General features: G+C 46.4%; 55 protein-coding genes, 2 tRNA genes and 2 rRNA genes (1 of these 59 running past the window's edge). 39 read left to right on the plus strand and 20 right to left on the minus strand.

The genetic code is table 11. The features are described 5' to 3' along the window. Window positions 1–1,404 (minus strand): chromosomal replication initiator protein DnaA, encoded by a 1,404-nt coding sequence (gene dnaA / locus A6E01_RS00005; RefSeq protein WP_026026254.1) that lies wholly within the window; start codon window positions 1,402–1,404, stop codon window positions 1–3. A 339-nt stretch (window positions 1,405–1,743) separates the two neighbouring features. On the opposite strand from dnaA, the gene A6E01_RS00010 reads away from it, so the two are divergent. From A6E01_RS00010 to glmU, 23 genes are all read left to right on the plus strand, one after another. Beyond that, complete coding sequence (locus A6E01_RS00010) at window positions 1,744–2,502, plus strand: amino acid ABC transporter substrate-binding protein (RefSeq protein WP_017029806.1); 759 nt, start codon at window positions 1,744–1,746, stop codon at window positions 2,500–2,502. A 96-nt stretch (window positions 2,503–2,598) separates the two neighbouring features. After that, a complete protein-coding gene (locus A6E01_RS00015) occupies window positions 2,599–3,270 on the plus strand; it encodes an amino acid ABC transporter permease (protein ID WP_017029805.1) in 672 nt (223 codons plus the stop codon). Further along, window positions 3,267–4,001: an amino acid ABC transporter ATP-binding protein gene (locus A6E01_RS00020; protein WP_017029804.1), complete on the plus strand. Its 735-nt coding sequence runs from the start codon at window positions 3,267–3,269 to the stop codon at window positions 3,999–4,001. The genes A6E01_RS00015 and A6E01_RS00020 overlap by 4 nt, the downstream gene beginning before the upstream one ends. Window positions 4,002–4,271: 270 nt before the next feature. Further along, on the plus strand, window positions 4,272–4,409 hold the full coding sequence (gene rpmH / locus A6E01_RS00025) for a 50S ribosomal protein L34 (protein ID WP_004400210.1): 138 nt from the start codon (window positions 4,272–4,274) through the stop codon (window positions 4,407–4,409). Window positions 4,410–4,454: 45 nt separating this feature from the next. Then, window positions 4,455–4,778 (plus strand): ribonuclease P protein component, encoded by a 324-nt coding sequence (gene rnpA / locus A6E01_RS00030; RefSeq protein WP_026012828.1) that lies wholly within the window; start codon window positions 4,455–4,457, stop codon window positions 4,776–4,778. Further along, window positions 4,745–5,002, plus strand: a complete 258-nt coding sequence (yidD, locus tag A6E01_RS20845; RefSeq protein WP_082961323.1) for a membrane protein insertion efficiency factor YidD — start codon at window positions 4,745–4,747, stop codon at window positions 5,000–5,002. Before rnpA ends, yidD begins: the two co-directional genes overlap by 34 nt. Window positions 5,003–5,004: 2 nt before the next feature. Continuing rightward, window positions 5,005–6,627: a membrane protein insertase YidC gene (gene yidC / locus A6E01_RS00035; protein WP_017029802.1), complete on the plus strand. Its 1,623-nt coding sequence runs from the start codon at window positions 5,005–5,007 to the stop codon at window positions 6,625–6,627. 125 nt (window positions 6,628–6,752) lie between these two features. Beyond that, the gene (gene mnmE, locus A6E01_RS00040; protein WP_065209328.1) at window positions 6,753–8,114 is read left to right on the plus strand and encodes a tRNA uridine-5-carboxymethylaminomethyl(34) synthesis GTPase MnmE; all 1,362 of its coding nucleotides are present in this window, start codon (window positions 6,753–6,755) and stop codon (window positions 8,112–8,114) included. An 8-nt stretch (window positions 8,115–8,122) separates the two neighbouring features. Further along, on the plus strand, window positions 8,123–8,557 hold the full coding sequence (mioC, locus tag A6E01_RS00045) for an FMN-binding protein MioC (protein WP_026012829.1): 435 nt from the start codon (window positions 8,123–8,125) through the stop codon (window positions 8,555–8,557). 475 nt (window positions 8,558–9,032) lie between these two features. Then, window positions 9,033–10,931: a tRNA uridine-5-carboxymethylaminomethyl(34) synthesis enzyme MnmG gene (gene mnmG / locus A6E01_RS00050; RefSeq protein ID WP_017029799.1), complete on the plus strand. Its 1,899-nt coding sequence runs from the start codon at window positions 9,033–9,035 to the stop codon at window positions 10,929–10,931. Further along, complete coding sequence (gene rsmG, locus A6E01_RS00055; RefSeq protein ID WP_017029798.1) at window positions 10,932–11,561, plus strand: 16S rRNA (guanine(527)-N(7))-methyltransferase RsmG; 630 nt, start codon at window positions 10,932–10,934, stop codon at window positions 11,559–11,561. A 14-nt stretch (window positions 11,562–11,575) separates the two neighbouring features. Next, window positions 11,576–12,349: a ParA family protein gene (locus A6E01_RS00060; protein WP_017033069.1), complete on the plus strand. Its 774-nt coding sequence runs from the start codon at window positions 11,576–11,578 to the stop codon at window positions 12,347–12,349. Window positions 12,350–12,374: 25 nt separating this feature from the next. Then, window positions 12,375–13,271, plus strand: coding sequence for a ParB/RepB/Spo0J family partition protein (locus A6E01_RS00065; RefSeq protein ID WP_065209329.1), 897 nt, complete (start codon window positions 12,375–12,377; stop codon window positions 13,269–13,271). Window positions 13,272–13,420: 149 nt separating this feature from the next. Then, window positions 13,421–13,810 carry a F0F1 ATP synthase subunit I gene (locus tag A6E01_RS00070; protein WP_017029795.1) on the plus strand — a complete coding sequence of 130 codons (390 nt, stop codon included), beginning with the start codon at window positions 13,421–13,423 and terminating at the stop codon, window positions 13,808–13,810. A gap of 8 nt (window positions 13,811–13,818) precedes the next feature. Beyond that, a complete protein-coding gene (gene atpB / locus A6E01_RS00075; protein WP_065209330.1) occupies window positions 13,819–14,625 on the plus strand; it encodes a F0F1 ATP synthase subunit A in 807 nt (268 codons plus the stop codon). Between the two features lie 43 nt (window positions 14,626–14,668). After that, on the plus strand, window positions 14,669–14,926 hold the full coding sequence (gene atpE / locus A6E01_RS00080; protein ID WP_017029793.1) for a F0F1 ATP synthase subunit C: 258 nt from the start codon (window positions 14,669–14,671) through the stop codon (window positions 14,924–14,926). A gap of 59 nt (window positions 14,927–14,985) precedes the next feature. Beyond that, window positions 14,986–15,456, plus strand: a complete 471-nt coding sequence (gene atpF / locus A6E01_RS00085) for a F0F1 ATP synthase subunit B (protein ID WP_065209331.1) — start codon at window positions 14,986–14,988, stop codon at window positions 15,454–15,456. Between the two features lie 14 nt (window positions 15,457–15,470). After that, window positions 15,471–16,004, plus strand: coding sequence for a F0F1 ATP synthase subunit delta (atpH, locus tag A6E01_RS00090; protein WP_017033066.1), 534 nt, complete (start codon window positions 15,471–15,473; stop codon window positions 16,002–16,004). Between the two features lie 13 nt (window positions 16,005–16,017). Continuing rightward, window positions 16,018–17,559, plus strand: a complete 1,542-nt coding sequence (atpA, locus tag A6E01_RS00095; protein WP_065209332.1) for a F0F1 ATP synthase subunit alpha — start codon at window positions 16,018–16,020, stop codon at window positions 17,557–17,559. A gap of 44 nt (window positions 17,560–17,603) precedes the next feature. Continuing rightward, window positions 17,604–18,470 (plus strand): F0F1 ATP synthase subunit gamma, encoded by an 867-nt coding sequence (atpG, locus tag A6E01_RS00100; protein WP_017029789.1) that lies wholly within the window; start codon window positions 17,604–17,606, stop codon window positions 18,468–18,470. A 34-nt stretch (window positions 18,471–18,504) separates the two neighbouring features. Further along, window positions 18,505–19,908, plus strand: a complete 1,404-nt coding sequence (gene atpD / locus A6E01_RS00105; protein ID WP_017029788.1) for a F0F1 ATP synthase subunit beta — start codon at window positions 18,505–18,507, stop codon at window positions 19,906–19,908. An 18-nt stretch (window positions 19,909–19,926) separates the two neighbouring features. After that, window positions 19,927–20,349 (plus strand): F0F1 ATP synthase subunit epsilon, encoded by a 423-nt coding sequence (locus A6E01_RS00110; protein WP_017029787.1) that lies wholly within the window; start codon window positions 19,927–19,929, stop codon window positions 20,347–20,349. 192 nt (window positions 20,350–20,541) lie between these two features. Next, window positions 20,542–21,906: a bifunctional UDP-N-acetylglucosamine diphosphorylase/glucosamine-1-phosphate N-acetyltransferase GlmU gene (glmU, locus tag A6E01_RS00115; protein WP_065209333.1), complete on the plus strand. Its 1,365-nt coding sequence runs from the start codon at window positions 20,542–20,544 to the stop codon at window positions 21,904–21,906. A 78-nt stretch (window positions 21,907–21,984) separates the two neighbouring features. Here glmU and A6E01_RS00120 read toward each other — a convergent pair whose 3' ends face one another. After that, complete coding sequence (locus A6E01_RS00120; protein ID WP_065210331.1) at window positions 21,985–22,689, minus strand: amino acid ABC transporter permease; 705 nt, start codon at window positions 22,687–22,689, stop codon at window positions 21,985–21,987. A 130-nt stretch (window positions 22,690–22,819) separates the two neighbouring features. On the opposite strand from A6E01_RS00120, the gene A6E01_RS00125 reads away from it, so the two are divergent. Then, window positions 22,820–23,596: a transporter substrate-binding domain-containing protein gene (locus A6E01_RS00125; RefSeq protein WP_065209334.1), complete on the plus strand. Its 777-nt coding sequence runs from the start codon at window positions 22,820–22,822 to the stop codon at window positions 23,594–23,596. 53 nt (window positions 23,597–23,649) lie between these two features. Here A6E01_RS00125 and punC read toward each other — a convergent pair whose 3' ends face one another. Continuing rightward, window positions 23,650–24,828, minus strand: a complete 1,179-nt coding sequence (gene punC / locus A6E01_RS00130; protein WP_065209335.1) for a purine nucleoside transporter PunC — start codon at window positions 24,826–24,828, stop codon at window positions 23,650–23,652. Window positions 24,829–24,934: 106 nt separating this feature from the next. Between punC and punR the strand changes: the two genes are divergently transcribed. After that, the gene (gene punR / locus A6E01_RS00135) at window positions 24,935–25,840 is read left to right on the plus strand and encodes a DNA-binding transcriptional activator PunR (RefSeq protein WP_017029782.1); all 906 of its coding nucleotides are present in this window, start codon (window positions 24,935–24,937) and stop codon (window positions 25,838–25,840) included. 67 nt (window positions 25,841–25,907) lie between these two features. Here punR and ilvA read toward each other — a convergent pair whose 3' ends face one another. Genes ilvA through ilvG form a run of 5 tightly spaced genes read right to left on the minus strand, consistent with a single transcriptional unit; the run spans window position 25,908 to window position 32,194 of the window. Then, window positions 25,908–27,440, minus strand: a complete 1,533-nt coding sequence (ilvA, locus tag A6E01_RS00140; protein ID WP_017029781.1) for a threonine ammonia-lyase, biosynthetic — start codon at window positions 27,438–27,440, stop codon at window positions 25,908–25,910. A gap of 4 nt (window positions 27,441–27,444) precedes the next feature. Beyond that, the gene (gene ilvD, locus A6E01_RS00145) at window positions 27,445–29,286 is read right to left on the minus strand and encodes a dihydroxy-acid dehydratase (protein WP_017033059.1); all 1,842 of its coding nucleotides are present in this window, start codon (window positions 29,284–29,286) and stop codon (window positions 27,445–27,447) included. A 9-nt stretch (window positions 29,287–29,295) separates the two neighbouring features. Continuing rightward, window positions 29,296–30,240: a branched-chain-amino-acid transaminase gene (ilvE, locus tag A6E01_RS00150; RefSeq protein ID WP_017029779.1), complete on the minus strand. Its 945-nt coding sequence runs from the start codon at window positions 30,238–30,240 to the stop codon at window positions 29,296–29,298. 11 nt (window positions 30,241–30,251) lie between these two features. Continuing rightward, window positions 30,252–30,536 (minus strand): acetolactate synthase 2 small subunit, encoded by a 285-nt coding sequence (gene ilvM, locus A6E01_RS00155; protein ID WP_017029778.1) that lies wholly within the window; start codon window positions 30,534–30,536, stop codon window positions 30,252–30,254. Window positions 30,537–30,547: 11 nt separating this feature from the next. Beyond that, window positions 30,548–32,194: an acetolactate synthase 2 catalytic subunit gene (gene ilvG / locus A6E01_RS00160; protein ID WP_017029777.1), complete on the minus strand. Its 1,647-nt coding sequence runs from the start codon at window positions 32,192–32,194 to the stop codon at window positions 30,548–30,550. 397 nt (window positions 32,195–32,591) lie between these two features. On the opposite strand from ilvG, the gene A6E01_RS00165 reads away from it, so the two are divergent. Further along, window positions 32,592–34,118, plus strand: coding sequence for a YifB family Mg chelatase-like AAA ATPase (locus tag A6E01_RS00165; RefSeq protein WP_065209336.1), 1,527 nt, complete (start codon window positions 32,592–32,594; stop codon window positions 34,116–34,118). 162 nt (window positions 34,119–34,280) lie between these two features. Next, window positions 34,281–35,156 carry an acyltransferase gene (locus A6E01_RS00170; RefSeq protein ID WP_065209337.1) on the plus strand — a complete coding sequence of 292 codons (876 nt, stop codon included), beginning with the start codon at window positions 34,281–34,283 and terminating at the stop codon, window positions 35,154–35,156. Window positions 35,157–35,187: 31 nt separating this feature from the next. On the opposite strand, the gene A6E01_RS00175 is transcribed toward A6E01_RS00170, so the two are convergent. The 4 genes from A6E01_RS00175 to A6E01_RS00190 form a co-directional block, all read right to left on the minus strand. Continuing rightward, on the minus strand, window positions 35,188–35,790 hold the full coding sequence (locus tag A6E01_RS00175; RefSeq protein WP_017029774.1) for a thiol:disulfide interchange protein DsbA/DsbL: 603 nt from the start codon (window positions 35,788–35,790) through the stop codon (window positions 35,188–35,190). 34 nt (window positions 35,791–35,824) lie between these two features. Further along, the gene (locus tag A6E01_RS00180) at window positions 35,825–36,811 is read right to left on the minus strand and encodes a serine/threonine protein kinase (RefSeq protein ID WP_017029773.1); all 987 of its coding nucleotides are present in this window, start codon (window positions 36,809–36,811) and stop codon (window positions 35,825–35,827) included. Window positions 36,812–36,883: 72 nt separating this feature from the next. After that, window positions 36,884–38,302, minus strand: a complete 1,419-nt coding sequence (gene ccoG / locus A6E01_RS00185) for a cytochrome c oxidase accessory protein CcoG (protein ID WP_017029772.1) — start codon at window positions 38,300–38,302, stop codon at window positions 36,884–36,886. 179 nt (window positions 38,303–38,481) lie between these two features. Further along, on the minus strand, window positions 38,482–38,748 hold the full coding sequence (locus A6E01_RS00190) for a YihD family protein (RefSeq protein WP_017029771.1): 267 nt from the start codon (window positions 38,746–38,748) through the stop codon (window positions 38,482–38,484). Between the two features lie 497 nt (window positions 38,749–39,245). Here A6E01_RS00190 and A6E01_RS00195 point away from each other — a divergent pair, with 497 nt between their 5' ends. After that, complete coding sequence (locus A6E01_RS00195) at window positions 39,246–40,052, plus strand: sporulation protein (protein WP_017029770.1); 807 nt, start codon at window positions 39,246–39,248, stop codon at window positions 40,050–40,052. On the opposite strand, the gene A6E01_RS00200 is transcribed toward A6E01_RS00195, so the two are convergent. The 5 genes from A6E01_RS00200 to def are packed head-to-tail and all read right to left on the minus strand — an operon-like array spanning window position 40,049 to window position 45,729. Continuing rightward, entirely contained in the window at window positions 40,049–41,494 is a 1,446-nt protein-coding gene (locus A6E01_RS00200) for a TrkH family potassium uptake protein (RefSeq protein WP_017029769.1), read from the minus strand. The genes A6E01_RS00195 and A6E01_RS00200 overlap by 4 nt on opposite strands. A 12-nt stretch (window positions 41,495–41,506) precedes the next feature. Then, window positions 41,507–42,883 carry a Trk system potassium transporter TrkA gene (gene trkA / locus A6E01_RS00205; protein ID WP_017029768.1) on the minus strand — a complete coding sequence of 459 codons (1,377 nt, stop codon included), beginning with the start codon at window positions 42,881–42,883 and terminating at the stop codon, window positions 41,507–41,509. Window positions 42,884–42,910: 27 nt separating this feature from the next. Next, complete coding sequence (rsmB, locus tag A6E01_RS00210) at window positions 42,911–44,200, minus strand: 16S rRNA (cytosine(967)-C(5))-methyltransferase RsmB (RefSeq protein ID WP_017029767.1); 1,290 nt, start codon at window positions 44,198–44,200, stop codon at window positions 42,911–42,913. A 55-nt stretch (window positions 44,201–44,255) separates the two neighbouring features. Then, complete coding sequence (gene fmt, locus A6E01_RS00215) at window positions 44,256–45,203, minus strand: methionyl-tRNA formyltransferase (protein ID WP_017029766.1); 948 nt, start codon at window positions 45,201–45,203, stop codon at window positions 44,256–44,258. A gap of 13 nt (window positions 45,204–45,216) precedes the next feature. Then, a complete protein-coding gene (def, locus tag A6E01_RS00220) occupies window positions 45,217–45,729 on the minus strand; it encodes a peptide deformylase (protein ID WP_017029765.1) in 513 nt (170 codons plus the stop codon). A 109-nt stretch (window positions 45,730–45,838) separates the two neighbouring features. On the opposite strand from def, the gene dprA reads away from it, so the two are divergent. From dprA to A6E01_RS00235, 3 genes are read left to right on the plus strand one after another with little or no spacing between them, the layout of a single operon-like run. Beyond that, the gene (gene dprA / locus A6E01_RS00225; protein WP_017029764.1) at window positions 45,839–46,969 is read left to right on the plus strand and encodes a DNA-processing protein DprA; all 1,131 of its coding nucleotides are present in this window, start codon (window positions 45,839–45,841) and stop codon (window positions 46,967–46,969) included. 2 nt (window positions 46,970–46,971) lie between these two features. Further along, window positions 46,972–47,445, plus strand: coding sequence for a DUF494 family protein (locus A6E01_RS00230; protein ID WP_017029763.1), 474 nt, complete (start codon window positions 46,972–46,974; stop codon window positions 47,443–47,445). Window positions 47,446–47,452: 7 nt separating this feature from the next. Continuing rightward, window positions 47,453–48,007 carry a DNA topoisomerase family protein gene (locus tag A6E01_RS00235; protein ID WP_017029762.1) on the plus strand — a complete coding sequence of 185 codons (555 nt, stop codon included), beginning with the start codon at window positions 47,453–47,455 and terminating at the stop codon, window positions 48,005–48,007. Between the two features lie 74 nt (window positions 48,008–48,081). Here A6E01_RS00235 and A6E01_RS00240 read toward each other — a convergent pair whose 3' ends face one another. Together A6E01_RS00240 and purE are read right to left on the minus strand one after the other, a co-directional pair. Next, a complete protein-coding gene (locus tag A6E01_RS00240) occupies window positions 48,082–49,197 on the minus strand; it encodes a 5-(carboxyamino)imidazole ribonucleotide synthase (RefSeq protein ID WP_017029761.1) in 1,116 nt (371 codons plus the stop codon). A 4-nt stretch (window positions 49,198–49,201) separates the two neighbouring features. After that, a complete protein-coding gene (gene purE / locus A6E01_RS00245; RefSeq protein ID WP_017029760.1) occupies window positions 49,202–49,687 on the minus strand; it encodes a 5-(carboxyamino)imidazole ribonucleotide mutase in 486 nt (161 codons plus the stop codon). Window positions 49,688–49,871: 184 nt separating this feature from the next. Between purE and tsaC the strand changes: the two genes are divergently transcribed. The 4 genes from tsaC (at window position 49,872) to A6E01_RS00265 (ending at window position 52,513) form a co-directional block, all read left to right on the plus strand. Beyond that, entirely contained in the window at window positions 49,872–50,429 is a 558-nt protein-coding gene (gene tsaC / locus A6E01_RS00250) for an L-threonylcarbamoyladenylate synthase type 1 TsaC (protein WP_017033051.1), read from the plus strand. Window positions 50,430–50,432: 3 nt separating this feature from the next. Next, complete coding sequence (gene hemF, locus A6E01_RS00255) at window positions 50,433–51,338, plus strand: oxygen-dependent coproporphyrinogen oxidase (protein ID WP_065209338.1); 906 nt, start codon at window positions 50,433–50,435, stop codon at window positions 51,336–51,338. A gap of 77 nt (window positions 51,339–51,415) precedes the next feature. After that, on the plus strand, window positions 51,416–52,249 hold the full coding sequence (gene aroE, locus A6E01_RS00260; protein WP_065209339.1) for a shikimate dehydrogenase: 834 nt from the start codon (window positions 51,416–51,418) through the stop codon (window positions 52,247–52,249). Continuing rightward, complete coding sequence (locus A6E01_RS00265) at window positions 52,250–52,513, plus strand: DUF1488 family protein (RefSeq protein ID WP_026026251.1); 264 nt, start codon at window positions 52,250–52,252, stop codon at window positions 52,511–52,513. It begins immediately after the preceding gene. Here A6E01_RS00265 and A6E01_RS00270 read toward each other — a convergent pair. Beyond that, window positions 52,506–53,054: a gamma carbonic anhydrase family protein gene (locus A6E01_RS00270; protein WP_065209340.1), complete on the minus strand. Its 549-nt coding sequence runs from the start codon at window positions 53,052–53,054 to the stop codon at window positions 52,506–52,508. The genes A6E01_RS00265 and A6E01_RS00270 overlap by 8 nt on opposite strands. A 587-nt stretch (window positions 53,055–53,641) precedes the next feature. Here A6E01_RS00270 and A6E01_RS00280 point away from each other — a divergent pair. From A6E01_RS00280 to A6E01_RS00295, 4 genes are all read left to right on the plus strand, one after another. Then, window positions 53,642–55,196, plus strand: a 16S ribosomal RNA gene (locus A6E01_RS00280). Window positions 55,197–55,265: 69 nt separating this feature from the next. Beyond that, window positions 55,266–55,342: transfer RNA gene (locus A6E01_RS00285), tRNA-Ile, on the plus strand. Between the two features lie 40 nt (window positions 55,343–55,382). After that, a tRNA-Ala gene (locus tag A6E01_RS00290) sits at window positions 55,383–55,458 on the plus strand. A 355-nt stretch (window positions 55,459–55,813) separates the two neighbouring features. Further along, window positions 55,814–57,671: ribosomal RNA gene (locus A6E01_RS00295) — 23S ribosomal RNA — on the plus strand (it continues 1,031 nt past the right edge of the window). The 16S and 23S rRNA genes sit together here with 2 tRNA genes alongside, the layout of an rRNA operon.

Consider the following 57,671-nt stretch of genomic DNA (forward strand, 5'->3'; position numbering starts at 1 on the left):
TTACGATGAAAGTGTACGAATTAAGTTAGAGTAGTCTTCTTTGATGTCATGACTCTCTTCACGAAGCTGTTCAATCTTACGGCATGCATGCAGTACCGTAGTATGGTCACGACCACCAAACGCATCACCAATTTCAGGCAAGCTGTGGTTGGTCAACTCTTTTGCTAGTGCCATCGCCAATTGGCGCGGACGAGCAACAGAACGAGAGCGGCGCTTAGACAAGAGGTCTGCAACCTTAATCTTGTAGTATTCCGCGACGGTCTTTTGAATATTATCTATGGTGACGAGTTTCTCTTGAAGTGCCAGCAAGTCACGCAGCGCTTCACGAACAAAATCGATAGTGATAGGACGGCCAGTGAAATTCGCATTCGCGATCACACGGTTCAATGCCCCTTCAAGCTCACGAACATTTGAACGCAGGCGTTTAGCAATAAAGAATGCCACTTCATCCGCTAAATGAATCTGATGGTCTTCAGCCTTCTTCATCAAGATAGCGACGCGAGTCTCAAGCTCTGGTGGTTCAATCGCAACCGTCAAGCCCCAGCCAAAGCGAGACTTAAGACGGTCTTCTACCCCGTTAATCTCTTTAGGATAACGATCCGAGGTAAGGATAATTTGTTGATTGCCTTCTAACAGCGCATTAAAGGTGTGGAAGAACTCTTCTTGTGAACGCTCTTTGTTTGCAAAGAATTGAATGTCATCGATAAGCAAGGCATCGACGCTTCGGTAATAACGCTTAAATTCTTCTATCGCATTGTTTTGCAGAGCTTTTACCATATCTTGCACAAAACGCTCAGAGTGCATATACACCACTTTTGCGTTCGGCTTGTTATCAACAATGGCATTACCTACAGCATGCAAAAGGTGAGTCTTGCCCAAACCCGTTCCACCGTATAGGAACAATGGGTTGTAGGCAGCACCTGGGTTATCAGACACTTGGCGTGCAGCCGCTAGACCCAATTGGTTCGATTTACCCTCAACGAAGTTATTGAAGCGGTGCTTCACATTTACGTTTGAACGGTAGGTGATGTCAGAAACATCACTATCGTTATCCCAAGTTTTATGCACAGGCTTACGACGCGCCAATTGTGCAGGTGCAGAGAACTCAGCAGCTACGTCAGCGGCCGACTTTCTGGCAGTCGGTGGTGGCGCTGATACCGGTTTACTGCCCACCTCAAATCTGAGGTTAGGGATATCGTTATCACAGAATTCTTGCAGGTGGCGATTAATGCTGTTGATGTACTTATCGCGAACCCAATCCAAAACGAATCGATTTGGGGCAAATAAGGTCAGTGTGTTACCACTTAGCTCAGCTTGAAGTGGTCGTACCCACATGCTGAATTCGGCAGCAGGAAGCTCTTCCTGAAGTTGCTGCAAACATTGAGTCCAAAGCGAAGATGACACATCGACCCCACAATACGGATTGAAAAGAAATAGAAGGACAGTAATTTTACCCCCAGATTATCAAGATCGCTAGCAAATGATCGAAGATCCAGTGCATAAGATCGAAGTTATTCACAATTAATCTGAAAATATTGCAAAGATCTACATGATTACCCACAGAGCTATACCAAAAGCGCACGATCCTCAACCTAAGATCTAAGTTATCCCCACACTTTTTCACATTTTTATACCCGTAAAAAAGCCCTAATAACCATTCTGTTATTATTAATAACTTTTCGTTATTAGCCTAAGCTGAGCTTAGCTGTAATATTTCGCAGCATAAACACAAGGAGTAGTAGTATGAAAAACTGGTTAAAAGGCTTGGTATGCGCAACCGCACTAATTGCGAGTTTAGGACAAGCAGCTTATGCTGCAACAGAAGTAAAAGTGGGCATGTCAGGACGCTACTTCCCGTTTACTTTTGTTGAGAAAGACAAACTTCAAGGCTTTGAGGTTGATATTTGGGACGAAATCGCTCGTCGCAATGACTACGATGTGAAATACGTTACCTCAAACTTCTCAGGCCTATTTGGCATGCTAGAAACGGGTCGCATTGACACGATTTCAAACCAAATTACCGCAACTGAAGCGCGTAAAGCGAAATACCTATTTTCAGATGCGTATGTAGTAGACGGCGCGCAAATTACCGTGCGTAAAGGCAACGATGAAATCCAAGGCGTTGAAGACCTAGAAGGTAAAACCGTTGCTGTTAACCTAGGTTCGAACTTTGAGCAGTTGCTGCGTAACTACGACAAAGACAACAAGATCAACATCAAGACCTATGACACGGGTATTGAACATGATGTAGCGCTAGGCCGTGCTGATGCATTTGTAATGGATCGCCTATCGGCTCTAGAGCTGATCAAAAAAACGGGTTTACCACTACAATTAGCGGGTGAACCATTTGAAACCATTGAAAATGCTATGCCATTCGTGAACAACGAAAATGGTCAGAAGCTACAGAAAGAAGTGAACGGTGCTCTAGACGCGATGCGTGAAGACGGCACTCTAGCTGAGATTTCAAATAAATGGTTTGGCGCTGATATCACTCAAAAATAGTGTAACCATAGATTTAGCTCAGCCTAATAAGGCTTGGAGCCCACTATTTCTGCGGAGATAGTGGGCTTTGCTTTTTAAACGAAGAGATGTAACAAGATGGGATTTGATTTTAACTACATGCTGGAACTGCTACCGATACTGTTTAAGTATCTAGGCACGACTATGGAGATGGCAATATGGGGCGGTATCTTTGCCCTGATTTTAGCCCTCATCCTAGCCAATATTCGAGTGTTTAAGGTCCCAGTGCTGGATCAGCTCAGCCAGCTGTACATCAGCTTCTTTCGTGGTACACCACTGTTAGTACAGCTGTTCCTACTTTATTACGGACTGCCACAGGTATTCCCGATAATGGTGGGCATAGATGCCTTTAGTGCTGCGGTCATTGGCCTTACATTGCACTTTGCAGCTTACATGGCAGAGAGTATTCGAGCGGCCATCATTGGTATTGATCGCAGCCAAATGGAGGCAAGCCTCTCTATTGGCATGACCACACGTCAGGCAATGCAAAGAGTCATTCTTCCACAGGCTACACGCGTCGCCCTGCCCTCTTTGATGAACTATTTCATTGATATGATCAAATCTACGTCTCTAGCATTTACCTTAGGCGTGGCTGAAATCATGGCCAAAGCGCAAATGGAGGCATCATCTAGCTTCCGGTTCTTTGAAGCTTTCCTGGCAGTGGCATTGATCTATTGGGGTGTGGTTATCATCCTAACGCGCGTACAAATCTGGGCAGAGAATCGGTTGAATAAGGCGTACCAAAGATGATTAAACTTAAAAACATTCATAAGCGCTTTGGTGATAGTGAGATCCTCAAGGGTATCGACATCGATATCAATAAAGGGGAAATCATCGTGATTATTGGCTCTAGTGGCACGGGTAAATCTACCCTACTGCGCTGCGTTAACTTCCTTGAGCAAGCAGAGCAAGGCGAGATCAGTATCGATGATACCTATGTTAACTGTGAAAAATACAGTAAAGCCGAAGAACTGGCTTTAAGACGTAAAACAGGCTTTGTCTTCCAAAACTACGCACTGTTTGCGCATATGACGGCTCGCCAGAACATTGCAGAGGGCCTAATTACGGTTCATGGCTGGAAAAAAGACAAGGCATTGGAGCGCGCGCAGCAGATATTGGATGACATCGGCTTACAAGATAAAGGCGATAGCTACCCAGCGGCTCTATCCGGTGGTCAGCAGCAGCGAGTAGGTATCGGCCGAGCAATGGCGCTGCAGCCAGAACTGCTGTTGTTTGATGAGCCAACCTCAGCTCTTGATCCTGAATGGGTCGGTGAGGTATTGAATTTAATGAAAAAATTGGCAAATCAGCATCAAACCATGCTGGTGGTCACCCACGAAATGCAATTTGCTCGTGAAGTCGCTGACCGAGTGATCTTCATGGCTGAAGGCAACATTGTAGAGCAGGGAAAACCTGAGGATATCTTTGGTAATCCACAGGATCCTCGCTTGAAAAAGTTCCTAAATCAAGTTGGGATCTAATAAGATCCTTGTGATTTGGATTTTTACACGTATAATCCGTCGACCGGAATTTCAGGCACGAGAATCTTAATCTGACTTCAATAGAAGCTGAGATATTATAGATAACTTGTTTTTGAGCTAAACCAATCATTGACTATTTTAAAGACAGTGATTACAATTCCGCCTCTTTGTTGAGAGACGTCGGTATCCCTCTTATATATAAGAGAGAATTACAGCCCACGTCGGGTTTAACAAGAACCTAAAAACTACTGATCAGTAAAGGTAATAACCATGTCTAAACGCACTTTTCAACCTTCAGTTCTAAAGCGTAAACGTACTCACGGCTTCCGTGCTCGTATGGCTACTAAGAACGGTCGTAAAGTAATTAATGCACGTCGTGCTAAAGGCCGTGCGCGCCTTTCAAAATAATTCGCGATTATTTTGACTAAGTACGCGTTCAATCGGGAGTTACGTCTGTTAACTCCCGAGCATTATCAAAATGTCTTCGAAAAGGCTCATAGAGCCGGCTCCCCTCATTTCACAATCATCGCTCGTAAAAACTCTCTTACTCATCCAAGACTTGGATTAGCAGTACCTAAAAAGCAAATTAAAACTGCCCCTGGCCGTAATAGGTTCAAGAGAATCGCACGAGAAAGCTTCCGTCTTAATCAGCACAAACTTGCTAACAAAGATTTCGTTGTTATTGCAAAGAAAAGTGCCCAAGATTTAAGCAATGATGATATGTTTAAACTCTTCGATAAACTATGGCAAAGACTTTCTCGCCCTTCGCGTGGATAGCGATAGGTATAGTTTACCTATATAGAGTTGGTATTAGTCCGTTCATCGGACCACGTTGTCGTTTCACCCCAACCTGCTCCGAGTACGCAATCTTGGCATTAAAAAGCCACGGATTTGTAAAAGGGTGTTGGTTATCGGGCAAACGTCTATTAAAATGCCACCCTTTGAATGATGGCGGATACGACCCTGTACCACCTAAAAACACAACAAACAGAGATAAATAACGATGGGTTCTCAACGTAATATCCTGTTTATCGCATTGGCTATGGTTTCATTTTTGCTATTTCAACAATGGCAAGAATACAAAAACCCAACAGCTCCTGCGACTAACCAGGCACAATCTAGTAGCAGCTCTTTGCCAGCGCCTTCAATGGCTGACGACATGGATCCTGCTCCAGAAGCAAACCATACGGCAAGTATTGTTTCCGTAACAACAGACGTTCTCACTCTATCTATCGATGCTGTCGGTGGTGATGTGGTGTCTGCTTCATTAAATGAATACGCTGAAGAATTTGAATCTAAAGAGCGTTTCGTTCTTCTAGATAAAAAAGGCAACGAGCAGTACATTGCTCAAAGTGGCCTAATCGGTCCGCAGGGTATCGATCTAAGCAGCACTTCTCGTCCTAGCTACAAAGTAAGCGCAGACAGCTTCACTTTACCTGAAGGTCAAGATGAGCTGCGTGTACCAATGACTTACACAGCGAATGGCATTGAATACACCAAAACCTTCATCCTTAAGCGCGGCAGCTACGCAGTTGACGTGGTTTACGATGTAGCGAACAACTCTGGTGCAAATGCAACCGTTGGTATGTACGCTCACCTTCGTCAAAACCTGCAAGATGCTGGTGGTAGCCTAACAATGCCTACTTACCGTGGCGGTGCATACTCTACTGAGTCTACACGCTACAAAAAGTACAGCTTTAGCGACATGGAAGACCGTAACCTTCAACAAAACCTGCCTAACGGCGAGGGTTGGGTTGCAATGCTTGAGCACTACTTCGCTTCAGCTTGGATTCCACGTGATGCACAAGGCGCAAGCCTTTACACTCGCGTAGTGGGTAACCTAGGTGACATCGGTGTTCGTCTTCCTAACAAGACAATCGCAAACGGTGAAACGGGTGAAATGAAGGCAACTCTATGGGTTGGTCCTAAACTTCAAAATGAAATGGCAGCGGTTGCACCTAACCTTGAGCTTGTAGTTGACTACGGCTGGTTATGGTTCATTGCTAAACCACTTCACTGGTTGCTGTCTATGATCCAAAGTGTTGTTATCAACTGGGGTCTAGCGATTATCGTACTTACCTTCATCGTTCGTGGTGCTATGTACCCACTAACGAGAGCTCAGTACACCTCTATGGCTAAAATGCGTATGCTGCAACCAAAATTGACAGCAATGCGTGAGCGTATCGGCGATGACCGTCAACGCATGAGCCAAGAGATGATGGAACTGTACAAGAAAGAGAAAGTTAACCCACTGGGTGGCTGTCTACCTCTTATCCTACAGATGCCTATCTTCATCTCTCTATACTGGGCATTGATGGAATCTGTTGAACTGCGTCACTCACCGTTCTTCGGTTGGATCACTGACCTTTCGGCACAAGACCCGTACTACATCCTTCCTCTATTGATGGGTGCAAGTATGTTCCTAATCCAGAAGATGAGTCCTACGACTGTAACGGATCCAATGCAGCAGAAGATAATGACCTTTATGCCGGTTATGTTTACCTTCTTCTTCCTATGGTTCCCATCAGGTCTAGTTCTTTACTGGTTGGTATCGAACATCGTTACGCTGATTCAGCAAACGTTGATCTATAAAGGTCTAGAGAAAAAAGGCTTACACTCTAAATAGAGCTTAAGTTAGCCAATGTTTATAAGAGAAGGCGACCTTAGGGTCGCCTTTTTATTTTCTATGAATTGAGCAACTTACTGTAGTTTAAGTATACAATTTACCTAATTATTCCAATTGAGACGAACATGACTAACGATACTATTGTGGCTCAAGCCACAGCGCCAGGACGTGGCGGAGTAGGCATAATTCGAGTTTCAGGCCCACAGGCCAACCAAGTCGCACAATTAGTCGTAGGGCGAGAGCTTCAGCCTAGGCGCGCTGAATACCTACCCTTTGTGGATGATGCTGGCGTGCAACTAGACCAAGGCATCGCACTGTACTTCCCAAACCCACACTCCTTCACTGGCGAAGATGTATTAGAGCTTCAGGGACACGGTGGCCCAGTGGTAATGGATATGCTGATTAAGCGCATCCTGTCGATCTCAGGCATCCGTCCTGCGCGTCCAGGCGAGTTCTCTGAGCGTGCATTTCTCAATGACAAGATGGATCTGACGCAGGCAGAAGCCATTGCTGATCTGATAGATGCCAGCTCAGAAGAAGCGGCCAAATCAGCGCTACAATCACTTCAGGGTGAGTTCTCAAAGCGCATCACCACTTTAGTTGAGTCGTTGATTCATCTACGCATCTATGTGGAAGCGGCCATTGATTTTCCTGAAGAGGAAATCGACTTTCTAGCCGATGGTAAAGTAAGCACTGACTTACAAACTATCATCAACAACTTAGAAGCCGTACGCGCAGAAGCCAATCAAGGTGCAATCATGCGCGAAGGCATGAAAGTGGTGATTGCGGGTCGCCCAAATGCAGGTAAATCTAGCTTACTCAACGCCCTATCTGGCAAAGAGTCAGCCATTGTTACTGACATTGCAGGCACCACACGTGACGTACTCAGAGAGCACATTCATATTGACGGCATGCCTCTGCATATCATCGACACCGCAGGCCTTCGTGAGGCCTCAGACGAAGTCGAGAAGATAGGTATTGAGCGTGCTTGGGAAGAGATACAACAAGCCGATCGTGTATTGTTTATGGTGGATGGCACCACCACTGATGCCACTAACCCTCAAGAAATCTGGCCTGAGTTTGTAGATAAGTTGCCGAACAATATGGGAATGACCGTCATTCGCAACAAGGTTGACCAAACCCAAGAGACACTGGGTATTTGTCATGTGAACGACCCTACCCTTATTCGTTTAAGCGCAAAGACGGGCCAAGGTATCTATGCCCTACGCAACCATTTAAAAGAGTGCATGGGATTCTCAGGAAACACCGAAGGTGGCTTTATGGCGCGCCGTAGGCACCTTGATGCTCTAGATAAGGCAGCAGAGCATCTGTCTATTGGTCAGCAGCAATTAGAGGGCTTTATGGCGGGTGAAATCTTGGCGGAAGAGCTCAGGATCACTCAACAATATCTCAATGAGATCACCGGAGAGTTCAGTTCTGACGATCTTCTCGGTCGCATCTTCTCATCATTCTGTATAGGAAAATAAACATGTCCATGATTCATTTGATCACAGGTAGCACCTTAGGTGGAGCAGAATACGTTGCCGATCATCTTAATGATTTACTGCAAGAGATGGGTAAAGATACTGAGATACACAATCAGCCAAATCTCGATGAAATACCCGCTAAAGGGACTTGGTTAATCATTACCTCAACCCATGGTGCGGGTGATTATCCAGAAAATATTCAGCCGTTTATTGAGCAACTTCAGCAAACGCCACCCAATACCCAGGATCTCAACTATGCGATTATCGCGATTGGTGATTCAAGCTATGACACCTTCTGTGGTGCAGGATTGCATTGCCAGGAACTGCTTGAGGATATTGGTGCCACCCCATTATCGGAGTGCTTAACCATCGATGTTCTGCGCCATCCAGTGCCAGAAGAGGCCGCTGAAGAGTGGTTCGAAGACCACAAACACCTGTTTTAAGCCTGATTTACTCGTTTGAAAATAACTAGGCCGGTGCGCATTTTTGCTCATCGGCTTTTTTTTACGGTTCGTTTGCTCACAAAGTGACCGTTAATTAACCCCCTGTTCTGTGGATAACTACATAGGTATTCAGTGATCAACCTATAGTTATCCCAATAACAACTTATACTGATCCACCCCCTTGTGTATAAGTGCCCATTTTGATCCCAGCTAATACAGAACTAGATCCACCAGAGATCACAGCAAGTGATCCTGCCAAAGGTGTTGATCTTGTTGATCAAATACCAGTTATCCACAATAGATCCGTTGCTTAATAATAGATCTAATAAAAGATCTATATAAAGATCTTATATATATTAAGCAGAGCGTAAATTGTGTAAAACATTAAAAGCAATTTTCTAATGATCAGAAAGAAGGTAGAATACGCCTCCTTTTTGTTCACTCATTTCACGATAGCGATATCCGAGGCCAACTCATGCTTTATCACGAAAAATTTGATGTCATCATCGTTGGTGGTGGTCATGCTGGTACTGAAGCTGCATTGTCTGCAGCAAGAACGGGCCAAAAGACACTTTTGTTGACCCATAATATTGATACTTTGGGGCAGATGTCTTGCAACCCAGCCATTGGCGGTATTGGTAAGGGCCATCTCGTGAAAGAGGTTGATGCTATGGGTGGATTAATGGCCAGAGCCATTGATCACGCAGGCATTCAATTTAGAACACTGAACGCTTCAAAGGGCCCAGCTGTGCGCGCTACACGTGCTCAAGCGGATCGCGCCCTGTACAAAGCGTTTGTACGATCAGAATTAGAAAACACCCCTAACCTAACGCTGTTTCAACAATCAGTGGATGACTTGATCGTTGAAAACGATCACGTTAAGGGTGTTATCACTCAAATGGGCCTCAAATTCGAAGCCAAAGCTGTTGTGCTAACGGTTGGTACCTTTTTAGGTGGCAAGATCCATATTGGAATGGAAAGCGCCTCAGGAGGCCGTACAGGCGATCCTTCTTCGATCGCTCTCGCGCAGCGTTTACGTGATCTTCCGTTTAGAGTTGATCGACTAAAAACAGGTACTCCACCGAGGATCGATGCTCGTAGTGTTGATTTTAGTCAACTTGAAGTGCAGCACGGAGACAATCCGACCCCTGTATTTTCGTTCATGGGTAACCGCAGCCAGCAGCCATCTCAGGTACCGTGTTACATCACGCATACCAACGAAGCCACTCATGAAGTGATTCGCAACAACCTAGATCGCAGCCCAATGTACGCAGGCGTGATCGAAGGTATCGGGCCAAGATACTGCCCATCGATTGAAGATAAAGTGATGAGATTTGCTGACAAAAATAGTCACCAAATATTCATCGAGCCAGAAGGTTTAACCACGCACGAACTCTATCCAAACGGCATCTCAACAAGTTTGCCATTTGATGTACAAGTTCAGATCGTTCGTTCAATGAAGGGCTTTGAAAATGCGCATATTGTTCGTCCTGGTTACGCTATAGAATACGATTTCTTTGACCCTAGAGACCTAAAGCACACCTATGAAACCAAGTTCATTCAAGGTTTGTTCTTAGCGGGCCAAATTAACGGTACTACAGGCTACGAAGAAGCAGCTGCACAAGGCTTGATGGCGGGTCTTAATGCGAGTCTGTACTCTCAAGAAAAAGAAGGTTGGTCGCCTCGACGCGATCAGGCATACATGGGCGTGCTTATCGATGACTTGTCTACCATGGGCACTAAAGAACCGTACCGTATGTTTACGTCGAGAGCGGAATACCGTTTGTTGCTTCGTGAAGACAATGCCGATATTCGCCTAACCGAAAAAGCACATGAACTTGGATTGGTTTCTGAAGAGCGTTGGGCTCGATTCAACCAGAAAATGGAAAACATGCAGCTTGAACGTCAACGTCTTGCCAGCACGTGGATCAACCCTAAGTCTGAGGGCGTAGATAATCTGAATGCTGTATTAAAAACGCCGTTGACACGAGAAGCGAGTGGCGAGGATCTTTTGCGTAGACCTGAGCTGACTTATCAACAGCTTACTGAGTTAGAAGGCTTTGGTCCTGCCCTTGAAGATCAACAGGCTTCTGAGCAAGTTGAGATCCAAGTGAAATACGAGGGCTACATTCAGCGCCAGCAAGACGAGATCGCCAAGTCGATGCGTCATGAGAACACTCAGTTGCCAACAGATATCGATTTCTCTTTGGTCTCTGGCTTGTCCAATGAAGTGGTAGCAAAACTGACGGATACCAGACCAGAAACGATAGGCATCGCTTCTCGAATCTCAGGAATCACACCAGCAGCTATTTCTATCTTGTTGGTTTATCTAAAGAAACAGGGCCTGCTTAAGAAAGGTGAGGAAGTCGCATAAATGAGCTTACATCAACAACTTCAGCAGCTGATCGCTAAAACCGATCTGACCGTTTCTGATAAGCAACTGGATCAATTGGTGGGCTACGTCGAGCTCCTAAATAAGTGGAACAAGGCCTACAACCTAACCTCGGTTCGTAATCCTAGCGACATGCTAGTGAAGCACATTATGGACAGCATTGTGGTATCACCGCACCTTGATGGGAAGCGGTTTATCGATGTAGGTACGGGGCCTGGATTGCCGGGTATTCCGTTGTCAATTATGAACCCTGACTGTGAATTCTTCTTGCTTGATAGCTTAGGCAAGCGTATACGTTTTATTAAACAAGTTGTACATGAGCTCAAGATTGAGAACGTGACTCCGGTTTTAAGCCGTGTAGAGGAATTCCAACCTGAGGTTAAGTTTGATGCGGTATTGAGCCGAGCATTTGCTTCTATGACCGATATGGTAAATTGGTGTCGTCACTTGCCAAAAGAAGGTACTGGCGTCTTTTACGCCCTCAAAGGACAAGCTTCACAGGAAGAGATAGAGCAACTTCCTGAATGGTGTAGCGTGATCCAGGTCAAACCTTTGATAGTGCCTGAGCTTGAAGGTGAGCGACATCTTGTAATCTTAACAGACCGAGTTTAGGGAAGAGAGCCAACGTGGGAAGAATTATATCAATTGCCAATCAGAAAGGTGGCGTAGGTAAAACAACGACCTGCGTGAATCTAGCTGCTTCTATGGCCGCGACCAAGCGCAGTGTTTTGGTTATCGATCTCGATCCACAGGGCAACGCGACGATGGCGAGTGGTGTCGACAAATATCAAGTTGAAACCACCGCTTATGATCTGTTGGTTGAAGAAACCCCTTTCGCAGAGGTAGTGACTCGTTCAACGACGGGTGGCTATGACCTCATTGCGGCGAACGGTGATGTAACCGCCGCAGAGATTAAATTAATGGAAGTGTTTGCTCGTGAAGTAAGGCTAAAGAATGCTTTATCGGGTGTGCGCGATCAGTATGATTTTATATTCATCGACTGCCCTCCTTCGCTCAACCTTCTGACGATTAACGCTATGGCCGCTTCAGATTCGGTTTTGGTTCCAATGCAATGTGAATACTTTGCTTTGGAAGGACTGACGGCGCTAATGGATACCATCAGCAAGCTAGCGGCAGTGGTTAACGAGAATTTGAAGATCGAAGGTCTATTACGTACCATGTTTGATCCACGAAACCGTTTATCAAACGAGGTTTCGGATCAGCTGAAGCAGCACTTTGGCACCAAAGTGTACCGTACTGTCATTCCAAGAAACGTACGCTTAGCTGAGGCTCCAAGTCATGGTAAACCAGCAATGTATTACGATAAGCAGTCTGCAGGCGCTAAAGCCTACCTTGCGTTAGCGGGTGAGATGCTTCGTCGTGAAGAAGTTGCTGTATAAAAAATATTTCTAAGGAAAAATGTCAATGTCCAAGCGTGGCTTAGGTAAAGGATTAGATGCACTGTTATCTACCAGTGCAATGGCAAGGGAAAAAAACACGCCATCGGCAGCGCAACAATCGGTTTCTCACTCTGACAGCGGTGATATGCAAGATATCGCTGTTGAGCGTTTGCAGCCAGGTGTCTATCAGCCAAGAACAGAGATGGATGAGGAAGCTCTTGCAGAGCTAAGCGCCTCTATTCGCTCTCAAGGCATTATTCAGCCTATTGTTGTCCGCCAAGTAGACACTGACAAATATGAAATTATCGCGGGTGAGCGACGCTGGCGTGCTGCTAAGCTTGCTGGATTGACCCAAGTGCCTTGTGTGGTCAAGCGAGTGCAAGATAAGGCTGCCATCGCTATGGCCCTTATCGAAAACATCCAGCGTGAAAACCTCAATGCGGTTGAAGAAGCCCATGCTTTGGAAAGCCTGCGTACGAAATTTGAACTTTCACACCAACAAATTGCCGACGTCATCGGTAAATCTAGAGCCGCAGTAAGTAACCTATTACGTCTTAATCAGCTAGAAAGTGAAGTAAAGAGTCTGGTTTCAAATGGCCAACTCGATATGGGGCATGCTAGAGCGCTACTAGCGGTTGATGGTGAGCAACAAGTTGAACTGGCACAGCATGCAGTAAAAAAGCAACTTACGGTTCGCCAAACAGAGCAATTAGTAAAAAAAGCGCTTCAGCCACCGGTTAATATTGACGGAAAAAGCATCGATCAGGACGCTATTTTGTTGTCAGAAAAATTGTCACAAAAATTAGGAAACGACGTTTCTTTGATCCGGGGCAAAAATGGCAAGGCTAAATTGACCATTAGTATTGATGCACCTCACAAATTAGAGCAGTTAATCGCCAAGCTAGAGCGCATCGTGGGATAATTGATCCTGTTCAATATCCGTGCAATTAGGTTCACAATTACTTGTCTTTTTCCTGAATTTTTGCGCATAATGCGTGACGTTGAATACAAAATTCGAAATTTTCGCTTGATTTTGACAAAAGCGGGAATTGTTTTTCGAGGAAAGAATACATGGTAACTGCGCTTACTAAACCTGGGCGAGAGCTTGCAAAGCGATTGCTACTGATTGAGTTTAGCGTGGTTATGTTAGTGGCAACTGGGGTCAGCATTACTGTAAATCCTAGTTGGGGGCTATCGGCACTGATTGGTGGTGGCATATTTGTCATTGCGAATGCAGTGTTTTCTTTATTCGCGTTTCTGTATGCGGGCGCAAGGGCGACAAAACTCGTTACCTTTTCGTTCTATACAGGTGAAGCGCTTAAGATACTCCTGACTATAGTTTTGTTTTCCGTTGCCTACGTGTATATGGAGTTGGAACTTGTTCCTCTCAAGCTAACCTATTTGCTGGTCTTACTAATTAATATGTTTGCGCCAGTGTTTTTTATTAACAAAAGAAAATAGGAAATGTTATGGCTACGCCTGGTGAAGCGTTAACATCTTCCAGTTATATTGACCACCACTTACAAAATCTATCTTTAGCTAAGTTAGGTATTGTAGCTGAGGGCAGTTTCTGGAATGTGCATATCGATAGCCTGTTATTTTCCGTGCTAACTGGTGTGTTATTCCTTTGGGTATTTCGTTCAGTAGCTAAGAAAGCAACAACTGGTGTACCAAGCCGATTACAATGTGCTGTTGAAATGGTAGTGGAATTCGTTGGTGAGAACGTAAAAGACACTTTCCATGGACGCAACCCATTGATTGCACCATTGGCATTAACGATATTCGTGTGGATAATTTTAATGAACTTGATGGACCTTGTGCCTATCGATTTCTTACCTTATCCAGCTCAGTTAATGGGTATCCCTTATCTTAAGGTGGTTCCTACAGCTGACGTGAGTGTCACAATGGCTATGGCACTTGGCGTGTTTGCTCTAATGCTCTACTACAGCGTTAAAGTAAAAGGCGTCGGTGGCTTTGCTAAAGAATTAGCACTGCATCCTTTTAACCATCCAATTATGATTCCGTTCAACTTGCTTTTGGAAGTTGTATCGCTACTAGCGAAACCAATTTCTCTAGGTATGCGTCTGTTCGGTAACATGTTTGCTGGTGAGGTTGTATTCATTCTTTGTGCTGCAATGCTCCCTTGGTACTTACAATGGGTAGGTTCTCTACCTTGGGCTATCTTCCATATTTTGGTTATTTTGATTCAAGCCTTTGTATTTATGATGCTAACGATCGTATATCTATCGATGGCTCATGAAGATAGTGATCACTAATTTTATAAACGTAAACTCTAAAATTAATATTGGAGAATTTTAAATGGAAACTGTTCTAAGTTTTTCTGCTGTTGCTGTAGCGATCATCGTTGGTCTGTGTTCAGTGGGTACTGCTATTGGCTTCGCAATTCTAGGTGGTAAATTCCTAGAAGGTGCAGCACGTCAACCAGAAATGGCGCCAATGCTTCAAGTTAAGATGTTCATCATCGCGGGTCTTCTAGATGCGATCCCAATGATCGGTATCGTAATCGCACTTCTATTCACATTCGCAAACCCATTTGTTGGTCAACTGGCCGGTTAATTGACGTTTCTAAGCAAGCAAATAGTTTGTTGTTGAATAACTAAAAAGGGGTAGCTGTTGTGGAAATGAACGCAACTATGCTAGGTCAAGCGATATCGTTTGCAATGTTTGTATGGTTCTGCATGAAGTATGTATGGCCACCAATCATTGAAGCGATTGAAGAACGTCAGAAAAAAATTGCTGACGGTCTCTCTGCCGCTGAACGTGCAGAGAAAAATTTGAACCTAGCACAAGCCAACGCTTCTGAGCAATTGAAGGAAGCGAAGCGCACAGCAACTGAGATCATTGACGCTGCGAACAAACGTAAAGCTCAAATTATTGACGAAGCTCGTGAAGATGCTCAGGCAGAACGCCAGAAAATCTTGACGCAAGCTGAAGCAGAAGTTGAAGCAGACCGTAGCCGCGCGCGCGATGAACTGCGCAAACAAGTTGCTACTCTGGCTATTGCTGGTGCCGAGAAAATCTTGGAGCGCACAATCGATAAAGATGCGCAAAAAGATATTCTTGAAAACATTACTGCAAAACTTTAACAGAAGGGGCGCTTATGTCTGATTTGGTAACAATCGCACGCCCCTATGCTAAAGCAGCATTCGAATTTGCGGTGGAAAAAGACGCGTTAGACCAATGGGGTCAAATGTTGGCTTTTGCCGCTGAAGTGACAAAGCACCATGAAATTTCAGACTTATTAGATGGCTCATTAACAGCCAATAAACTGACTGAACTTTTCGTAGCGATTTGTGGCGAACAACTTGATGAACATGGCCAAAACCTGATTAAGGTAATGGCAGGTAACGGTCGATTAAAGGCTCTACCTGATGTTCTTGCTGAGTTCTTGGCTCTTCGAAGAGAGCACGACAAGTTTATCGAAGTAGAAGTGATTTCTGCTTCAGAGCTGTCGAAACAACAGCAAGACGACATGATAAGCAAGTTAGAGCAACGCTTTGACCGCAAAGTGAAGCTGAATTGCAGTATAGATGAGACCCTACTTGGTGGGGTTATTATTCGAGCCGGAGACCTAGTCATTGATAACTCAGCGCGAGGTCGTTTGAACCGCCTGAGCGATGCATTGCAGTCTTAATGGGGATTGGAGCATGCAACTTAATTCCACGGAAATTAGCGATCTAATTAAACAACGTATCGAATCTTTCGAAGTTGTTAATGAAGCTCGCAACGAAGGTACTATCGTTTCGGTAAGCGATGGCATCATTCGTATCCACGGCCTTGCAGAAGTTATGCAAGGTGAAATGATTGAATTACCGGGTGGCCGTTACGCGCTAGCACTTAACCTCGAGCGTGACTCGGTTGGTGCGGTAGTAATGGGCCCATTTGCTGACCTACAGGAAGGCATGAAAGTAACAGGTACTGGTCGTATCCTTGAAGTACCAGTAGGCCCAGAACTACTAGGTCGTGTTGTAAACACGCTTGGTGAGCCTATTGATGGTAAAGGTCCGATCGATGCGAAACTAACTTCTCCTGTAGAAGTAATCGCACCGGGCGTTATCGACCGTAAGTCGGTAGACCAACCTGTACAAACTGGTTATAAGTCAGTTGACTCAATGATCCCTATCGGTCGTGGTCAGCGTGAACTTATCATCGGTGACCGTCAGACTGGTAAAACAGCGATGGCAATCGATGCCATCATTAACCAGAAAGATTCTGGTATTTTCTCCATTTATGTAGCAATCGGTCAGAAAGCTTCAACTATCGCGAACGTTGTTCGTAAGCTTGAAGAATCTGGTGCACTAGCAAACACTATTGTTGTAGTTGCTTCTGCGTCTGAGTCTGCTGCACTGCAATACCTAGCGCCTTACGCTGGTTGTGCAATGGGTGAATACTTCCGCGATCGCGGCGAAGACGCTCTAATCATCTACGATGATTTGTCTAAGCAAGCGGTAGCGTACCGTCAAATCTCTCTACTACTGAAACGTCCACCGGGTCGTGAAGCATTCCCTGGTGACGTATTCTACCTTCACTCTCGTCTACTAGAGCGTGCTGCTCGCGTAAACGAAGAGTATGTAGAGCGTTTCACCAAGGGTGAAGTAAAAGGTAAGACTGGTTCTTTGACTGCTCTTCCTATTATCGAAACCCAAGCTGGTGACGTATCAGCATTCGTTCCTACAAACGTAATCTCGATTACTGATGGCCAGATCTTCCTTCAAACTGAACTATTCAACGCAGGCGTACGTCCAGCTGTTGACCCAGGTATCTCGGTATCTCGTGTAGGTGGTTCAGCGCAGACTAAGATCATCAAGAAACTGTCTGGTGGTATTCGTACCGCATTGGCTCAATACCGCGAACTAGCTGCATTTGCTCAGTTCTCTTCAGACCTTGATGAAACGACTAAGAAGCAACTTGATCACGGTGCAAAAGTGACAGAACTGATGAAACAGAAGCAATACGCTCCTATGTCAGTTTTCGACCAAGCACTAGTTATCTTTTCTGCTGAGCGTGGCTTCCTAAACGATGTAGAACTTAACAAAGTTCTAGATTTTGAAGCTGCTCTACTGTCGTATGCTCATGGTCAGTACGCTGATCTAGCGGAAGAGATCAACCAAACGGGTGCTTACAGTGACGAGATTGAAGCTCAGCTTCAGAAGATCGTAACTGACTTTAAAGCAACCCAAACCTGGTAATTGGTTGGTGACTTGAAAGAGTCACCTACTAACGGAGAGTAACGATGGCCGGCGCAAAAGAAATACGTAATAAAATCGGTAGTGTTAAGAGCACACAGAAGATTACGAAAGCTATGCAAATGGTGGCCGCTTCAAAAATGCGTCGCTCGCAAGATGCGATGGGAGCGTCCCGACCATATGCAGAAACAATGCGTAAGGTGATCGGTCATTTGGCTAGCGGTAGCCTAGAGTACAAACATCCGTACCTAGAGGAACGCGAAGCCAAGCGTGTTGGTTACATCATAGTTTCTACCGACCGTGGTTTGTGTGGCGGCTTGAACATTAACTTGTTCAAAAGAGCTGTTATAGATATGCAAACCTGGAAGGAAAGTGGTGCTGACGTTGACGTTGCCGTTATCGGCACGAAAGCAACAGCATTCTTTAACAACAGTGGCGCTCAAGTGTCTGCTCAAGTTTCTGGTCTAGGCGATGAGCCAAGCCTTGAAGACTTGATCGGTTCTGTAGGCGTAATGTTGAAGAAATATGATGAAGGTGAGTTGGATCGCCTTTTCATAGTGTTCAACAAGTTTGTAAACACTATGGTTCAAGAACCAACGATCGATCAATTACTGCCTTTACCTAAATCAGACAGCGAAGAGATGCAACGCGAGCATCAGTGGGACTACATTTACGAGCCAGAGCCAAAACCTCTGCTTGATGCACTTCTGATTCGTTATATCGAATCAAGCGTGTACCAAGGCGTGGTTGAGAACCTAGCTTGTGAACAGGCCGCTCGAATGATGGCGATGCAAGCAGCAACGGATAACGCAACTAACCTGATTGAAGATCTAGAGCTTGTTTATAACAAAGCTCGTCAGGCTGCGATTACCCAAGAGCTATCAGAAATTTGTTCTGGTGCCGCTGCGGTTTAGTTTTAGGACAACGAATTAGTTTAGAGGATTAACAATGGCTACAGGTAAGATCGTAGAGATCATCGGTGCAGTAGTCGACGTAGAGTTCCCACAAGGCGAAGTACCACGTGTATACGACGCACTAAACGTAGTTGACGCTCCAGAACGTCTAGTTCTTGAAGTTCAGCAACAGTTAGGCGGTGGCGTAGTTCGTACTATCGTAATGGGTAGCTCAGACGGTTTACGTCGTGGACTAGATGTTACAAATTCTGGTGCTCCAATTACAGTTCCAGTAGGTACTAAAACTCTTGGTCGTATCATGAACGTTCTTGGTGACGCGATTGATGAATGTGGTGATATCGGTGCTGAAGAGCATTACGAAATTCACCGACCAGCACCTAGCTATGAAGATCAGTCGAACGCGACAGAACTTCTAGAGACAGGTGTAAAAGTAATCGACTTGGTTTGCCCATTCGCTAAGGGTGGTAAAATCGGTCTATTCGGTGGTGCAGGTGTAGGTAAGACCGTTAACATGATGGAACTTATCAACAACATCGCACTTCAGCACTCAGGCCTATCTGTATTTGCGGGTGTAGGTGAGCGTACTCGTGAGGGTAACGACTTCTACTACGAAATGCAGGAAGCAGGTGTTGTAAACATCGAGAACCCTGAAGAATCTAAAGTAGCAATGGTTTACGGTCAGATGAACGAGCCACCGGGTAACCGTCTGCGCGTTGCACTGACAGGTCTAACCATGGCGGAGCGTTTCCGTGATGAAGGCCGTGACGTACTATTCTTCGTAGATAACATCTACCGTTATACCCTTGCGGGTACAGAGGTATCGGCACTTCTAGGTCGTATGCCATCTGCGGTAGGTTACCAGCCAACTCTTGCAGAAGAGATGGGTGTTCTACAGGAGCGTATCACGTCAACGAAGACTGGTTCTATCACATCTGTACAGGCGGTATACGTACCTGCGGATGACTTGACGGATCCGTCTCCAGCAACAACGTTTGCTCACTTGGATGCAACGGTTGTACTTAGCCGTAACATCGCAGCTATGGGTCTATACCCTGCGATTGATCCACTGGATTCAACATCTCGTATGCTTGACCCATTGGTTGTTGGTCAAGAGCACTACGACGTGGCTTCAGGCGTTCAAACTACGCTACAGCGCTATAAAGAGCTAAAAGATATCATCGCAATCCTAGGTATGGATGAGCTTTCTGAAGAAGATAAGCAAGTGGTATCTCGTGCACGTAAGATTGAGAAGTTCCTTACTCAGCCTTACCACGTAGCGGAAGTATTTACTGGTGACCCAGGCGTTTACGTACCTCTTAAAGAGACACTACGTGGATTTAAAGGCCTACTAGCTGGTGATTACGATGACATTCCAGAGCAAGCATTCATGTACTGCGGTAGCATTGATCAAGCTCTAGAGAACGCTAAGAAGCTATAAGTCTGATTAGGAGGCAATATGGCAGCAATAACCTTTCACCTAGACGTGGTAAGCGCAGAGAAAAAACTCTTTTCTGGGCGCGTTGAAACGTTCCAGGTGTCCGGTAGCGAAGGTGAGCTTGGTATTTTCCATGGCCACACCCCGCTGTTGACCGCTATTACTCCTGGTATGGTTCGCATCGTTAAGCAACACGGCCACGAAGAGTTCATTTATGTCTCTGGTGGTATCGTTGAAGTTCAGCCTGGTACAGCTACTGTACTGGCTGATACGGCAATCCGTGGTGAAGATATCGATGCTTCCAAAGCAGAAGAAGCCAAACGCAAAGCTGAGGAGACTATTCATAATCAGCACGGCGATATGGACTTTGCTCAGGCAGCCAGTGAATTGGCTAAAGCGATTGCTCAAGTCCGAGTTGCAGAACTTACGAGAAAGCGTCGCTAATAACATTAGCCATAGCGTAACGACAAAGGTGACCTTAGGGTCACCTTTTTGTTTGGGTGCTTAAATGGGTTAATATATAGCTCAGTGACTTCTGGATGTTGCGCGAAACGCGCGTGTCATCCTGAGGTCACTGAGCTATATAATAATGAGTTAAACCAATAAAAATTAACGATCAGTTTCAAGGAATAAGTGATGAACAATTTCAGTGCCGTCATTCTGGCTGCGGGTAAAGGTACTCGCATGTACTCAAAGAAGCCAAAAGTGCTGCATACACTGGCAGGTAAGCCAATGGCTAAGCATGTTATCGATACCTGTGTGGGTTTAGGCGCAAACAACATTCATTTGGTGTTTGGCCACGGCAGTGACCAGATGAAAGCAACTCTTGCGAACGAACCGGTAAATTGGGTTGAGCAAAAAGAGCAATTGGGTACAGGACACGCTGTTGATCAAGCATCACCACACTTTTCTGATGATGAAAAAGTCATGGTGTTGTACGGCGACGTACCACTTATCACTAGTGAAACTGTAGAAGCACTGCTTGATGGACAACCAGAAGGCGGTGTTGGTCTGTTAACTGTAGTTTTAGATAATCCTATGGGCTACGGTCGTATCGTCCGTGAGAATGGCTCTGTGGTTGCTATCGTTGAACAAAAAGACGCAACTGAAGAGCAGAAAGCCATTTGTGAGATTAACACCGGCGTTCTAGTCGCTGATGGCAAGGACCTGAAGCGTTGGTTGTCGAACCTAAGCAATGACAATGCTCAGGGCGAATACTACCTGACGGACATCATTGCTGCTGCGCACAATGACGGTAAGCAGATTCAAGCGGTTCACCCTGCAAGTGCCATTGAAGTTGAGGGCGTGAATGATCGCCGCCAGCTAGCTCGTCTTGAGCGTGCATTCCAACAGATGCAAGCGGACAAACTGCTAGAGCAAGGCGTTATGCTTCGTGATCCTAGTCGCTTTGACCTACGTGGTACCCTGCAGTGCGGTATGGATGTAGAGATCGATGCCAATGTTATTATCGAAGGCAGTGTGACTATTGGTGACAATGTTGTGATCGGTGCAGGTTGTGTGCTGAAGGACTGTGAAATCGACGATAACACCCTAATTCGCCCTTACTCTGTCATTGAAGGCGCAACAGTAGGTGAAGAGTGTACCGTTGGTCCATTTACACGTCTGCGCCCAGGCGCTGAGATGCGCAATGACTCGCATGTAGGCAACTTCGTAGAAGTAAAAAATGCGCGCCTTGGTGAAGGCTCAAAGGCGAACCACCTGACGTACTTGGGTGATGCAGAGATTGGTCAGCGCACCAACATTGGCGCAGGTACCATTACCTGTAACTACGATGGCGCAAATAAGTTTAAAACCATTATTGGCGATGACGTGTTTGTTGGCTCTGACAGTCAATTGATTGCGCCAGTGGCAATTGCTAACGGTGCAACCGTGGGCGCAGGCTCAACGGTAACCAAAGATGTTGGCGAGAATGAGCTTATTATCTCTCGTGCTAAAGAGCGTCGCATTGCTAACTGGCAACGTCCAACTAAGAAGAAATAACCCGTTTATTCTTTTTTACCGGATAAAGAAAACCCCGCTTATGGCGGGGTTTATTGTTTCTAGAGCAGCTGGTGGCTTTTAGTGGCTAGGGATAGCGTAGCGTTTTTCTAGCCAGCGAACGCCTTGTGATACCGCCAGAATCAAGATCAAATACTCCAGCACTAGGAAGGTATAGATCTCCAAAGGTAAGTACTCATTAACCACCAGCTCATTGGCGCGCCTAGTAAGATCGCTTAAACCAATAACACTCACCAGTGATGACATCTTGAGTATGTAAACAAACTGGTTGCCTAGCGGCGGCAGAATTTGACGCAGTGCCTGAGGGAAGATAACCAGTCGCATGGTCTTCCAATAGCTAAGACCTAACGCATGAGCTGCTTCATGTTGACCACGATGAATAGCCTGAATCCCGCCTCTAAATACCTCTGCCATAAAGGCACTTTCCGCTATCGACAACGCAATAACGCCGGCCCAATAGTGATCAAGAGAAATATCCATCAGGGTAGGGAGGCCGTAGTAAACCCACAGCAGTAACACCAATACCGGAATAGAGCGGATTGACTCCACATACACTCGGTTAATGCCTCTCACATAAGGGTTTTTAGAGAGCACCGGCATGGCGACAAGAAAACCAATCAGCATGGCAAAAAACATACTGATTAAAGAGATGCTGATAGTGGCACTAAAACCGTCGGTCAGAAACCTGAGGTTTGTCATTCCTTGTTCGGTTGAGGGGTTAAGTACATACCAGCCCCACTCATAATCTGAACAACCTGTGAGCATCAAACAGCAGAGCAGCACAGTCAGAGTATTAAATTTCAAAATATGCCCATCCTTAAGCACACAATCGCGTATAACCTGTTATGGTAACAATAACATCAAACAAACGTTACTGCTTTTAAAAGGATTTATGATGAAGAAGTTACTTTTGGCGTTGGGCCTTTCTATTTTGTCACTGTTACCAGCAATGGCCGAAACCAGCCGATTACAAGAGATCTTAAACAAGGGAGTGTTGAGGGTAGGTACAACCGGTGATTGGAATCCAATGACCATGAAAAACCCAGCAGACAATAGCTACCGTGGCTTTGATATTGATGTAACCACGGAGTTGGCAAAAGATTTAGGTGTGAAGGTGGAGTATGTAGCCACTGACTGGAAAACTTTGGTTAACGGCATAACAGCCAACAAGTACGATATTACCGGTAGTGCATCACTGAATATGTCTCGCGCTAAAGTAGCAGGCTACAGCCAACCCTATTTCTACTTGGCATTCGTACCAGTAGTTCCGAAAAAAGACCTAGATAAGTATTCTGATTGGGCTGATTTCAACAAGCCTGACATCAAGGTTGCAGCAACACTGGGTACGGTACAAGAGAAGATGGTGAAAGAGTTCTTCCCAGAAGCACAACACATCGTTATTGAAGCGCCGGCTCGTGATTTTCAAGAGTTACTGGCACGAAGAGCCAATGTATCCGTAACCTCAAATGTCGAAGCCGCAACGCTGGTGGAGAAGTTTAAGCAATTGGCTGTAGTTCCGGTTGCAGAACCAAAGAACCCAACGCCGATCTCTATGCTACTGCCACAAAACGATCAGGTATGGATCAACTATGTGAACCATTGGGTTGAGTTGAAAACGACCCAAGGATTTTTTGACAAAACCGCTAAGAAATGGGGCTTAACCAGCCTGTAGTGGATTCATTTTTGATAAACGAAGGGAGCGATGATTCGCTCCCTTTTTTGATCTTATTGAGCGGTTGCCTCAACTAAATCATTCTTTTGACGTGTCAACAGGATTCCGCCCGCCAGACCGACTAGACAGACGATCATAGTCCAACCAGTGGCAACGAGTGCTTGCTGAGCAAAGAACGCCACCAGCATGCTTGCCATACTACTAACACAGATCTGTATGCTGTTTTGCAGTCCAGCCGCTGTTGCTGGGTTGTTTTGCGCACTCGATAGCGCACGGTTAACCACGATTGGGTAAAGCGCACCATTGGCCACTGCCACAAAACAAAATGGCAAAAGAACCGGCCAGATAGAGGTCAAGGTGCTTTGGCTTGCAACAAATACCGCGACAACAGCCACCGTAAACAGCATTAGAAGTACTGGCAATACCTTGCTGTCACCATAGCGCTCTACAGACTTCTTCCCGAAATAACCACCCACCATAAAGGCGATAGTTTGAGGTATAAAGCTCATGCCAATATCTTTTGCTGAGTAACCCAGCTGAGTCATGATCTCTGGCATACCGGTTAAGTAGGCAAAGAATACCGCAGAGGTCATTGAGAATATGATGACATTGCCGATAAAGGTGCGGTTTTTGGTAAGAGATACCAGATCAGATTTTAGAGAAACGCTCTTAACTGGCTTAGCTTCTTTTGGCTGTCTAGCGGTAACGAACAGCAATACTGCACCAATCATTGCCAACGCAACGAAGATGCTTTCCCAGCCTAAAGTGGTGTTTAAAAGCACACCTAGCTGAGGAGCCAGAGCGGGCGATAAAGCCACTAGAGGCATAATAGACGCGAAGATGCGCTGGCGGTCATCGGCGCTGTAGCGCTGAATCACCATAGCTTGCCAAATAACCGTTGGTGCACACACGCCAATCGCTTGGATAAATCTAAATACCAACAGTTGAGAAACGGTGAAGCTTAAGCTGATACCGATTGAAGCAACGGTAAAGATCGCTAGGCCTAACGCAAGAGTGCTTCGTAGACCAAATCGGTCAGAAAGGATACCCCATGCCAATTGGCCAACCGCTAGACCAACCAAAAAGATGCTTAGAGACAGGGCAATAGGCTCAGGGCCTGTGGCAAAGTCGGCTTGCAGAGTTTGGAATGCAGGCAGGTACATATCGGTAGCGATAAAACCAAGCATAGAGAGTAGGGCTAGGTAACCCATTTGTAGTTTGCTGACGGACATTGGAAACCATTTCAGAGAATTAATTTGTTGTCGGGCATTCTAAATTGGCTTAAACAACAAATTAAGCGCTAAAATATGTGGTTATCTATCAAAAAATTTGAAAGCTATGTTATCTCAGAAGAACTTTGAATTATTGGATGTGGTGGCTCGTCTTGGCAGTTTCTCCGCTGCTGCTGAGTATCTACACAAGGTGCCATCAGCAGTGAGCTATTCGGTGAGGCAAATAGAGCTTGAGCTTGATGTGCTGTTGTTTCGGCGCTTGCCTCGCAGAGTTGAGCTGACGCCAGCAGGGGAGATCTTCCTAGAACAAGTACGATCTATGCTGCGTCAAATTGAAGAGGCTAAAGCGCAGGCCAAGCGCACTGCGCAAGGTTGGCAACAAACCCTGAAGATCACGCTCGATAACATAGTGAAACTGGATAACCTGCAACACCTTATCGATGATTTTTATAAGCAATTTGATTTTGCAGAGCTGCAGATCAATATGGAGGTATTTAATGGTTCGTGGGAAGCCATAGCCCAAGAGCGTGCGGATATTGTTCTTGGAGCAACCTCAGCCATTCCAGTGAGTGGCGATTTCGGTATCAAGGATATGGGGAAAATGAATTGGGTATTCGTGTGCTCTCCGCTACATCCGTTGACCCAGAAATCCAGCCTTAAGGTTGAAGATGTAGCCGCCTTTCCTAGTGTAAGCCTTGATGACACCTCTAGAGTCCTCCCTAAGCGGCACCAGACGCTGTTTACGAACCAGAGGCGGCTTCTTACGCCTAATTGGCATACTGCCATACGTTGCGTTAAAGAGGGCGTTGGTGTTGGGTTTATGCCTGAGCACATTGCCAAGGCCTTAGTCAGTAACAAGGAGCTGGTTACGCTCAGTATTGATTTCCAGGCTCCGCCGAGTGAGTGCTGCATGGTGTGGCGAAAAGACAGCAGTAATAAGCTGATTGAGTGGATGCTCAATTATCTGGGTGATGAGGATAAACTTCATCAAGACTGGATCAAGAGCGAATAAAAAAGCAGCCCGTAGGCTGCTTTAGTAATAGCGTTGCTGTAGGTCTTAGCTAATCGTTAGGTAATCGTTAGCTAAGAAAGAAGCGGTAGGACGGGTTATCCGACTCGTCTTTATAGCCATAGCCTAGCTCTTCTAAGTGACTTGAGAAGCGTTCAATATCATCTTCTGTCAGCTCAAATCCACACAGCACACGGCCGTAATCGGCACCGTGGTTACGGTAGTTGAATAGGCTGATGTTCCAATGAGTACCTAGCGTACTTAAGAACTTAACCAGCGCGCCTGGGTATTCCGGGAACTCAAAGCTGTATAAGCGCTCTTGCAGTGGTTTTTTCGGCTTACCACCGACCATATAACGCACGTGCAGTTTCGCCATCTCATCATCGGACAAATCAACAACCGGGTATCCACCCTCTTGCAGATCGGCGATGATGCTATCAAGTTCAGCCTGTCCTTCAAGTAAGCGAACACCGACAAAGATATTCGCTTGCTCGTCATCGTTATAGCGGTAGTTAAACTCAGTCACCGCGCGACCACCGATCAGGTTGCAGAACTCAAAGAATGCGCCTTGACGCTCTGGGATAGTCACCGCCAGTAAGCCCTCACGTTTTTCACCCAATTCACAGCGCTCAGAAACATAACGCAAGCCATGGAAATTGGTGTTTGCACCCGACAAAACCGTGGCAAGCTTGTTGTTCTTCAGCTCATTTTGCTCTGCGAATTTCTTCAATCCAGCCAGTGCTAACGCACCTGAAGGCTCGGCAATAGCGCGAGTATCTTCGAAGATATCCTTAACTGCGGCGCAGATTTCATCGCTAGACACAGTAATGTGTCCGTCGATATTCTCGTTGCACAGACGGAAGGTTTCGCTACCGATCTGCTTAACAGCCACACCATCGGCGAACATGCTTACTTGATCTAGGGTTACGGGGTGTCCAGCGTCTAATGCCGCTTTCAAACACGCAGAGTCTTCCGGCTCAACCGCAATAACCTTGATGTTTGGCATTAGCTGCTTAACCAATACCGATACACCTGCGGCCAAACCGCCGCCACCGACAGGAACAAAGATGTAATCCAAGTGACCGTTTTGCTGGATCATCTCCATGCCAATCGTGCCTTGACCTGCAATCACTAGCGGGTGATCAAAGGGCGGCACGAAGGTATAGCCATGCAGCTCAGAAAGACGCACAGCCTCAGCCTTAGCCTCATCAAAGTTACTGCCATGCAGTACAACAGTGCCGCCGAAAGCTCGAACGGCGTCGACCTTGATATCGGGCGTCGTTTTTGGCATCACAATAGTGGTGTTGATGCCAAGCTTAGTGCCAGAGTACGCCATACCTTGAGCATGGTTTCCTGCCGATGCAGCGATGACGCCTGCCTGCTTTTGCTCTTCAGTTAGGCTGGCGACCATGTTGTAGGCGCCGCGCAATTTGAAGGAGTGAACCGGCTGGCGATCTTCTCGTTTTATCTGAATATCATTGTGTAATCGCTCCGATAAACGAGGCATATCTTGCAACTGAGTTACCGTTGCTACCTCATAGATCGGTGCACGCAGAATTTGGCGCAGATAATCTGCGCCAGACAGTGGGGTAGTAAGACTCATAGTCTTACTCCTCAAACTTAGACTTATCTCTTACCGCGCCTTTGTCTGCACTGGTTGCCATGCTTGCGTAGGCTTTAAGAGCAAACGAAACAGAGCGCTCACGAGACACAGGTTTCCAGCCAAGCTTATCTTGAGCTTCACGGCGATCAGCCAGTTCTGCTTCAGAAACAAGTAGCTCGATGGTGCGGTTAGGAATATCGATAGCAACTTGGTCGCCGGAATTTACTAGACCGATAATGCCACCAGCAGCTGCTTCTGGAGAAGCATGACCAATAGACAGACCCGCAGTACCGCCAGAGAAGCGACCATCGGTAAGCAGAGCACACTCTTTGCCAAGACCCATAGACTTAAGGTAAGTCGTTGGGTACAGCATTTCTTGCATACCTGGACCACCTTTAGGGCCCTCGTAGCGAATAATAACTACATCACCAGATTTCACCTTGCCACCCAAGATGCCGTCTACGGCGTCTTCTTGGCTTTCAAACACAACAGCAGGACCTGTGAATGTAAGAATGCTTTCATCTACGCCAGCGGTTTTTACGATACAACCATCCATCGCGATGTTGCCCTTAAGAACAGCTAGGCCACCGTCTTGGCTATACGCATTCTCTTTGCTACGGATACAGCCAGCTTCGCGGTCGTCATCCAGAGATTCCCAGCGACAGTCTTGAGAGAAGGCTTTAGTGGTACGAATACCTGCAGGGCCTGCACGGAAGAAGGATTTCACATCCTCAGATTCCGTTTGCATGATGTCGTACTGAGCAAGTTGCTCATCCATTGAAAGGTCAAGAACAGTGCGCGCTTCGTTGTTTAGCAAGCCTGCACGGTTTAGCTCTCCTAAAATGGCCATTACGCCACCAGCACGGTGCACATCTTCCATGTGATACAGCGGAGTGGATGGTGCGACTTTACATAGGTTTGGTACGCGGCGAGACATCGCATCGATATCTTCCATGGTAAAGTCGACGTCACCTTCTTGAGCTGCAGCGATCAGGTGCAATACGGTGTTGGTTGAGCCGCCCATGGCAATATCTAGAGCTACGGCGTTTTCAAATGCTTTTTTAGATGCAATATTGCGAGGCAGTGCCGACTCATCGTCCTGCTCGTAGTAGCGCTTGGTTAGCTCTACAATACGTTTACCGGCATTGATGAACAGGCTTTCACGGTCTGCGTGAGTTGCCAGCATAGAGCCGTTACCCGGCTGAGAAAGACCTAGCGCTTCAGTTAGGCAGTTCATTGAGTTTGCGGTGAACATACCAGAACAAGAACCACATGTTGGACATGCGCTACGTTCAACTTGCTCGCTTTGCTCGTCAGATACCGTTGGATCGGCACTTTGCATCATGGCATCAACAAGGTCTAGCTTGATTAGCTGATCTGAAAGCTTGGTTTTACCCGCTTCCATTGGACCACCAGAGACAAAGATGACAGGGATGTTTAGGCGCATAGAGGCCATTAGCATTCCTGGAGTGATTTTGTCGCAGTTTGAGATACACACCATAGCATCGGCACAGTGTGCATTCACCATGTACTCTACCGAGTCTGCGATAAGCTCGCGTGAGGGTAGAGAGTACAGCATGCCGCCGTGACCCATTGCGATACCATCATCAACAGCGATGGTGTTAAATTCTTTAGCGATACCACCGGCTTGCTCGATTTCTCTCGCAACCAGTTGACCCATGTCTTTAAGGTGAACGTGTCCTGGTACGAACTGAGTAAATGAGTTTACGACAGCAATAATCGGCTTACCGAAATCTTCGTCTTTTACTCCAGTTGCGCGCCATAGTGCGCGTGCGCCAGCCATGTTTCGGCCGTGAGTAGTCGTTGCGCTACGATAGATTGGCATAATTCTTCCTTATTTCTCTGCGTCAGCTGGGTAAACGTAGTCTAACCAGCCCCACTTATCTTCAGTTGTGCCATTAAATAGGCCAAAGTATGTTTCTTGTAGATCTTTCGTGATTGGACCGCGCTTACCTTCGCCTACGACAATTTGGTCGACAGAGCGAACTGGAACGATCTCAGCGGCAGTGCCGGTCATGAAGATCTCATCAGCTAGATACAAGGCTTCGCGAGCAATGTTCGATTCAACAATCTCGTAGCCTTTATCGCGCGCTAGAACCATGATGGAATCACGAGTGATACCCGGCAGGATTGCTGCTGTTGCTGGTGGGGTGATGATAACGCCATCTTTAACCACAAAGATGTTCTCGCCAGCACCTTCAGATAGGTAACCATCAACACTTAGCGCGATACCTTCATCGTAACCGTGACGACGAGCTTCACCACCAACAAGTAGTGATGATAGGTAGTTACCGCCAGCTTTAGCTGCGGTTGGGATGGTGTTTGGTGCTGCACGATTCCAGCTAGAGATCATAGCGTCAACGCCATTTTCCAGAGCTTCTTCACCTAGGTATGAACCCCAAGGGAAGGCTGCGATGATCAGCTCCATCTCTGAATCCACAGGAGGACAAACACCTAGGCCAACATTACCGACAAAACCCAGTGGGCGAATGTAGGCACTTTCTAGTTTGTTTACGCGAATGGTTTCGCGAGTGGCTTCCATGATTTCCTCAATCGTGTAAGGGATTGGGAAGCGATAGATTTTTGCTGAGTTCTTAAGGCGCTTTGCGTGTTCTGGATGACGGAAAACAATTGGGCCTTTAGGTGTGTTGTAACAACGAACACCTTCGAATACTGAAGTACCGTAATGCATTGCATGAGTGAGCACGTGTACGTTGGCTTCTGCCCACGGAACCATTTCACCGTTAAACCAAATAAAATCTGCTGTCTTTGTAGCCATTGCTGCTTTCCTTATGCGCTCACTTTGTGCTGTAAATTGTTGTTAGGGAGTTCGTTGTTGTCGATCTTGATGACATCTACGCTAATCACATCCCACAGTTTTTCAATCTGATTGGTTAAAAATGTGATGGGACGTTCACTGTCGACAATGATCTCCACACTGGCGATCTTGCTCTGATGATTCTGCGTGCCAGCAACCTGACGAACGGTAAAACCACGATGACGGACAACGCGTAATACACGCTCCAACAACACTGGCTTATCATCCGCTTTAATATCTAGTAAGTATCTTTCCATGGTTGCCTCTATTAGGTGTTCTCTAGCATGTCTTCATTGGATGCACCTGGTGGTACCAATGGCCATACGTTTTCTTCTTCATCAATTAACACGTGCAGTAGATAAGCGGTTTTGCTCTCTAGCATTTCTTTCAATGCTGGCTCTACTTCTTCTTTCTTGGTGATGGTTTTTCCTGGAATATCAAATGCTTTGGCCAGCATGATAAAGTCAGGGTTATCATCAAGGATGGTTTCGCTATGGCGACCATCGAAGAACAAGGATTGCCACTGGCGAACCATGCCCAAGCGTTGGTTATTGATTAAGACCATCTTTACAGGGATCTGGCGGCGTTTCAGAGTGCCAAGCTCTTGCACGTTCATCATGAACGAGCCATCACCAGAGATAAGAATTGATTGATCATCAGGTCTTGCTACCGCAGCGCCCATGGCGGCTGGCAAACCAAAGCCCATAGTGCCTAGGCCTGCTGATGAGATAAAGTTCTGAGGGTCGCGAGGCTGAATATGCTGTGCTGCCCACATTTGATGCTGGCCAACATCGGTAGATACCATTGAGCTATCTGGCATCATGTCTGACAGTTGCTTCATTAATAGTGGAGCAAAGATCAAATCACCTGGGTGGTCATAGCGCCATTTGAAGCCGCTACGTAGGCTCTCACAGTGGTGAACCCAAGGCGTAATGTCATTTTCTAGGTGCAGTTGCGGCAAGATTTCACGCATATCACCACGCAAGATAGCGTTGGCATGACGCAGCTTGTTGAACTCTGCTTTATCGATATCTAGATGGATAATCTTGGCATGCGGTGCAAAGGTGTCTAATTTACCCGTCACTCGGTCATCGAAGCGCGCACCCACAACGATTAATAGGTCGGCCTCTTGCACAATAAGGTTAGCCGCTTTGGTGCCGTGCATACCCAACATACCAAGGTAGTGTGGGTCATGACGCTCAATAGTCCCCAATCCTTTTAGGGTACTTACCGATGGCATCGGGTTATCAGATAGAAACTGGCGAACGGTATCCGTTGCTTTAGCCAATTGAACACCGCCACCCACATACAACACTGGACGACGACTCTCACGCAGTAGCGCTTGTGCTAGGCGATAATCCTCAGGCTGAGGTACAGGCATCATTGGTTGTTGGAATGCAGGAAATTCGGTATCTGGAGCTTGCGCTAGCTGAACGTCTTTTGCGATATCAACGATGACAGGTCCTGGGCGTCCTGCTTTTGCTACTTCAAACGCCTCAGCGAGTGTTGGAGCAAGGTCATTGATATCAGTCACTAGATAGCTATGCTTGGTACAAGAGAGAGACATACCAATCACATCCATTTCTTGGAATGCATCGGTACCGATATGAGAACTCGCCACCTGTCCGGTGATTGCAACAACTGGAACAGAATCAAGGAAGGCATCAGCAAGACCTGTTACTAGGTTGGTCGCTCCAGGTCCTGAAGTCGCCATGCACACTGCAACATCTTGTGTTGAGCGAGACATACCGATAGCAGCCATTGCTGCACCTTGCTCATGTCGGCAGAGGATATGCTCAACGCCACCATCGTACAATGCGTCGTAGATTGGCATGATAGCTCCGCCAGGATAGCCAAAGATGGTCTTAATACCTTGCTGGCGAAGTGCTTCTACTACTAATTGTGCACCCGTCATTGGCCTTCTCCTTGTAATAAGGCAAATTGCTGCCTAGTTGTGTTCTCAGTCTTACTGCACATCTTGTGCTCCATTTCCAATCGTTGTCTCAATGAGACCTTTAAAACTAAAAAAAAGCCCCCGAACTTTTCAGTGCGAGGGCTTGTAAGTCTTGCTGTGCTAATTTGCGCCTACTCGCCCTCGCGCGGTGTGAATAATCACCACGACAATCAGGTTCACCAGAGAAAGTAGTCGAAGAGTAGGTTGCATAATTCCCAAATAAAGTTGCACAGTGCTTATGCCATTAGTGGTATCACAATTTCTTGCGACCTGACAAGGAAAAACTCATTCTTTTTTCACTTACTCACAACATGTATACGGTCTAAACCCTATTAAGGGTCGTTAATTTTGGTGCTATATGGGACTGGCAATCGTTCATAGTCGAGCAAGCTTGGGTGTGTCTGCACCCCCAGTAACTGTTGAGGTTCACATAGGTCCAGGTATGCCGGGCTTTCATCTTGTTGGACTTGCAGAGACCAGTGTTAAAGAGTCTAAAGACAGAGTGCGAAGTGCAATTCTGAACTCTAAGTTTTTATTTCCGAGTCGTAAAATTACCGTTAATTTAGCGCCAGCGGATTTGCCTAAAGATGGCGGCCGTTTTGACCTTCCTATTGCTATTGGCATCTTAGTGGCGAGTGAACAAATTCCATTAAACAAGTTGGGGGATACTGAGCTGCTAGGCGAGTTAGCACTGTCTGGAGAGTTGCGCCCAGTCAAAGGGGTTATCTCTGCGGCAATGGCAAGCAATGGTGATGGGCGAACCCTAATCACACCTCATCAAAACGCTAAGCAGGTGCGCTTGGTTGATGAAGAGAGCAATCTATCGGCTAGAAGCTTACTGCAAGTGGCCGCTTACTTGGCCTCTCAGCAACAGTTGGAATTGGAAGCTGAATCAGAAACGCCCCCTAATTCTCAGTCTGATATGGATATGCAGGACATCATAGGGCAGCAACAAGGAAAGCGGGCCTTAGAGATTGCGGCTGCCGGACAGCACAATCTGCTTTTCATTGGCCCTCCGGGTACAGGGAAAACCATGCTCGCCTCGCGCTTACCTGATCTGATACCGCCGATGAGCAAGCAAGAGGCGCTGGAAGTGGCGAGTGTCGCCTCGCTGGTGGGGTCTGATTTAGACAGCAGTACATGGCGAAAGCGTCCCTTTCGAACGCCGCATCATTCTAGCTCTATGGTAGCGTTAGTAGGGGGAGGCTCCTTCCCAAAACCCGGAGAGATCTCTTTAGCCCACAACGGCATTTTGTTCTTAGATGAGCTTGTTGAGTTTGAAAAGCGAGTACTCGATGCCCTTCGTGAGCCCTTAGAGGCGGGACAGGTAGCAATTTCTCGCGCCTCAGGGAAAACCAGCTTTCCTGCACAGTTTCAGCTTATAGGTGCGCTAAACCCCAGCCCATCAGGGTTTTATCAAGGCAGTCAGTGCCAACACACGCCTCAGGCCATACTCAAATACCTAGGTCGTATATCGGGTCCATTTCTAGACCGCTTTGATATGTCTGTGGAGATCCCTTTGTTGCCATTAGGTACTTTGAGTGAGGGTGGGGATAGAGGTGAGTCCACCGCGGACTGTCGCCAAAGGGTGGCCATCGCTAGAAAGGCAATGCTGGTGCGTGCAAATAAGCCGAACGCCTTGTTAACCAATAAAGAGATAGAGCGCCATTGTTCTCTAACAAAAGAAGATGCCGAGTTTCTGGAGTTTGCGATTGCTCGTTTAGGTTTATCTATTCGTGCTTATCATCGGATTATTCGGGTGGCGCGCACCATTGCAGATCTGGAACAGATTGAGAGTATTGAAAAACATCACTTGAGTGAGGCCTTGGGCTATCGTTCTATGGATCGGTTGTTGCGATCGCTACATCAACAAATCGCGGAGTGAAATCAATTGCTTATGCTTCATTTACTCATGGGTTTTGATCTTTTGGTATTGTTTGGAGATAAAAAACAAATCCGACCTTAATACCAGTTATTTAAATCAATGGCATAGCTAGTATAATTAGTCATCACTTTAGTTCTGGTATTTGATTTTAGTTTCACAGTTATGCTCGGTTATCTCATTCTTGTCATCAATGCCTCCTTGGTCATTTTCAATACCGCTCTCAGCTCCATTGCCATCTGCATATTTGCGCTGATCCGAGCTTTAGTGCCTATCTCTTTGGTAAAGCGATTCTCTTCCCATTATGCCAACAAGGTGATGTGGCTATGGGCTACGATTAATGCCTTGATCTTATCTTTATCAAATAAGGTTAATTGGCAGGTCGAAGGAGTCGATGGGCTCAATTACCACGGCTGGTATTTGATGCTCAGCAATCATCGCAGCTGGACTGATATTGTGGTTCTGTGTTGCGTGTTTAAAGATCGTATTCCCATGCCTAAGTTTTTTCTTAAACAACAGCTCCTCTATGTGCCGTTCTTGGGTATGGCTTGCTGGGCGTTAGATATGCCTTTTATGCGCCGTTATTCCCGAGAGTACTTGCTTAGGCATCCTGAGAAACGAGGCAAAGATTTAGACACTACCCGCCGCTCTTGCGAGAGATTTCAGCATATACCCACTACTGTGGTGAATTATGTTGAGGGGACTCGATATCGCAGCAACAGCCACAATCAAAGCCAATACAAGCACCTATTACTGCCAAAGGCGGGTGGTATCGCTTATACCTTAGCAGCCATGGGAGAGCAGTTTGATAACATTATCGATGTCACCCTTGCTTGCCCTGATAATGTTGAAAACCCATTTAAGGATATGTTGATGGGAAGAATGCAGCGCATAGTCGTAAAGGTAAACGTCTTACCGGTCGACGATCAGGTGTTAGGGGACTACTTTGGCGATAAACAGTTTAAGAGGCAGTTTCAGCTGTGGCTAGGGGACTTATGGAACAAGAAAGATAAAGAGTTAGACAAGCTATACAGCGAATAAAAAAAGGGGAGCGATGCGCTCCCCTTAACGATTACTTAAGCGTTAATAGGTAATTCACCAAGTCTGTTAGGTCTTTGGTTGATTTAATGCCACCCATCTCAACTAGGTACTTGTTGTTCACTACAATTGCAGGAACGCCACGTAAGCCACTGTCTTTAAAGTTCTTATCAAAGCGACGTACCATAGAATCTACCGCAAAGCCCTTGTAAGCAGAATCAAACTTCTTCGCATCAATGCCTTCGTCTAGGAATATTTGACGAAGCTCATCTTCGTTGCGAGGTGCAGCATTTAGGTCATGAATACGGCTGAACATAACCGGCACCATTTGGTCTTCTACCTTCAGTGCTACCATAGTCGCATAGGCTTTACTCATAGGTAGACCCATGTTGCCACCCATGAAAGAAACATGAGATTTTTGGAATTTGGCATTTGCAGGCAATGACGCCTTTAGAGACTTCATGATCGGCTCAAACTGATGACAGTGTGGGCAATAGAAAGAGAAGAACTCATTTACTGTTGGAGTTGATGATGCTGGTAGATCAAGAACCTTGTAGTGTTGGCCTTCGCTAAACTGTGCGGCGTGCGCAGATAGGGTTAAAAACATGGTTGCCACCAAGGCAATCAACTTCTTCATTTGGATACTCCTTCAATCAATAATCAGTTGGGTTTTACCAACTAGGTGTAAGAGACAATGGTGGCTCTTGTAGCACAGCCAATTGCTCTTTAATCGCCAATACCTGACCTTCCCAGTATTTTGCATCATTAAACCATGGGAATGCCACAGGGAAAGCGGGATCTTGCCATCTTTTTGCTAACCAAGACATGTAATGTATTAGACGTAGACCGCGCAAAGGCTCGATCAGTTTCAATTGATTGGTATCAAAATCGCAAAATTCTTGGTAACCCTCTAAAACAATATCCAACTGGATCAGTTTCTCATGTCGGTCACCGTTCAACAGCATCCATAAATCTTGTACAGCAGGTCCATTTCTTGCGTCATCGAGATCCACAAACATAGGGCCATCACGCCAAAGGATATTTCCTGGATGGCAATCGCCATGTAAACGGATAGGCGTATAGTCTGTTTGCCATTGCGCTTCGATAGCAGTGATCAATAACTGCATATCTTGGAAGAATGCAGACTCTATATGTGCTGGGATAAACTGGCTTTTCTTAAGTATATCGCGAGATTGATAGAGGTATTCCTCTAGACCCATTGTTGGTCGATGCTTAAATGTGGGTAACCCTTCGCTGACTTTATGAATCCGCCCTAAGAATCGCCCAACCATCTCGAGTTGATCATAGTTGTCCACTTCAAACTGACGACCGCCAACACTCTCAAATAAAGTGAAAAGATAGCCCTCATGATGATGAAGGGTTTTTCCATCAATGATCACCGGTGGGGCGATAGGTATCTCATGATCAAGCAGTGATAGCGTAAAATCGTGCTCTTCTTGGATCTGTTGCTCGCTCCAGCGTTGCGGGCGGTAAAATTTCACCACATAACGCTTCTTTTCTTCGTCGACAAACTGATACACCCGGTTCTCATAGCTATTGAGGGCTAAAAAACCAGATTCGGCGCGAACTCCGATACTGGCCAATGCATACCACATAAAATCAGGGGTCAGAGAATCAAAATTGAATAAAGAGTTCATAGTAGAGGTGTCAGCGACCAATAAAAAAGAGGGTTATACCGCAGTATAACCCTCTGATTACATTAATTCTTGTTAAAGCTGTTTGATGAAGCGACTTTCAACTTCAATGGAGAAGCCGTGCTGGTCCTCTAGCTCAAATTGAATCGTGGTGACCGAAGAGCTCAGTTGCTCAGGGTCCATACCTAGACTGATTGGCAGGTTAAACACTTCACCAGGAGAAACATTAATGGTTTGACGCCCATACCATTCAACATCAGTCAGCCCTGAAACATCAAGATTATAGCTTTGAGTTTGTTGGGTTTTGTTGATGATCTTTAGGGTATAGGTGTTTTCTATAAAGCCATCGCTGTTGGTTCGATAGAGTTGGGTACGATCCCTGATTACACTCAGTCCAGCGGGCTCTACAGAAGCGACCTGCATAACGAAAAATCCGAGCATCAAAACCATCACCAAACCGTAGCCAATGAGCTTTGGTCTCATGATCTTGGTGTGCGTGCCTTCCAGTTTGTGTTCTGTGGTGTAGCTGATCAGCCCTTTCGGATAGTTCATGCGATCCATGGTGACATCACAAGCATCGATACAAGCACCACAGTTGATGCATTCGTATTGCAGGCCATCTCGAATATCTATGCCCGTTGGGCACACCTGAACACATAAGTTGCAATCGATACAATCACCTAGACCAAGATCGCTCGGGTTGGCCTTGCGAGTACGAGGGCCTCTGTCTTCACCGCGTTTTTTGTCATATCCCACAATGAAGGTATCTTTGTCGAACATCGCCGATTGGAATCGTGCGTAGGGACACATGTGAATGCAGACGATAGAACGCATCCATCCTGCATTGGCATAGGTACATACCGCAAAGAACAAGACCCAAAAGTAGGTCCAGAAAGTGGCATCGAGAGTGAAAAAATCAAGCCACAGTTCATTGGTAGGAACGAAGTAGCCCACGAAGGTGAGGCCTGTGAGCAGCGCAATCGTGAACCAAGCAAGGTGCTTGAGTGTTTTACGAAGCGCTAGAGATGCAGTAAGCGGTTGGGAGTCTTGTTTTTTCCGTTTGTTCGCCGCACCTTCTAGCTTCTCTTCAAACCAGATATACATAAAGGTCCAAACGGTTTGTGGACAGAGATACCCGCACCACACCCTTCCTAAAAAGGTGGTAATGAAAAACAGCCCAAACGCCGCAATCATAAATAATAGGGCAAGTAGGGTGAGGTCTTGCGGATAGAGAGTCGTGCCAAAGAAGTTGAACTGCTGTTGTCCTATATCCAACAGAATAGCTTGGCGCTCCCCGTAAGGAATCCAAGGGACTAATGCGAACAGTAACAATAAGAACCAAGCCCCATAGCGACGCAGTTTTTGAAATACGCCCTTGCTTGCTCTCACATAAATGCGATTACTTGGATTAAATCTATCCCCTTGGCTTTTATGTGCCTTTGGGTTGAATTCCTTTGCCGTGACATCTTTGATGTCGATACGATCCTTGCTCATTTTACTTTTCCAACCTAAACCTTGGGCGCAGTATATCGAACAATATGAAAATTAATTGTTACATGAGTTACAGAATAGATAGGGACTGATGAACTTTCAGGTTAAGAAGCTGGGAGTAGAAGGATTAAATTGAAGGGGTTAGATGGGTCAACAAAACCGTTTGCTGACCCAGAAGGCAGTTAGTCAATAATGCCACGAGCGCGAAGAAGCGCTGTTTTGAAGTCGTCTTCCTTGTCTTTCGCTAGACCCGGGATCTCTTCTTCTTGCTCACTGTTACGCATCTTAAGGTGGTAGATAAGCACGTCGTCAGTTAGGTCTTCTAGTTTGCCTTCGTAACTTGCTTCGCTTGCAAGCTTCAGTATGAACTCAACTAGGTTTAGGTCTGGATCTTTTGTCCACTCAGGGTGTAGCAATTCAATTAATTCGTTTACGCGATGGCACTTCATGGTCTTCTCCATAGAACTCGAGATGTGCGCATAACTTAACAAAAAGGCCATAAAAAAGATAAGAAAAAAGCGCATCTGAAGATTTCAAATGCGCTTTTTAGTACAGCGAGTAAGACATTAAAAACAGGTTTCGCGGTATTGAATGAAACTTAGCTTTTTTGGTCCTCATCGGACTTCTGCTTTTTAGACGGTACAGGCGCAAAATAACTTCTACGCTGTGCCACTCGACTGCTAGGTCGAGCAAACCTGACGGTTGTTGGAAACATACTTCACCAAATAGTCAGGCATATCCTTTGCCGTTAATACAGATACTCAACGAGTATCAATGATATATCGTACCAGATAACCTTAGTCGCTGAACAATAAATGTTCTATTTTTTTAATGGGATGAATTGCAGTGTTTTGTTGAACTGGGATCAAAAAGAGCACAAATGGCTTTGGTTATAGAGCGTTTTTGAGCCAGTATAAATAGAGTTGTATTGTTTGAGAGGTCAAGCATGTCATTTTTCAAAAAAACACTGGCTAGCTTAGGTATTGGTTCTGCCAAGGTTGATTCTGTACTGCAGCAAGAAACCTTGATTCCTGGTGATCCTGTAAGGGTTGTCATCCATGTTTATGGTGGTGCTACTGAGCAGCATATTGACCACATAGACTTAAAACTGTGTTGTCGCTACATCACCGAACGAGAAGAACGACAGCCGCATAGCGAGGGTGCGCTCAAGCGCCGCGTGCCGCAAAATTACGTGTTGGATAAATGGGAGCTTCCATACTCGTTTACGATTCATCCGTCAGAGGAGCGTACTTTTGAAATCGAGCTTACTGTTCCGTTTAATACGCCACTGACGATTGGTGACTCTAAGGTGTGGCTGGAAACGGCTCTAGATATCGATCTTGCCATTGATCCTACCGATAAAGATATGCTGACGGTTCGTCCCGATCCTGTCATGGATAAGATCTTCTCTGAGCTTGAGGAGTTGGGGCTGCGTATTCGTCAGGTTGAGTGTGAGGCAGCAAAAGGGTTTGAAATGCCCTTTGTACAAGAGTTTGAGTTTGTGCCAACCACTGGTTTATTCCACGGCACGTGGCGAGAGGTGGAAATTATTGCCTACCGTGACGAACAACATCTGCAATTGTGGTTTGAGATAGACCGACAGAAGAAGGGCTTTGATGGGCTTCTATCAAACTTGCTAGGCTCATCTGAGCTTAATTGCTACCTGTCGCTGTCCAATGAATTGACCAGTGAGCAGGCAGCGCAGCAGGTAGTGGATTACCTAACGGACTTGTTTAAAGCCAAGCAAGGCTAGCGTCTCCAAAAGGCCGGCAAGAACAGTACCAGTATCGTCAGTATTTCTAGGCGGCCGAGCAGCATACCAAAGCTTAGAAGCCACTTTGCAGCATCGGGCAACGATGAGAAGTTCCCGGTTGGGCCAATCACTGAGCCCATGCCGGGGCCTACATTCGCCACGGCTGTAATGGCTCCAGAGAGGCTGGTTATGGCATCTAGGTCCATTGCACTTAAGCCGGCAGCAACGATAAGTACGGTTGCGAAAAAGGTAAGGCTAAAAGCCACAATAGAGCGAATGATATCGTCGTTAACGCGGCGTTTGTTATAGCGCTGCACGAATACGCCCGATGGGTGAATCAGTTTCATCATCTGTATTTTTAGCAGGGTAAGGGCTATCTGGAAACGGAACACCTTGATACCACCTGCTGTTGAGCCAGAGCAGGCACCCATCATCAGTAGAAACGTAAATAATACCGTGGTTAACGTGCCCCAAGCAGTAAAGTCCTCCAAGCCAAATCCTGTGGTTGTCAGCACTGAAACCACATTGAACATAGAAACCCTAAGGGCATCACTGACTTCATAGTGATCTCGCAGTACCAGCCATGCGGTGATGGCTAAACTGGCCACCATAAATAGCTTAAAGAAACCAATGACTTGAGCATCCTTGGTTAAGGCTGACAGCGATTGCTTTCTATAGGCTGCCACAAACAACAAGAATGGTAACCCACCCAGAAACATAAACAGGGTTGAGAACCATTGTGTCTGATGCGAGAAGTGGTTCATTGAGCCGTCAGAGGTTGAGTACCCACCCGTAGAAATAGTGGTAAAGGCATGATTTATCGCCTCAAAAGGAGTCATCCCCGTTGCCACATAACTCGCGAAACAGGCGAGGGTGAGGGCTAGGTAAACCACAACAATGTTTTTGGCGACGCTTTTGACTCGTGGTGAGCTTTTATCTGACCAGTCTGAGGATTCGGTCTGGAATAGGCGCATACCCCCGACGTTGAGCATCGGCAAGATAGCCACACCCATAACAATAAAGCCAATACCACCTAGCCATTGCAGTAGTGAGCGCCACAATAAGATGCTGTGGGACATATCATCAAGACCACTGAGTACGGTTGAACCTGTGGTGGTAATCCCCGACATAGTTTCAAAGTAGGCATCGGTGAAGCTGATATGGTTGATGAAGACAAACGGTAGGGCGGCAAAGATAGTACTTACCACCCACACCAGTGTCGTGACCAAGAAAACATCTCTGACATTGAGTTTGAACTGTTTAGTACGCCCGAAACTTAAGCAAATAAATGAGACCAAGTGGGTGATAGCAACCGCTTGGGCAAATTCAACGAAGCCACTGCCGGGATTAAATATCGCCAGAATAGTCGGTGGATACATGAACAGGGCTAGTTTTGATAGCACCAGCCCAAGAACAAACAGTATCGGTCGTACGTTTACCATTGGTAGGTTGGCCTACAAGAAGAACGGGCTTGGTTGGAACAAGGTTTCAACGTCCGGCACGTACTTTTTATCGACCAGGAACATCACCACGTGATCGTCTTGCTCAATCATGGTTCTGTCGTGTGCAATTAACACCTCTTCGCCACGCACAATAGCACCAATGGTGGTACCTGGTGGTAACTTAAGGTCACCCACAGCTCTGCCTACTACCTTGGACGTGTTTTCATCACCATGAGCGATGGCCTCGATAGCTTCTGCAGCGCCTCTTCGCAAAGAAGAGACGTTAACAATATCGGCTCTACGAACGTGAGTAAGCAGTGCTGAAATGGTCGCTTGCTGAGGGGAAATAGCCACGTCAATATCGCCACCCTGCACAAGGTCAACATAGGCGCCACGCTGAATCAAAACCATGACCTTTCTAGCGTTAAGGCTTTTTGCCAGCATCGCTGACATGATGTTGGTTTCATCTTCATTGGTTAGAGCGATGAACACGTCCATCTCTTCAATGTTTTCTTCGTACAGCAGCTCTTTGTCTGCTGCATCACCACACAGCACAATAGTGTTGTCTAGCTCTTCGGAGAGCATTTCAGCGCGCTCAAGGCTGCGCTCAATCAGTTTTACTGAGTAATTGCGCTCAAGACGCTTTGCAAGCCCTGCTCCAATGTTACCGCCACCGACGATCATGATTTTGCGGTACTGTTTTTCCAGTCGCTGCAGTTCACTCATTACAGAGCGGATATCATTGCTCGCCGCGACAAAGAACACCTCATCATCGGCTTCAATGATGGTAGTGCCTTGAGGCCTAATGGCTCGCCCTTGACGGAAAATAGCCGCTACGCGCGTATCTATATGTGGCATGTGCTCACGCAAAGCCGAAATGGCATTACCCACGAGTGGACCACCATAAAAGGCCTTAACTGCCACTAAGCTGACCTTCTCTTCAGCAAAGCTAACCACCTGCAATGCCCCTGGATACTGAATAAGGCGTTCAATATAGCCAGTAACCAGCTCTTCGGGTGCAATCAGATGATCTACCGGAATCGCGCCAGATTTGAATAGAGAGTCTTTCTCTGCCAAATATTCAGGTGAACGAATACGAGCGATTCTGTTAGGTGTATTAAATAAGGTAAAAGCCACTTGGCATGCAGCCATGTTGGTTTCATCGGCGTTAGTGACCGCCACCAACATGTCCGCATCTTGCGCGCCTGCTTCTCTTAGGGTGTCAGGGTGACTTGCTGCACCATTAACCACTCGCAGATCATACTTATCCTGTAGCTCTCTCAGGCGGCGACTATTGGTATCCACGATAGTGATATCGTTGTTTTCGCCAACGAGATTCTCTGCAAGAGTGCCGCCTACCTGACCAGCACCCAAGATTATGATTTTCATCGATTATTTCCCTATATACAGCAGGACTTAGTTTAATTTAGTTCGCTTTTGCAGAACCGCATAATAGAAGCCGTCCATATTGTGCTCTCCAGGCAAAATTTGTCGACCTGGGTTGCTTGGATCGCTGTCGATGAGCTCGGCGTCATCTGTGCGGGCTAAGAATGCCAGTACTTGCTCTTTGTTTTCAATCGGAGCGATAGAACATGTTGCGTAAACTAAGGTTCCGCCTTGCTTCAATTGTTGCCACATAGCGTCCAGAATTTCACTTTGTAGCTGAGACAATGCAGGCAAGTCATCGGCGCGTCGTAGCCATTTGATATCTGGATGGCGACGGATAACACCTATCGCTGAGCACGGTGCATCGAGAAGGATGCGGTCGAACTGCTCGCCTGTCCACCACTCTTGTGGGTAGCGTGCATCAGCACAAAGCACTTTGGCTTCAAGGCCTAAACGGTCGAGGTTTTGATAAACGCGATCAAGGCGTTGTTCGTCTGCATCAATCGCCACAACTTGGCTATCCGTTGTGTTCTCTAGGATATGAGCCGTTTTACCACCAGGGGCCGCACAGCAATCAAGAATCAATTCACCGTCTTTTGGTTGTAGATATTCCAGAGACAGTTGCGCTGCCGCGTCTTGCACCGATACCCAGCCTTGATCGAAACCAGGAAGCTTGCTTACATCGCATGCCTTTAGCAGGCGCAATGCATGGCGAGCTTGAGGGTGAGTTTCGGCCTCAATCTCTTCAGCTTCAAGAAGTTTTAGATACTCATCGCGAGTATGGTGCTTGCTGTTCACTCGCAGCCACATAGGTGCCTTAGTGTTGTTGGCTTCAACAATAGATTCCCAATCGTTCGGGTATGCCTCGCGAAGAAGTTTCAACAACCAGCTTGGGTGTCCGTATTTGCCTGCATCATGCTTAACCGATAACTCGTCCAGTTTCTGTTGATTGCGCTGGTAGTTTCGAAGTACGGCATTTACTAAGCCTTTAAGCTTATGCCCCTTTAGCGACTGGCACGCTTCAACGGTTTCAGCCACTGCCGCATGATCGGCCGTACGCATAAAGCTGAGTTGGTAGATACCCACCAGCATTAAATGGTGGAACACACGCTGCTTACCCTTTAGAGGTTTTTCCATCAGTTCATTAACTATGGTCTCTAATCTCGGTAGGTAGCGAAGACAGCCGTAACAAATCTCTTGCAGAAGCGCGTGGTCACGAGGTTTTAGGTTGGCTTGTGCTGCAGGTAAAGCGCTGGAAAGCGAGTACCCTTTGTCTACAACTTGGAACAGCACTGTGGCTGCGGCGGCGCGTACATTCATAGGTATTTCCTAACAAGAGTAAGGCTTGAGAACCTCAAGCCTTAGTAGTAGTTGTTTAATCTAGCTGGGTTCCTACTGGGAACCAATCTGCTCGAGAGTTGAGTACGTCACCAACGGACATAGCTTTCTTGCCTGGAACCTGAATTTGTTCCAAAACTAAGCTGCCATTTCCGGTCGCTATCTGAATACCCGTTTTGTCTGCTTTGACTATGGTGCCAGCGTCTTTAGAGCATGGCGTAGCATCGACACTTGCCTTCCATACCTTGATGTTTTTGTCGCCAATCGAGAAGTAGCTCATCGGCCAAGGGTTGAATGCGCGGATTTCACGCTCAAGTACAACGGCCTCTTTAGTCCAATCTAGCTGTGCTTCTTCTTTGCTGAGTTTCTTAGCATAGTTTGATAGCGCATCATCTTGCTTAACAGGAACAGCGGTGCCTTCAGCAATAGAAGAAAGGCACTCAACAAGTGCAACAGGGCCCAACTTAGCCAGTTTATGATAAAGCACAGCACTGGTGTCTTCTGGCTCGATAGGCAGGGTAGCAATATGCAGCATATCGCCAGTATCTAACCCAACATCCATCTGCATGATGGTAACGCCAGTTTCTGCATCTCCAGCCCAAATTGAGCGTTGAATTGGCGCTGCACCGCGCCAGCGAGGAAGGATTGAGCCGTGAACATTGATACAACCTAGCTTTGGAGTATCCAGAACCTGTTTCGGTAACAGTAGCCCATAAGCCACTACCACCATGATGTCTGCATCAAGGTCTGCCAACTGCTGTTTCGCTTCATCAGACTTGAAGTTTTCTGGCTGATAAACTGGGATGTTGTGTTCGATAGCGAGGTTTTTAACAGGGCTTGCTGTTAGCTTTTTGCCTCGGCCAGCAGGTTTATCCGGTGTTGAATAAACAGCGATAACCTCATGCTCCGAAGATAACAACGCCGACAAATGGTCGGCGGCGAAATCTGGAGTACCTGCAAATACGATCTTTAGTGCTTTGCTCAATGCAAACTCCTAGTTACTGGTTTTTCTCGTTGTAGCGCTTAATTTTTTCTAGCTTGTCTTTGATGCGCTTGCGTTTTAGCGGAGAGAGATAATCAACAAAAAGTTTACCCGCCAAGTGGTCAAGCTCATGCTGCACACAGATTGCAAGCAGGTCATCAGCATCAAAAGTGAATTCTTCACCCTCTCGGTTCAAAGCCTTCACCGAAATTTCTGCTGCGCGAGAAACAAGCGCGCGTGCACCTGGAACAGATAGGCAGCCTTCTTCGATGCCGTCTTCGCCGCGCTTGTCAGTGATCTCTGGATTGATAAGAACCAAAGGCTCGTCGCGAGTCTCAGAAAGGTCAATAACCACGATCTGTTTATGCACGTCTACTTGCGTAGAAGCTAGGCCAATGCCTTCTTCTGCGTACATAGTCTCAATCATGTCATCGATGTGAGTTTGTAGTTCTGGCGTAAAGTCTACAACCGGCTTAGCGACGGTGCGTAGACGATCATCTGGAAAGGTTAGTACATGTAATAAAGACATAATCACTCAAAAAAGTTGAACTGCGCCGAAAGAATCTCAGCCATTTGTGACAATTTTAGTCATTTTGGTCTTCAAATAACAGCACCAATCCACTTCGATGAGATTCTCTATGAAAGAACAACAGATAACAGCATGGCTTACGCTCTGTATGACGCCTCGTTTAAGTGGAGTTAGGTTGCAGAAAATCCTTGAGTTTCTTTCCCCTCAACAACTGTTATCTCTGTCAAAAAAGGAGCTGTTTTCTCTTAAGTTTACTGAGCCTCAGGTACGGTTTTTAACGGCCACATCCAATCAAAGTGTCGATAAATGCCTAGAGTGGGCAAATAAAGACGGTAACCACTTACTCATAGCAGAAGACAAAGAAACGTATCCGCCTTTGCTAAAAGAAATCCCCAGCTTTCCTCCGGTACTGTTTGTTCAGGGGGAGGTGACAACACTGTGCTCGACCCAAGTGGGTATCGTTGGTAGCCGAAATAGCTCTCAAGATGGCCTATACATTACTCGCCAATTTTCTTCGCAACTGACCAAAGTTGGCGTGACGATCACCAGTGGTTTAGCTCTGGGAGTGGATGGTCATGCGCATCAGGCCTGTTTAGAGCAGAACGGAAAAACAATTGCCGTATTAGGGAGTGGCTTTGATTTTTTATACCCCAAGCAACACAAGTCGTTAGCACAGCGAATCAAAGAGAATGGCGCGCTTGTTTCTGAGTTTCCGCCCTTTTATCCACCGAGAGCGTATAACTTCCCAAGGCGTAATCGAATCATTAGCGGCTTATCTGTTGGCGTGTTGGTGGTTGAGGCGGCGCAAAAAAGTGGATCTTTAATAACGGCGCGTTTTGCCCTAGAGCAAGGGCGCGATGTGTACGCAGTTCCGGGTTCGGTGCTCAACCCCAATGCTGCGGGGTGCAATCAATTGCTTCGAGATGGAGCGGTTTTAGTGAGAGATGCGCAAGATATTGTTCATGAAATTAATGGCTTAGTTAACTGGTCTTCTACAATACAACAAGAGGCCGCTTTATCTTTGCCGCCGTCAGTTGAAAAGGGAGAACAAAGAGAGCAAACGGAGACAGGAAATCAGCCAATACTGGATCTGCTGGGAGAGAGGCCTGTGGCAGTTGATTTTTTAGCAGAAAGGGCCCATTTACCCGTAAATCAGGTTATGATGCAGTTATTAGAGCTGGAGCTTCAAGGTATAGTGGCTTCAGTCGTTGGTGGTTACATTAGATTAAGGGGGAGCTGACTATGATGGATATTCTTATGTATCTGTTTGAGACGTACATTCATAGCGAGAGTGATTTGAACGTCAATCAAGATGAGCTTGAGCAAGAGCTCCTTCGTGCTGGCTTTCGCCAAGATGAAGTGTACAAAGCGCTAAATTGGTTGGAAGACTTAGCGGCCTTGCAAAGTGAAGACTCAAGTCAAAACATTGCGACCAGCTCAGCAACGTCGATTCGCATCTATTCAGACCAAGAACAGCAAAGAATAGACACTCGCTGTCGAGGCTTTATCTTGTTCTTAGAGCAAATAGGCGTATTAAGCGCAGAACTGCGTGAGATGGTGATAGACCGAGTGATGGGACTAGAAACCACCGATTTGCAATTGGATGACCTGAAATGGATCATCTTGATGGTGCTGTTTAACGTACCCGGCAATGAAAATGCTTACACAACGATGGAAGAGCTACTCTACTCGACAGATCACGGCATTTTGCATTAATCCAACTATGAATAAGATCAACAACCAACTGTTCTCTTCTGAAGGGCATGCTCTAGAACAGCACTGCCCAAACTGCGCTAGCCCTTTGCAGATGCGCCATGGTAAACATGGTGCCTTTCTTGGTTGTACTCAATATCCTGCGTGTGACTATATTAAGCCTTTGCATCAAGCGTCAGGGCAGATACTAAAACCGCTTGGTGTGCCTTGTCCGGATTGTGGTGATGAGCTTGTATTAAGACAAGGTCGCTATGGCATGTTTATTGGCTGCTCAAGTTATCCAGAGTGTCACTATATTGGCAGTATGGATGAGCCCGAAGACCACAGTGTTGAGTCTTTTTCTTGCCCAGAGTGCAATAAAGGGCACTTGATAGAGAGAAAGTCGCGTTTTGGAAAGGCATTCTATGCCTGTGACCAATACCCTAAATGCCAATTCTCTATTAACAATGAACCCAAACAAGGGGCATGCCAAGAGTGCGGCTTCAAGTTGCTGGTGGTTAAAAAGAGCGGTGAGAAAAGCACTCTGCTGTGCGCAAGCCGCAAGTGCCAAGCTAAACAGCAATAGAGTCGGCCGCAATAAACTAAGAAACAATAAAAAAGGAGGCGTTAGCCTCCTTAGTTTTTTAAGCTCTGTTCAGATTACTTCTGATGCAGTGCTGGAAAGGCATCGGCGTCAAGCCACTGAGCAATAGATTGCAGCTGTTGCTCTAAGTCTGCTTGGTCATTACCACACACATTAATGTGTCCCATCTTACGACCAGGACGCTTTTCTTTGCCATACCAATGAATGTGAGCTTGGCTCATGCTGAGTAGCTCTTCGGCAAGCGTATCTTCACCAAGAATATTTATCATTGCAGTAGGGCGAAGTGCTTTAGTGCTTCCTAGGGGAAGACCACATACAGCGCGCATATGGTTTTCAAACTGGCAAGTCTCAGCGCCTTGTTGTGTCCAGTGACCAGAGTTGTGAACGCGTGGTGCGATCTCATTGACCATCAATTGACCTTGAACGTCAAAAAACTCTAGTGCCAACACGCCAACATAATCTAGGCATTCCGCTACAGCAGTAAACATCTGTTTTGCTTGAGCTTGAAGCTCTGGCTCGTCGATGGCCGTAGAAAGGCTCAATACACCATCGGTGTGCACATTCTCAGCGAGCGGGTATACCGCAATCTCACCATGCTTGTTTCTAGCACCGATCAGCGATACTTCACGATCAAACCCAACAAACTCTTCAGCAATAATGGCTTGCGCTTCAGAAGAGGCAATGCACTCCTCCATTTCAGCCCATACCGCATCTGCCGTCGAACGGTCTTTTAAACGCCATTGGCCCTTTCCATCGTATCCACCTAGCGTGCTCTTAAGCACCATAGGCAAACCAACGTAGTCGATAGCGCTTTCAAAGTCTTGGCGGGTGCGAATAAGAGAGTACTTAGCATTGGCTACGCTAGCTTTATCAAGTAGCGCTTTTTCGATACGGCGATCGCCACCGGTTTTAATGGCTTCTGCACTTGGCAGTAATTTTCCACTGGCCTGGCAAGCATCCAGTACTGGGTGTGGAACATGCTCAAACTCTGCCGTGATGACATCAGCTTGTTCGATAGCGGCTTGTAACCCGCTACCTAATTTAGTTTGAGTGATAGGTTCAACAATAGATTCGCTATTGACATCAAAAGCAATGGTTTTGATATTCAGTGGAGCGGCAGCCAGCGCCATCATGCGAGCTAACTGTCCGGCACCTAAAACTAAAACTTGCACGGTATTAATCCTCCGCTGGGTTCGGATTAGCAAGTACTGTATCGGTTTGTTCCTTGCGGAAAGCTTCTACTTTTGCCATTACTTCAGGAACGTGAGTACCAATGATCTGTGCTGCTAGAATGCCTGAGTTTGCTGCACCCGCTTCACCGATAGCCAGTGTACCTACTGCAATGCCTTTTGGCATTTGAACGATAGATAGCAAAGAGTCCATGCCTTTTAGGGCACGAGATTGAACAGGAACACCGAGAACAGGAAGGCTAGTAAATGCTGCACACATACCAGGAAGGTGAGCTGCACCGCCTGCGCCTGCAATAATGACTTTAATGCCGCGATCTTTTGCGCTATTTGCATAGTCCGCTAGTAGTTGTGGAGTACGGTGAGCTGAAACTACTTTAGTTTCGTAGCTAACACCGAATTGGTCGAGCATCTCAGCGGCTAACTTCATCGTTGGCCAATCTGACTTAGAACCCATGATAATACCGACTTGCATGTTACGACTCCTAATTTAACTAGTTGAGCTTTGAATACCAATTTTGCGCGCATTATACGGTTATTTTTTGAATAGGAAAACGTTTGCGTCGGTTTGTTTTGCCGATTTACAGGAAATGCTTACCAGCTAGGAATAGAATTTGTAAACTAAGTAGAAAGATAGTGTAGAAAAGGACACTCAAGGAATGATGGTAATTGATCAAGCAGTTGATGCTCTGAAGCAAGGAAAGGTAATTGCATACCCCACAGAGGCTGTATTTGGAGTCGGATGCGATCCAGACGATGAGAAAGCGCTAGAAGCACTTATCGAACTAAAGCAAAGAGACCCAAGCAAGGGACTCATCCTGATTGCAGCAAGCTTTGATCAGTTGTTGCCCTACGTTGATGTAAGTGCGTTATCTGCAGAGCAATTAGATACGGTATTTAAAAGCTGGCCGGGACCTGTGACTTGGGTGATGCCCATCAGCAAAAAAGTCCATGAATTGGTTCATGGGCAGTTTGATAGTGTTGCAGTAAGAGTCACTGACCATGAGATGGTGCAGCAGCTTTGCTTAGAATTTGGTAAGCCGATTACCTCTACAAGCGCCAACCTATCCGGTTTGCCACCTTGCCTGACTGCTGATGAGGTTGAAAGCCAGTTAGGGTCTGAGGATGTGTTCATCTTGCAAGGCGCTGTGGGCAACCGAAATAAACCCTCAGAGATAAAAGACGCACGATCTCTACAAGTATTAAGACAAGGATAAATGATGGCACAGGTCGACAAGGAAGCGGTAAAGCGCTTTCTACTACAGCTACAAGATACTATTTGTGCTGAACTGGAAGCTGCGGATGGAGAGGCCACCTTTATAGAGGATGCATGGACTCGAGAACAAGGCGGAGGCGGTCGTACGCGCGTTCTAAAAGGCGGAGCGACTATTGAGCAAGGCGGAGTGAACTTCTCGCATGTCTTTGGCGATAAAATGCCAGGTTCAGCCACCGCACATCGACCAGAGCTCGCTGGACGCAAATTTGAAGCCATGGGTGTTTCTCTGGTTATTCATCCCAACAATCCATTTATTCCCACTTCCCATGCCAATGTGCGCTTCTTTATAGCAGAGAAAGAGGGAAGCGAACCTATCTGGTGGTTTGGTGGTGGGTTCGATTTAACGCCTTTCTATCCCTTTGAAGAAGACTGTCAGCACTGGCATGACACAGCAAAGCAGTTATGCGCCCCCTTCGGTGATGATGTTTATGCTGAGCATAAAAAATGGTGTGATGATTACTTCTTCTTGCCTCATCGCAATGAAACACGTGGTGTAGGAGGCTTGTTCTTTGATGATCTCAATCAGTGGGGCTTTGAAAAAAGCTTTGCTTATATGCGTGCAGTCGGAGAAGGCTTCACTAAAGGCTATCTGCCTATTATAGAGAAGCGAAAAGAGACGCCATTTACAGATCAGCATCGCCAATTCCAATTGTATCGACGTGGTCGCTATGTAGAGTTCAACCTCGTCTATGACAGAGGCACCCTGTTCGGTTTACAGAGTAAGGGAAGAACGGAGTCTATCTTGATGTCTATGCCACCATTAGCACGATGGGAGTATAACTATCAGGTAGAAGAGGGTTCGCATGAAGCTCTGCTGTATAACGAGTACTTATCACCAAGAGACTGGTAGTGCTTTTTCTTCGCCGTTATCAGTGATAGGTTCATAGTCAGTCGTTTTAATCAGTAGTAATTCAATCAGGTAGGAAGATGAATCAGTCAATTGATCAGTATGTTGTTTTTGGGAATCCTATAAAGCAGAGTAAATCTCCCTTTATTCATACCTTGTTCGCGAGACAGACTAACCAAAGCATCCACTATGCAACTCAATATGCTGAGGTTGGAGAGTTTACCCGGGCCGCTAAGACCTTTTTTACTGAAGGCGGTAAAGGATGCAATGTAACAGCACCCTTTAAGCATGATGCCTACGAACTGGCAGATCGATTAACTGAACGAGCGCAATTAGCCGGTGCGGTAAATACACTGAAGAAGCTAGATGATGGCGAGATTATTGGAGATAACACTGATGGTGAAGGCCTTGTGCAAGACCTGCTTCAATATCAAGTGGTGCTCAAGGATGCTCGTATTCTGATTATTGGTGCTGGTGGTGCAGTAAGAGGTGTGCTTAAGCCACTGCTTGATCAAAAGCCTGCACAGCTCGTCATCGCAAATAGAACCTATAGCAAGGCTCAGTCTTTGGTGGAGCAATTCAAAGAGCACGGTCCTATTGAGGCGTTGCCGATTGAAGAGGTAGAAGGAAGCTTTGATGTTGTCATCAATTCTACGTCTGCAGGCTTAACCAAAGAATTGCCAAAGATTTCCGCCACGATATTTTCGCCTCAAACAGTAAGCTATGACATGGTTTATGGCTCTGGCACTACAGTGTTTAATCAGTGGGCTAGGGATAATGGTGCAGCCAAGGCTTATGACGGGCTGGGAATGCTAGTTGGACAAGCGGCTGAAAGCTTTATGTTGTGGAGAGGTATTCGCCCAGGTGCGAAACAAGTGCTGCGTGAACTTCGTAAAAATCTAGAGGGCTCGTAATTGAATCAATCAATAATCTTTACTGATCAGCAAAGCTGGGACGGGAATAGGAAAGTAGTGGTATTTGTAGGTCAGCAATCTGGGAACCTGATTGAGTGCCTAGTCTCTGCCCATTACTTGGAAAACCTCTCTCAACTGCAAATTGATGATGAGGTGATGGCCTTAAAGGTATTCTCTGAATATCGCTTTGATCTGGAAGACCTAGCGGAAGAGCTGATCGAAGCGGAAGAGTTCAATCAGCTCGGGCAAATAGAAATCAATTAATGTCGTGCACTTCGTTCAGGTAGTCATTTTTGTTCTGTACGTAGTTATCAGCAGATTTAGAAAGAAAGGCGGCTTCTTGTTCTGTTAGGGGTCTCACCTGTTTTACAGGGCGCCCTACATAAAGGTAGCCACTTTCTAATGTCTTATTCGGAGGCACTAAGCTTCCTGCTCCAATAAACACATCGCTCTCTATTATTGCGCCATCAAGGATGGTGGTGCTCATACCGACCAAGACCCTATCTTTAATAGTGCACCCGTGTAGCATCACCAAATGCCCAATAGTCACCTCATCACCAATGATAAGAGGGTACCCCTCAGGGTTACTGGTGTTTTTGTGAGTAACATGCAGTACCGAACCATCCTGAATGTTGGTGCGCTGACCAATGTGTATATGGTTTACGTCTCCTCTAGCAGCCACTTGTGGCCAAATACTAGAATCCATACCAATCTTAACGTCGCCAACAACAACTGCAGAGTCATCGATATAAACGCCAGACTCAATAGAAGGCTTTATTCCTTTGTAGCTACGTAAAGAACTCATAGTTAAACTCCATCAAAGCTGTATAAATATTGTTATCAAACTATCAAAAAAAGGCCCTTCTGGCCAATAGATGAACATACAGTACAAAAAGCCGAAATTCTTTGGAAAAAACGCTTGCCAATGTGATGAGCATCTCTATAATGCGCCCCACTGACACGGCAACAGCGACAACGCTTTGCAGTGATTTAGTAGGCAACTTAGCCGAACCATTTGAGTTTAACTTCTCTTCGAAAATAAATTCAAAAAAGTGTTTGACACTTTGGTTCAAAACGCTAGAATGGCCGTCCACTTGAGAGGCAAGCCTCGATAGTAAGCTCTTTAACAATTTAAACCTATCAATCTGTGTGGGCACTCGTTGATGATAATCGAAAAGATTTATCAATGAACTGAGTGACCAAAATCAAATTGGGTGCAGCCTTGAGCTGTTTTATTTTACTTTTTTAAAAGTGAAGACCGATAAGAGCACAGTCAATTCATTATCGTTCTGTTGGAACGATAATAGCTTTAAAATTACTTCTTACTTTCGAGTAAGGAACAGTTTTGAAGTCAGTATTCATTGAGCCGAAGCGAAAGCTTCAACAAAACTTTAATTGAAGAGTTTGATCATGGCTCAGATTGAACGCTGGCGGCAGGCCTAACACATGCAAGTCGAGCGGAAACGACAACATTGACCCTTCGGGTGATTTATTGGGCGTCGAGCGGCGGACGGGTGAGTAATGCCTGGGAAATTGCCCTGATGTGGGGGATAACCATTGGAAACGATGGCTAATACCGCATAACGTCTACGGACCAAAGAGGGGGACCTTCGGGCCTCTCGCTTCAGGATATGCCCAGGTGGGATTAGCTAGTTGGTGAGGTAATGGCTCACCAAGGCGACGATCCCTAGCTGGTCTGAGAGGATGATCAGCCACACTGGAACTGAGACACGGTCCAGACTCCTACGGGAGGCAGCAGTGGGGAATATTGCACAATGGGCGCAAGCCTGATGCAGCCATGCCGCGTGTATGAAGAAGGCCTTCGGGTTGTAAAGTACTTTCAGTCGTGAGGAAGGCATTAAAGTTAATAGCTTTAGTGTTTGACGTTAGCGACAGAAGAAGCACCGGCTAACTCCGTGCCAGCAGCCGCGGTAATACGGAGGGTGCGAGCGTTAATCGGAATTACTGGGCGTAAAGCGCATGCAGGTGGTTTGTTAAGTCAGATGTGAAAGCCCGGGGCTCAACCTCGGAACCGCATTTGAAACTGGCAGGCTAGAGTACTGTAGAGGGGGGTAGAATTTCAGGTGTAGCGGTGAAATGCGTAGAGATCTGAAGGAATACCAGTGGCGAAGGCGGCCCCCTGGACAGATACTGACACTCAGATGCGAAAGCGTGGGGAGCAAACAGGATTAGATACCCTGGTAGTCCACGCCGTAAACGATGTCTACTTGGAGGTTGTGGCCTTGAGCCGTGGCTTTCGGAGCTAACGCGTTAAGTAGACCGCCTGGGGAGTACGGTCGCAAGATTAAAACTCAAATGAATTGACGGGGGCCCGCACAAGCGGTGGAGCATGTGGTTTAATTCGATGCAACGCGAAGAACCTTACCTACTCTTGACATCCAGAGAACTTAGCAGAGATGCTTTGGTGCCTTCGGGAACTCTGAGACAGGTGCTGCATGGCTGTCGTCAGCTCGTGTTGTGAAATGTTGGGTTAAGTCCCGCAACGAGCGCAACCCTTATCCTTGTTTGCCAGCACGTAATGGTGGGAACTCCAGGGAGACTGCCGGTGATAAACCGGAGGAAGGTGGGGACGACGTCAAGTCATCATGGCCCTTACGAGTAGGGCTACACACGTGCTACAATGGCGCATACAGAGGGCAGCCAACCAGCGATGGTGAGCGAATCCCAAAAAGTGCGTCGTAGTCCGGATTGGAGTCTGCAACTCGACTCCATGAAGTCGGAATCGCTAGTAATCGTGAATCAGAATGTCACGGTGAATACGTTCCCGGGCCTTGTACACACCGCCCGTCACACCATGGGAGTGGGCTGCAAAAGAAGTGGGTAGTTTAACCTTTCGAGGAGGACGCTCACCACTTTGTGGTTCATGACTGGGGTGAAGTCGTAACAAGGTAGCCCTAGGGGAACCTGGGGCTGGATCACCTCCTTATACGATGATTATTCACGATGAGTGTCCACACAGATTGATATGGTTTAAAAAAGTTAAGAGTTTAATGTTGGGTCTGTAGCTCAGCTGGTTAGAGCGCTCGCCTGATAAGCGGGAGGTCGGTGGTTCAAGTCCACTCAGACCCACCAATTTCTTTCCCAAAAGAGATTGGATGAAACATTAAGTTTTGGGGCTATAGCTCAGCTGGGAGAGCGCCTGCCTTGCACGCAGGAGGTCTGCGGTTCGATCCCGCATAGCTCCACCATCTTTAAGTGTTTTTGTTCTTTTCTCTAGAAAGAATAGAGAATATTTAAAAATGGTTTCATAAGCATTATTGCTTAGAAATTCATGCTCTTTAACAATTTGGAAAGCTGACGATAAATAATGTGATTTCATTATTTATCAAATTTAAAAGTTCTCAAATCCTAAGTCTTTATGATTTAGGTACCAACACACATTCAAGTGTTCTTGGGAATGTATCCTTGCCAGGATGCATTCAAATTTGAGTCCGGCAAAATCGAATGTTATCTCGCTCATAATAAAGAGATAACGCACCTTGGAAACGTCATACTGCAGCGTAGCAACTGCATTGCGTTAAGCAAGACCCTTTGGGGTTGTATGGTTAAGTGACTAAGCGTACACGGTGGATGCCTTGGCAGTCAGAGGCGATGAAAGACGTAATAACTTGCGATAAGCCCAGATTAGGTAGTAATAACCATTTGAGTCTGGGATTTCTGAATGGGGAAACCCACGTGCATAAGCACGTATCATTAACTGAATACATAGGTTAATGAGGCAAACTCGGGGAACTGAAACATCTAAGTACCCGAAGGAAGAGAAATCAACCGAGATTCCGAAAGTAGCGGCGAGCGAAATTGGATTAGCCCTTAAGCTTTTAATGCGTCAGGTGAAGAGTCTGGAAAGTCTCGCAGTATAGGGTGATAGCCCCGTAACCGACAACGCATTTTAAGTGAAAACGAGTAAGGCGGGACACGTGATATCCTGTTTGAACATGGGGGGACCATCCTCCAAGGCTAAATACTACTGACTGACCGATAGTGAACCAGTACCGTGAGGGAAAGGCGAAAAGAACCCCTGTGAGGGGAGTGAAATAGAACCTGAAACCGTGTACGTACAAGCAGTAGGAGCGCCTCGAAGCGTGACTGCGTACCTTTTGTATAATGGGTCAGCGACTTAATTTTAGTAGCAAGGTTAACCGTATAGGGGAGCCGTAGGGAAACCGAGTCTTAACTGGGCGTCGAGTTGCTAGAATTAGACCCGAAACCAGGTGATCTAGCCATGGGCAGGTTGAAGGTTGAGTAACATCAACTGGAGGACCGAACCGACTAATGTTGAAAAATTAGCGGATGACTTGTGGCTAGGGGTGAAAGGCCAATCAAACCTGGAGATAGCTGGTTCTCCCCGAAAGCTATTTAGGTAGCGCCTCGGACGAATACCAATGGGGGTAGAGCACTGTTAAGGCTAGGGGGTCATCCCGACTTACCAACCCTTTGCAAACTCCGAATACCATTGAGTACTATCCGGGAGACACACGGCGGGTGCTAACGTCCGTCGTGGAGAGGGAAACAACCCAGACCGCCAGCTAAGGTCCCAAAGTATAGCTAAGTGGGAAACGATGTGGGAAGGCTCAGACAGCCAGGATGTTGGCTTAGAAGCAGCCATCATTTAAAGAAAGCGTAATAGCTCACTGGTCGAGTCGGCCTGCGCGGAAGATGTAACGGGGCTAAGCTATACACCGAAGCTGCGGCTGCATACTTTGTATGCGGGGTAGGGGAGCGTTCTGTAAGCGGTTGAAGGTGGTCTGTAAGGGCTGCTGGACGTATCAGAAGTGCGAATGCTGACATGAGTAACGATAAAGGGGGTGAAAAACCCCCTCGCCGGAAGACCAAGGGTTCCTGTCCAACGTTAATCGGGGCAGGGTAAGTCGACCCCTAAGGCGAGGCCGAAAGGCGTAGTCGATGGGAAACGGGTTAATATTCCCGTACTTCTTATAATTGCGATGGGGGGACGGAGAAGGCTAGGTGGGCCTGGCGATGGTTGTCCAGGTTCAAGTATGTAGGCGGAAGGTTTAGGTAAATCCGGACTTTCTCAACGCTGAGATACGATGTCGAGCTGCTACGTGCAGTGAAGTCATTGATGCCATGCTTCCAGGAAAAGCCTCTAAGCTTCAGATTATAAGAAATCGTACCCCAAACCGACACAGGTGGTCGGGTAGAGAATACCAAGGCGCTTGAGAGAACTCGGGTGAAGGAACTAGGCAAAATGGTACCGTAACTTCGGGAGAAGGTACGCTCTTGGCGGTGAAGTCCCTTGCGGATGGAGCTACTAGGAGTCGCAGATACCAGGTGGCTGCAACTGTTTATTAAAAACACAGCACTGTGCAAAATCGTAAGATGACGTATACGGTGTGACGCCTGCCCGGTGCCGGAAGGTTAATTGATGGGGTTAGACTTCGGT

Origin of the sequence: Vibrio breoganii (genome assembly GCF_001677275.1) — a bacterium.
Lineage (GTDB): Bacteria > Pseudomonadota > Gammaproteobacteria > Enterobacterales > Vibrionaceae > Vibrio > Vibrio breoganii.

Bases quoted from the DNA above. Each gene is read 5' to 3' on its own strand.
- A6E01_RS00010 (WP_017029806.1), top strand. From the start codon at position 1,744: ATGAAAAACTGGTTAAAAGGCTTGGTATGCGCAACCGCACTAATTGCG.
- A6E01_RS00015 (WP_017029805.1), top strand. From the start codon at position 2,599: ATGGGATTTGATTTTAACTACATGCTGGAACTGCTACCGATACTGTTT.
- A6E01_RS00020 (WP_017029804.1), top strand. From the start codon at position 3,267: ATGATTAAACTTAAAAACATTCATAAGCGCTTTGGTGATAGTGAGATC.
- rpmH (WP_004400210.1), top strand. From the start codon at position 4,272: ATGTCTAAACGCACTTTTCAACCTTCAGTTCTAAAGCGTAAACGTACT.
- yidD (WP_082961323.1), top strand. From the start codon at position 4,745: ATGGCAAAGACTTTCTCGCCCTTCGCGTGGATAGCGATAGGTATAGTT.
- yidC (WP_017029802.1), top strand. From the start codon at position 5,005: ATGGGTTCTCAACGTAATATCCTGTTTATCGCATTGGCTATGGTTTCA.
- mnmE (WP_065209328.1), top strand. From the start codon at position 6,753: ATGACTAACGATACTATTGTGGCTCAAGCCACAGCGCCAGGACGTGGC.
- mioC (WP_026012829.1), top strand. From the start codon at position 8,123: ATGATTCATTTGATCACAGGTAGCACCTTAGGTGGAGCAGAATACGTT.
- mnmG (WP_017029799.1), top strand. From the start codon at position 9,033: ATGCTTTATCACGAAAAATTTGATGTCATCATCGTTGGTGGTGGTCAT.
- rsmG (WP_017029798.1), top strand. From the start codon at position 10,932: ATGAGCTTACATCAACAACTTCAGCAGCTGATCGCTAAAACCGATCTG.
- A6E01_RS00065 (WP_065209329.1), top strand. From the start codon at position 12,375: ATGTCCAAGCGTGGCTTAGGTAAAGGATTAGATGCACTGTTATCTACC.
- A6E01_RS00070 (WP_017029795.1), top strand. From the start codon at position 13,421: ATGGTAACTGCGCTTACTAAACCTGGGCGAGAGCTTGCAAAGCGATTG.
- atpB (WP_065209330.1), top strand. From the start codon at position 13,819: ATGGCTACGCCTGGTGAAGCGTTAACATCTTCCAGTTATATTGACCAC.
- atpE (WP_017029793.1), top strand. From the start codon at position 14,669: ATGGAAACTGTTCTAAGTTTTTCTGCTGTTGCTGTAGCGATCATCGTT.
- atpH (WP_017033066.1), top strand. From the start codon at position 15,471: ATGTCTGATTTGGTAACAATCGCACGCCCCTATGCTAAAGCAGCATTC.
- atpA (WP_065209332.1), top strand. From the start codon at position 16,018: ATGCAACTTAATTCCACGGAAATTAGCGATCTAATTAAACAACGTATC.
- atpG (WP_017029789.1), top strand. From the start codon at position 17,604: ATGGCCGGCGCAAAAGAAATACGTAATAAAATCGGTAGTGTTAAGAGC.
- atpD (WP_017029788.1), top strand. From the start codon at position 18,505: ATGGCTACAGGTAAGATCGTAGAGATCATCGGTGCAGTAGTCGACGTA.
- A6E01_RS00110 (WP_017029787.1), top strand. From the start codon at position 19,927: ATGGCAGCAATAACCTTTCACCTAGACGTGGTAAGCGCAGAGAAAAAA.
- glmU (WP_065209333.1), top strand. From the start codon at position 20,542: ATGAACAATTTCAGTGCCGTCATTCTGGCTGCGGGTAAAGGTACTCGC.
- A6E01_RS00120 (WP_065210331.1), bottom strand. From the start codon at position 22,689: ATGCTCACAGGTTGTTCAGATTATGAGTGGGGCTGGTATGTACTTAAC.
- A6E01_RS00125 (WP_065209334.1), top strand. From the start codon at position 22,820: ATGAAGAAGTTACTTTTGGCGTTGGGCCTTTCTATTTTGTCACTGTTA.
- punC (WP_065209335.1), bottom strand. From the start codon at position 24,828: ATGTCCGTCAGCAAACTACAAATGGGTTACCTAGCCCTACTCTCTATG.
- punR (WP_017029782.1), top strand. From the start codon at position 24,935: ATGTTATCTCAGAAGAACTTTGAATTATTGGATGTGGTGGCTCGTCTT.
- ilvA (WP_017029781.1), bottom strand. From the start codon at position 27,440: ATGAGTCTTACTACCCCACTGTCTGGCGCAGATTATCTGCGCCAAATT.
- ilvD (WP_017033059.1), bottom strand. From the start codon at position 29,286: ATGCCAATCTATCGTAGCGCAACGACTACTCACGGCCGAAACATGGCT.
- ilvE (WP_017029779.1), bottom strand. From the start codon at position 30,240: ATGGCTACAAAGACAGCAGATTTTATTTGGTTTAACGGTGAAATGGTT.
- ilvM (WP_017029778.1), bottom strand. From the start codon at position 30,536: ATGGAAAGATACTTACTAGATATTAAAGCGGATGATAAGCCAGTGTTG.
- ilvG (WP_017029777.1), bottom strand. From the start codon at position 32,194: ATGACGGGTGCACAATTAGTAGTAGAAGCACTTCGCCAGCAAGGTATT.
- A6E01_RS00165 (WP_065209336.1), top strand. From the start codon at position 32,592: ATGGGACTGGCAATCGTTCATAGTCGAGCAAGCTTGGGTGTGTCTGCA.
- A6E01_RS00170 (WP_065209337.1), top strand. From the start codon at position 34,281: ATGCTCGGTTATCTCATTCTTGTCATCAATGCCTCCTTGGTCATTTTC.
- A6E01_RS00175 (WP_017029774.1), bottom strand. From the start codon at position 35,790: ATGAAGAAGTTGATTGCCTTGGTGGCAACCATGTTTTTAACCCTATCT.
- A6E01_RS00180 (WP_017029773.1), bottom strand. From the start codon at position 36,811: ATGAACTCTTTATTCAATTTTGATTCTCTGACCCCTGATTTTATGTGG.
- ccoG (WP_017029772.1), bottom strand. From the start codon at position 38,302: ATGAGCAAGGATCGTATCGACATCAAAGATGTCACGGCAAAGGAATTC.
- A6E01_RS00190 (WP_017029771.1), bottom strand. From the start codon at position 38,748: ATGAAGTGCCATCGCGTAAACGAATTAATTGAATTGCTACACCCTGAG.
- A6E01_RS00195 (WP_017029770.1), top strand. From the start codon at position 39,246: ATGTCATTTTTCAAAAAAACACTGGCTAGCTTAGGTATTGGTTCTGCC.
- A6E01_RS00200 (WP_017029769.1), bottom strand. From the start codon at position 41,494: ATGGTAAACGTACGACCGATACTGTTTGTTCTTGGGCTGGTGCTATCA.
- trkA (WP_017029768.1), bottom strand. From the start codon at position 42,883: ATGAAAATCATAATCTTGGGTGCTGGTCAGGTAGGCGGCACTCTTGCA.
- rsmB (WP_017029767.1), bottom strand. From the start codon at position 44,200: ATGAATGTACGCGCCGCCGCAGCCACAGTGCTGTTCCAAGTTGTAGAC.
- def (WP_017029765.1), bottom strand. From the start codon at position 45,729: ATGTCTTTATTACATGTACTAACCTTTCCAGATGATCGTCTACGCACC.
- dprA (WP_017029764.1), top strand. From the start codon at position 45,839: ATGAAAGAACAACAGATAACAGCATGGCTTACGCTCTGTATGACGCCT.
- A6E01_RS00230 (WP_017029763.1), top strand. From the start codon at position 46,972: ATGATGGATATTCTTATGTATCTGTTTGAGACGTACATTCATAGCGAG.
- A6E01_RS00235 (WP_017029762.1), top strand. From the start codon at position 47,453: ATGAATAAGATCAACAACCAACTGTTCTCTTCTGAAGGGCATGCTCTA.
- purE (WP_017029760.1), bottom strand. From the start codon at position 49,687: ATGCAAGTCGGTATTATCATGGGTTCTAAGTCAGATTGGCCAACGATG.
- tsaC (WP_017033051.1), top strand. From the start codon at position 49,872: ATGATGGTAATTGATCAAGCAGTTGATGCTCTGAAGCAAGGAAAGGTA.
- hemF (WP_065209338.1), top strand. From the start codon at position 50,433: ATGGCACAGGTCGACAAGGAAGCGGTAAAGCGCTTTCTACTACAGCTA.
- aroE (WP_065209339.1), top strand. From the start codon at position 51,416: ATGAATCAGTCAATTGATCAGTATGTTGTTTTTGGGAATCCTATAAAG.
- A6E01_RS00270 (WP_065209340.1), bottom strand. From the start codon at position 53,054: ATGAGTTCTTTACGTAGCTACAAAGGAATAAAGCCTTCTATTGAGTCT.